Raw genomic sequence first — 54,370 nt, forward strand, 5'->3', positions numbered from 1 at the left:
AGCGGTCGCGCGCCGGAATCCGTCTGGTTGGCAGGCTGGCCCTTGATCTGGACAGTACCGCCCTGGCGAACGGCCTGCACCCCTTCCGCGACAATAAGGTCACCCGGTTTGATCTCGGCATTGACGAGAACATAGGCGGCATTGCGCTGCATGATGCGGACGGGCACACGCTGCGCCTTGTTGTCCGCAATCTTCCAGATATAGGCGCCGTCCGTGCCCCACTGGATCGCCAGCGGATCGACCGTCGGATAGGTCTCTCCGGCAAATCCCATGTTCACCTGAAAGGCCATGCCTTCGCGCAGGGCATCATTCGGATTGGTGATCCGCGCCTGCACCTGCAGGGTGCGGCTGTCCGGATCGATGCGATTGTCGATGGCGTTGATGGTGCCCTTGAACGTCTCGCCCGGGCGGGCAACGGAGGTGGCGGTGACGGCTGCACCGACCTTGATGGCCGGGGCAAAGCGTTCCGGCACCCAGAAGTCCACCAGCACTTCGCTGCGATCAGCGATCGTCGCGATCTGCGTCGTCGTGGTGATGTAGTTGCCGGCGCTCACGGGAAGAATGCCGACGATGCCGCCAATCGGCGCCTTGACCGCGCGGCGGTCCAGCGCGAGTTCGGCCTCGCGTACATCGAGACCGGCATTGTCGACCGCCAGTCCGGCATCGGACACCTGCACGGCGGAAACGGTGTTGGTCGTGCTGAGATTTTCCGCGCGCTTCAGCTTGGTCTGGGCGTCCTTCAGCATCGTGCGCGCCTTGTCGGCGGCGATGCTTTCCGCCTCAGAATCAAGCCGGGCAATCACGTCGCCGGCTTCAACCCTGGTGCCTGAGGTGACGAGGATTTCCGTCATGCGTCCGGCGGCGAACGGTGTGACGGAAACGGAGCTCTTTGCCTTGCCGGTGCCAATGGCCGACAGCTTGTCATTGATCTTGGCCGCATCGGCGGCTCGCACAACCACGATCGGAACGGCCTGTCCGCTCCGTCCCTGGCCGTTGGGCGCCGCTGGTTCCTTTGCTGTGGTCAGAACCTTGTCGACACCGGCTTTTTTCAGGAGATTGGACGCGCCCGGAAAGAAATACAGCCATCCCGCGCCGGCAACGGCGAGGATAACGACAACCAGTACAAGTTGTTTCCAGACTTTCATACGTCACTCCAAAAAGGCCGGTTCCGCTATCCGCGGAGCCAGCACCACCGTATTTTTGATTGTATCCCAATGCGCATCCCGGCGCGAAAGGTTGTTTACCGACAAGAATAAAGCGCTTTGATGTCGCCGTTAATGACAAAACTGTGAGGTTACAAAGATTTAATACAAATGCCCGCCTCCGTTTGACTGCAGAATTTAGCCGGTTATGCCCGGTTCTGCTTGATGGGCGGTTGCTGCCGTGCAACATGGCGGGCGGAAATTCCGGAAGGAGAGCATTCAATGGCGACGAAGACCGACATTGCACGCCGCGTGTTCAATCACACGTGGAAACTCGACCCCATTGTCCGCAGCCTGCTGGATACGGATTTTTATAAATTGCTGATGCTGCAGATGATCTGGGGGGTCTATCCCAAGGTCGACGCAACCTTCACGCTGATCAACCGTACCACGCGTGTGCGGCTGGGCGACGAGATCGACGAGGAAGAGCTGCGCGCGCAATTGGACCATGCCCGCACGATCCGTTTTTCCAAGAAGGAAATGATCTGGCTTGGCGGTAACACCTTCTACGGCAAGAAGCAGATCTTTGAGCCGGACTTCCTCGAATGGCTGACGCATTTCCAGCTGCCGGAATACGAGCTGACCAAGCGCGACGGCCAGTACGAACTGAATTTCCATGGTCCGTGGATGTACACGACCATGTGGGAAATCCCCGCGCTCGCCATCATCAATGAACTGCGCTCGCGGGCGGCGATGAAGAAGATGGGGCGTTTCGAACTCGACGTGCTCTATGCCCGTGCCAAGGCCAAGATGTGGACGAAGGTGGAGCGCCTGCGCTCCCTGCCCGATATCCGGATTTCCGATTTCGGCACGCGCCGCCGCCATTCGTTCCTGTGGCAGCGCTGGTGTGTGGAGGCCCTGAAGGAAGGCATCGGCGAAGCCTTTACCGGCACGAGCAATGTGCTGCTCGCCATGGACAATGATCTGGAAGCACTCGGCACCAATGCGCATGAGCTGCCGATGGTTCTGGCCGCTCTCAGCCGCACGGATGATGAACTGTTGAAATCACCCTACAAGGTGCTGCAGGACTGGAATCGCTACTACGGCGGCAATCTTCTCATCGTGCTGCCGGACGCTTTCGGGACCGCCGCCTTTCTGCGCGACGCACCCGACTGGGTTGCCGACTGGACGGGTTTCCGCCCGGACAGTGCACCCCCGATCGAGGGCGGGGAAAAGATCCTGTCCTGGTGGCGTTCCAGGGGCAAAGATCCGCGCGGCAAACTCCTGGTGTTTTCCGACGGGCTTGATGTCGAGACGATCGAAGAGGCCTATCATCACTTCAAGGGCAAGGTGCGCATGAGTTTTGGTTGGGGGACCAACCTGACCAATGATTTTGAGGATTGCGCGCCGCGTTTCAACGATCAGCTCAATGCCATTTCGCTGGTCTGCAAGGTCAGCGAAGCCAATGGCCGCCCGGCGGTCAAGCTTTCGGACAACCCGAAGAAGGCAACCGGCGACAAGGCCGAAATCAAACGCTATCTGGATTTGTTCGGCGCGGAAGACCGGGTGGAACAGGCCGTGAAGGTTTAAGCAGAAGAAGCTGCATTGCCATCCCGCGTGGTTCGACAAGCTCACCATGAGGGGGATGGTCTGGCTGCAATCCTCAACTCCCCTCATGGTGAGCTTGTCGAACCACGCACATTGCGGCTGCGATCTGTTTGAATCTGTTTGAAATGAACAAAACCCGCCGGCAAGCCAGCGGGGTTTTGGAAATTCAACGCGACCGAATGGCTGTTACTGCAGCATGACTGTCTGCAGTTCGTGTTCCTGCGCGCCGACAAGGATATTGTCGCGTTCATCGGAAAGCACGATGGGATCGCCATTGGCGGCAAAGAGCGCCCAGAGTTCGACACCCGGCGTCATCGGCGGCAATGCTGGGAAACTGGTGGCGAGATCGTCGGTCTTCACCTTGCGCATATAGGCGACCTGTCCGGCGCCAAGACGCGAGAATTCCAGTTCACTCAGGAAATTCTTCGAAACAGTGTTTTGCATATCAGCCTCCATATTCGGACAGTCCTTCCAAAGGCCCTGTCCTGTTAGAGCCACGATCAGTCCTGAACTGCAATATTGATGCGTTTGACCAATCGTTCGGGTTCCGGACGGTCGAGATCGATCGACAGAAGCCCATTCTTCAATGTGGCAGCACTCACGCGCATTCCATCGGCAAGAACGAAAATGCGCTGGAACTGGCGCGCGGCAATGCCACGATGCAGATATTCCCGTTCGCTTTCATCGGCCTGCCTGCCGCGGATGACCAACTGATTGTCCTCAGTTGTCACTTCCAGATCGTCATTGGAAAAGCCGGCGACCGCGAGGGTGATACGAAGCTGTTCCCGGCCGTTATCGCCATGGATGCGTTCGATATTGTAGGGCGGGTAGCCGTCACCGGATTTGGCGATACGCTCCAGCGTCTTTTCCATCGTGTCGAAACCAAGCAGCAAAGGGCTTGAAAACGGTGTCATTCGTGTCATCTGTGCAGTCCTCAGAAAAGCGACCGAAAAGAGAAACCCGGAGATGGCATTTCCCTTCTGTCCTTTGATATGGTCGATCCCGATGCAGACTTCAAGAGAATGAAAGCAAGAGATGACGCGGAAAATCATAATTGACACGGATCCGGGCCAGGACGATGCGCTGGCGATCCTTCTGGCATTGGCAAGCCCGGAACTGGATGTTCTGGGAATCACGGCCGTTGCCGGCAATGTTCCCCTGGACCTGACCAAAACCAATGCCCGGAAGATCTGCGAACTGGCTGGACGGCCGGATGTGAAGGTCTTTGCCGGCGCAGACCGGCCCCTGATGCGGGCGCTCGTCACCGCTGAAAACGTCCATGGCAAGACCGGCCTCGATGGTCCTGACCTGCCTGAACCTGCCATGCCCCTGCAGGAGCAGCATGCGGTCGATTTCATCATCGAAACCTTGCTGACGCAGGAAAGCGGCACTGTGACCCTGTGCCCGCTCGGCCCCCTCACCAATATTGCGCAGGCCCTGATCCGTGCCCCACAAATCGCCACGCGCATCCGCGAAATCGTACTGATGGGCGGCGGCTTTTTCGAAGGCGGCAATATCACCCCGACGGCGGAATTCAACATCTATGTCGATCCGCAGGCGGCACACATCGTGCTGACATCGGGTGTACCGATTGTGATGCTGCCGCTTGACGTGACACACAAGGCGCTGACGAGCGCCCGGCGGATCGAACGCTTTCGGGCGATGGGAACCCGGTCCGGCGCTGCGTCCGCTGAGCTGCTCGAATTCTTCGAACGGTTCGATGAAGAGAAATATGGCAGCGATGGCGGCCCGCTGCATGATCCGAACGTGATTGCCTATCTCCTGAAGCCCGACCTTTACAAGGGCCGGCATTGCAATGTCGTCGTTGAAACGGCGTCGGACCTTACCCTCGGCATGACCGTCGTCGACTGGTGGGGCGTCACCGACAGGCCGAAAAACGCCTTTTATATACGCGATGTGAACGATGAGGGTTTCTTCGACCTGCTGATCGAACGCATCGCCCGCCTTCCCTGAGCCGAAACAGGTCCGGCAGCGCCACTGCCGGACCTATCTCCTTGTTTCATCACAAAAAGTTGAGTCGACGTAAACCTTCAGTCAGCAATTTCCGCGCATAATCGTCCCGTGACCGGAAGGCCCGCAAGGGCTGCGCTCAAGCCTATTGGAATCGATATGCTGACACGACGGACGTTCTTCTGCGGATTGATGGTGACCCTTGCCGCGCCTCAGACGGCTTCGGCAAAACCCAGGAAACCCTTTGTCCTCAATCCCGAATACATGCCGCAGATCGTTGACTACCCGACCTATGAAGAGGCCGGAACCGTCATCATCGATCCGCGCAACCGCTTTCTCTACCTCGTCGAGGATGAATATTCAGCCATCCGTTACGGCATCGGTGTCGGGCGGGCCGGGCGTGCCTTCTCGGGAACGGCGGAAGTCGGCCGCAAAGCCAAATGGCCGCGCTGGCAGCCGACAGACAACATGATCAAACGCCAGCCGGAAAAATATGCCCGCTATGCGGACGGGGTTGCCGGCGGCGGGAGCAATCCGCTCGGGGCCCGCGCCCTCTACCTCTACCGCAATGGCCGCGACACCTATTACCGCATCCATGGCACCACCGAACCCTCATCGATCGGCAAGGCCGTCTCCAATGGTTGCATCCGCATGATCAATGACCATGTGGTCGACCTGTACGACCGCGTTCCCCTGGGAACGCCCGTGGTCGTCCTCTGACCGCTCAGGAGCCCGTGTCGGGCACGCGACGCCAGCTGTAGGAGCCCGCCCTGGTGTGGGAGCCGCGGCCCGGCTGATAATAAACCGGCGTATCGTGCAGGTTGTGGTCGGCGAGGCGTGTCAGTGTCACCGCGTGGGTGACCTTCAGCGTATCGAAGCCGGTGCGCAGCATGTAGGCAACCTGATCGATCAGCACATCGCCGACCGCGCGCAGCTCGCCCTGAAACTGATGACGATCCTTCAGAACCTCGGCCTTCGAATAGGAACGGCCATCATTGAAAGCCGGAAACTGCAGCGCAATCACCGGGATTGAACCGAGCAGCGGCAGAAGCGGATCGATGCTTTCGCCGGGCGCGACGGAAACACCGATCCGCCGGTTGGTCGCATTGCGCACCCCGTCGTCAAGTCCGAGCCAGACGGCCAGCGGCAGGATGACCGCGGGGGCATCGCCTGCCTCCTCCAGCGTTTCAGCCGTGACATAGGGGTCCTCGCGGAAACCTTCGCGGCCCCACAGCTGGCTCTCGGGCTTTTCAGACATGTCATTCATAGATTCGAATCCGTCAGGGAAATATTGCTCAGCTGGTCGGTGAGGCCAGTCAGGTGGATACCGCATTCGGTTTTATCAGTGCCTGCCCAGCGGCCGGCGCGGTCATCTTCGCCTTCCTTCACCGGCGACGTGCAGGGCATGCAGCCGATGGAGCGGTAGCCTTCAGCGACAAGCGGGTGCGGCGGCAATTGGTTGGCGGCCATATAGGCCTTCAGGTCAGCAGACGTCCAGCGTGCCAGCGGATTGATGCGCACGCGCGCGCCGACGGACTCGAACACCGGCAGTGCCGTGCGCGTCGATGCCTGGAACTGCTTGCGTCCGGTCATCCAGGCGCGATACGGCGCGACAGCGCGGGCCATCGGCTCGACCTTGCGGATATAGCAGCAGCGGTCCTTGTTGGTCATGGACAGCGCCCCGAAAGGATCCTCGTCCTTCAGGCTCTGCTTGAGCGGGTGAATGTCCTGCACGTCGGTCAGGCCGAGCTCGTGCACGAGCTGGTCGCGGTAGCGCAGCGTTGCCGGAAAATGCTTGCCTGTCTCGAGAAACAGCACCGGCAGGGTGCGATCCACCTGCGCGATCAGATGCAGAAGCACCGAGGATTCCGCCCCGAACGAGGAAACCACGGCGATGTCCTGTTTGAAGAGCTGGCCGATCGCCAGTTCGATGATCTGCGCCGGGTCGAGATTACCATAGCGGGCTTCAAGCGCCCGCGCTTCATCCGCCACGGTGATATCGTTGGTCTCAAGCAGCATTGGCAGCCTCGCCATAGAGCGCCTCCTTGAAGGGAGCAGCGCCCAGACGCCGGTAAGCCGCAAGGAAGGTTTCTTCCTTGTCCGTCCGGACTTCGAGATAGCGGTCGACGATGGTCTCGATCGCGTCGACGATTTCTTCGGAGGAGAAGCCGCGCCCGGTGATATCGCCGATGGTGCAAACCTCGTCTCCGGAGCCGCCGAGGGAAATCTGGTAGAGTTCCTCGCCCTTCTTCTCGACGCCGAGAATGCCGATATGACCGACATGATGATGCCCGCAGGCATTGATGCAGCCCGATATCTTCAGCTTGAGTTCGCCGATATCGGCCTGGCGCGCCGGATCGGCAAAGCGTTCCGATATGCGCTGGGCAACCGGGATCGAGCGGGCTGTCGCCAGCGCGCAATAATCCAGACCCGGGCAGGAGATGATGTCGGTGATCAGCCCGGCATTGGCCGTGGCGAGACTGTCGGTCAAGAGCAGATCGTAAACGATGCGCAGATCGGCAATCGCCACATGCGGCAGAATGAGGTTCTGCTCGTGGCTGACGCGGATTTCGTCCTGGGAGAACTGTTCGGCAATATCGGCAACCAGATCCATCTGGGCATCGGTGGCATCGCCCGGAATGCCGCCGATCGGCTTCAGGGAAATGGTCACGACGCCGTAATCCGGGTTCTTGTGCGGTGTCACGTTCTGGTCGACCCAGGCGGCAAAGGCATGATCCGCCTTGCGGGCACCGGCCAGTGCCGACCAGCCTTCCGGCCGCTGCGGCAGATGCGGCGGACGGAAGTAACTGTCGATGGCATCGACATCCGTCTGTGGCAGCTTCAGGTCGCTGTTCTTCAGCGCCAGCCATTCGGTTTCCACCTGGCGGGTCAGCTCTTCCGTCCCGGTTTCATGCACGAGAATCTTGATGCGCGCCTTGTACTTGTTGTCACGGCGACCGTTCAGATTGTACACGCGCATGATCGCGGTCGTGTAGGTCAGCAAATCCTCGACGGGCAGGAAGTCGCGAATCTTCTTGGCAACCATGGGCGTGCGGCCCTGACCGCCGCCGACATAAACGGCAAACCCGATCTCGCCCGCTTCGTTCTTTTTCAGGTGCAGGCCGATATCGTGCACCTGGATCGCAGCGCGGTCCCGTTCGGCGCCGGTAACGGCGATCTTGAACTTGCGCGGCAGGTAGGAGAATTCCGGATGCATCGACGACCACTGGCGCAGGATTTCCGCGTAGGGGCGCGGGTCTGCAACCTCGTCGGCGGCAGCACCGGCAAAGTGGTCGGCGGTCACATTGCGGATGCAGTTGCCTGACGTCTGCAGCGCATGCATCTCGACTTCGGCAAGTTCGTCGAGAACCTTCGGCATGTCCTTCAGCGCGGGCCAGTTGTACTGGAGGTTCTGGCGCGTGGTGAAGTGACCATAGCCACGGTCATAGGTGCGGGCGATGTGGGCAAGCTTGCGCATCTGGCGCGACGACAATGTGCCGTAGGGGATGGCAACGCGCAGCATATAGGCATGCAATTGCAGATAGACGCCGTTCATCAGCCGCAGCGGACGGAACTGGTCCTCGGTCAGTTCGCCAGCCAAACGGCGCTCGACCTGATCCTTGAACTGCTCAACGCGGGCGGAAACAAACGCGTGATCAAACTCATCGTAACGATACATTCTGCGGGGCCTTCGATTATCAGTTAAGCAGCGTTTGCCGCAGGTTTTTCCGCCTGCTTGCCAAGGTCGAGACGGACGGTCGGGCCGAGCTGGCGAATGCGCTCGCGCAGGCGGACCGGGTAGAGATGTTCGCCGCGCTCTTCCACGTCGATGACATTGACGTCGATGACAAGGTTGGACTTGATCGCCGCCTTGCCCGCTTCCTCCAGAGCCGCCGCCGCTTCCGCGTGGCGGGCCACGAGGGCGCCGTCAATGTGATCGAGCCATTCGCCATTGGCGCCAAGCCATACGGCTTCGCCATCGGTCAGACGGTTTGCAGTGAGAACTTTAACACTCATGATCATCATCCTTCGCAATCAAGCGGCATTGGATTGGAGATGGCGCGCAGCCACCGAAGAGGTTGGGGTACGGATAGCCAGCGGCTCGGCCTTGTCGATCGCAGCACCGGCCACGGCATCGCCGATGACCACCATGACGGGACCGTCAAGGTCGGGGCGCTGTTCCAACGCCGGCAAATCCTGCAGCGTGCCATGGAACATGCGGCGATCCGCACGTCCGGCATTTTCGATCACGGCCACGCCGGTATCGGCATGCAGGCCGGCGCTCATCAGCCGCTCGGCGACGGAGGCTGCCACGCTGCGGCCCATATAGACGGCGATTGTCGCCCCTGAAATGGCGAGGCGTGCCCAGTCGGGCAGCACTTCGCCAGCCATGTCATGACCCGTGGTGAACACAAGGGAGGATGCGACACCACGCAGGGTCAGAGGCAATTGCATATCGGCAGCCGCGGCAAAGGCCGAGGTGATGCCGGGAACGATCTCGAAAGGGATACCGGCGGACCGCAGCGCGGCCATTTCCTCGCCGGCGCGGCCATAGACCAGCGGATCGCCGGATTTGAGGCGCACGACGCGCTTGCCTTCACGGCCGAGCGAAACCAGCAGTTCGTTGATTTCGCTCTGGCTTTTCGAATGGCAGCCCTTGCGCTTGCCGACGGAAAGCCGGGCTGCATCGCGGCGGCCCATGGAGACGACAGCCTCAGGCACCAGCGCGTCATAGACGATGACATCCGCTTCCATGAGAACGCGGTGCGCGCGCAGGGTCAGCAAATCCTCGGCGCCAGGACCCGCACCGACCAACCACACATAACCTTTCGGCTCGTCCTGATTGCCGAGGAGCAGTCCGGCAGCCTGGCGGGCACCGTCGAGATCATTGTTGTAGACCTTGCCGGCCACATCGCCCGAGAAGAACGAGCGCCAGAACAGACGGCGCGGCAGGCCTTTCTTCACCAGCTTTTCGACAGCCGGACGATAGGCATTGGCGAGACGGGCAAGATCGCCCAGGCGCGGCGAGAACGCCGCATCGATACGGGCGCGAATGATCTGGCTGAGCACAGGCCCCGTGCCTTCCGAACCAATGGCAATGGCAATCGGCGCACGGTTGACGATGGCGGGGGTGAAGAAATCGCAGAGTTCCGGACGGTCGACCACATTGACCGGGACGTGCTGGCGGCGTGCCTCGGCGGCAATGGCGCTATCCTGTGCTTCATCGCCCGTGGCAACAAAAGCCAGCTTTGCGCCCGAGAGGTGCTTTGGAGAAAAGACTTCCGCGACATGCTGGTGACGGCCCGCACGGATGAACGCGGCCAGCTCGTGTTCCGGATGGGCAGCAACAATGCGGATCAACGCATTCGTCTGTGCCAGAAGCCGGGCCTTGTTCAGTGCTTCTTCGCCTTCGCCGATAACCACAACCACTTCATTCCGCACGCGGAAGAAGGCAGGAAAGACAGAAAGCTGATTGGCATGGTTAGACATGAGCAAGACAATCCCGGTGAATGCTGGGATTATCGTTGATCGGACCGCTCTTTATAAGGAACAGAAATGCGCCGAATCGAACGGCGGAGCATAGAATTTCTGAAAATCCCGGAACAAGCGGATTCCCTTTCCATGCATCACAAGAAAATGCTGCCCAGCCTTTGCCGGGAACGGCAAGACGGGACAGTCAACAGCAAGCGGCGCCGGTTCAAGGAATACCGGCCCAATACACGACTACTTTTATCGTGTTAACGTGGAAATGCAAGCCCTTTCTGCATGTCGTGCAAAAGGCCATCACCACAGCGTCGGAATAAGACGGTAACGCACCTGCTGGCAATAGGCGGTGTAACCCGGCAAATTCGCCTTGAGATACTTTTCCTCATCGAGCAGACGGGCAACGATGACCAGGCTGAGCGCGATGGCAAAGGGCAGAGACCACAGTGACCCGAGCGCGAGGGATGACGCAACGAAGGCCAGCACGCAGCCGGAATACATGGGATGCCGTACGATGCCATAGGGTCCGGTTGCGATGACCCGCTGCCCCGATTTGACCTCGATAATGCTGGAGGCATGGCTGTTTTCCCGGAATGCCAGGAAGACAATCCAGGCCCCGGCGAGAAAAGCGGCATTGCCAAGGATGACCACCCAGACGGGCAAGGGCAGCCCGGTAAAGTGACGCTCGATCCCCGGCATGATGTAGGTCAGGAGGCCGACCACGGCCGCGACGGTCTGGATACGCTTCTGCGCCGGTTCACGCTCGGCGCCCGCCCCGGCCTTCAACCGGCTTGCGACAAGGGCGGGATCGTGTTTGAGAAAATAATAGGAAATGAAACTCGTGCTGACGCTGAAGACCAGCCAGAAAAGCCAGCCCTGCCAGAACGACAATGACCAGGCGGGCAGCATGAGCAGCAACAGAAGGATGACGATGCCCTTCGCCTGCCCCTCCCACGCCTTCCTGTGCAGGTCATGCGGCGAGAGATGCATGGACATGATCAATTCTCCTTCGGTTGGGGCGCAAGACCGGGGATATCGGACACCCCGTCTGTTTCGCCCCTATCCAGCAGAATAGAGCCGAAACCCAATTGCCGGCAACCATAGGGGTGCCTGCCGCTTCAGTCGGCGAGCGCGCACCCCGCACGCTTGATCATATCACGCACGATCAGCGGTGTGGCTGCCGTCTGCTGCCATCGGCCCTTTGGCTGCGCCTCCAGCGCGCGCCGCACCGCCTTGTCATCGAGAGTGATGCGGGTTGCGCACGCTGCAGGCGGCGAGCCATCCGTTTTTGCTGCAAAGTCCATGATGATAGCCGCGGTCTCTCCTACACCGGCGAGATAGGCGGTCAGAACCTGGCTCGCAGTGAGATTGGACGATGCCTGGTCGAGCATCGCCATGACCTGCGTGACCGAGATCTGCCCCTTGGCGGTGGACGCCGCCGCCATTGAGGCGGTGGCCAATCCAAGGGCGAAAGCTATGGACATGAAAAATGCGCTGGCCGTTCCAAGAAGGGGCATACCAAAATCTCCTGTGTCGGTTCGAAATTCGTATCTCGAAAATTTATTATTGTAAAACGATAATTTCTTGCTATTATTCTGGAAGAAAACTCACAGAGGTGCCCCATGAGCAATCTTTCTTCACTTGATATGCCTACGGCTGGACACATGCCGGCTCACCGCGCGGAGCGCATCCGGCGGCTCAGTAAAATCATGTCGGGTCTGTATCTCGCCACATCGGTGATCTTGACCGCAGGAACGCTCTACTACTGGTTTGCGACGCCGCCAGCCGATATACTGACAGCGGCCAAGCTACCGGTTACCGGGGTGGAAAATCTTGGTTTCCCGACCCGTCTTCTTGCTTTTCTCGTTTCGATGCTGCCACTGGCAGCGTTGATCTGGGGATTGAGGCAGGCCCAACGGTGCTTCAACGGCTTTGCCAAACAGCAGTTTTTCACGGCCGAAACCGTCGGCAGCCTGCGCGCTTTCGCAATGGCGGTCTTTGTATCGACGCTCCTTCAGCCCTTCGCCTATGCAGTCCTCTCGCTCATCCTAAGCTGGACCAACCCGGCCGGACTACGCACACTGTCCATCGGCATCAGTTCGGACATGTGGCTCGGATTGCTGTTTGCCGGAACCATCATCGTCATTGCCTGGGTGATGCGGGAAGCCATCGCGATAGCTGATGAAAATGCCCAATTCGTCTGAGGATAAGCCCATGCCCATCAAAGTCAGGCTCAATGTCATGCTGGCCGAACGCAATGTGAAATCCAAGGATCTTGCGGAGCATGTCGGAATAACGGAAGCCAATCTATCCCTGCTGAAACAGGGCAAGGTGAAAGGCATCCGCTTCGAGACCCTGGAGCGCATCTGCGACTATCTCGACTGCCAGCCCGGCGACCTCATGCGCTACGACAAGGAGGAGAGCTAGGCGGTGAAAATGGCCGGCACGTGCACTGGCCAGCGCCATGGCACAATTGCCACGAGATCATACCGCAATGACAGGTTCGCATAATCGGGCTGACGCACGAGCCAGAGATCGGCAGCCGCCTCAATGCGCCGCATGGCGGTCCAGGTCACCGCTTCCATCGCCTGTTCGAGTGTCGGGCGGGCCTTCACTTCAACGATGAGGACAAGATCGCCGCGCCGGGCAATGAGGTCAATCTCCCCCTGTTTGGTGCGGTGGCGCCGCGCGACAATGCGAAAGCCTTTCAGCATCAGGGCAAGCGCAGCAAAGTACTCGGCGGAGTGGCCGCGCCGGTAAGCCCTGTGTCGCTCGCCCGCGCCTGTCATTTCATTGCAAGCAACCGTTGGTAGAGTTCACCCTTCGGCCGGCCTGTCATGCGCGATGCTTCGCCCGCCGCCTTGGCCGGCGACATTTCAAGGACAAGCGCACGCAGCAGCGCATCGACATCATCGTCGGTACGGGCAATGTTCTGATCGCCCTCGGGCGGCCCGACAACAAGAACCACCTCGCCGCGGATGCGGTCCTCGCCATCGAATTCCGCCGCCAGTTCCGCCAGCGGCAAGGTGACCACGGTCTCGTAAGTCTTGGTCAGTTCGCGGCACAGCGATGCCTGCCGTTTCGGGCCGAACACCTCGACCATGTCCATAAGCGTGGCGGCGGCACGATTGGGCGATTCAAAAAACACCAGCGCGGCATCCAGCGTCTTCAGCGATTCAAGTTTCGACCGGCGCTGCCCCTGTTTCGACGACAGAAATCCGGCGAAGTAAAAGCTGTCAGTAAACAGACCCGAGGCCGTCAGTGCCGCCAGAACAGAAGATGCGCCGGGAATCGGCACCACGCGGATACCGGCGGCCTTGGCCTCCGGCACGAGGCGCCCGCCTGGGTCGGAGACCAGCGGGGTTCCTGCGTCGGAGACCAGTGCCACACTTTTCCCGGCAAGCAGGGCTTCGATCAGTTTGGGCCCGGCTTCGCCGGCATTGTGTTCATGATAGGCATAAGGACGGCGGGAAATACCGTATCTGTCGAGAAGAACACGGCTGACGCGTGTATCCTCGCAGGCGATCACATCGGCTGCCGCGAGCGTTTCGATGCCGCGCAGCGTCATATCGCCAAGATTGCCGATGGGTGTGGCGACGATGTAAAGCGCCGGCTCAAGCGGCCGGGCGCGAAACGCCGTGTTGCCGATCTGATAGTCCCGTTCCCTGGCTTCCCCGTCAGACACGTCGCACCCTCACGCTGCCAGATCAGCAATGACCGCATTCAGAACGATGGCGCCTTCGGGCGTCGTGCGGATGCGGCTGTTGCCGATATATTCGATCAGGCCCTGTTCGGCCAAGGAAATCACGCGCTTCTCCTTGACGCCATGGCCGGTCAACCGTTCATAGCGCGCAAGATCGATGCCTTCGACGAGCCGCAGGCCCATCAGCAGGAATTCATCGCCTTCCTGTTCCCCGCTCAGCAACTCTTCCTCGACAACGCCATGGCCATCGCTCTCGACCTTGCTGACCCAGGTTTCCGGGTGACGTTCCGTTATCGTGACCGCACGCTTGCCGTTCTCGATAAAGCGGCCATGGGCGCCGGGTCCGACGCCAACATACTCGCCATACCGCCAGTAGACGAGATTGTGCTGAGATTCGGCGCCGGGTGCCGCGTGGTTGGAAATCTCGTAGGCGGGCAGACCGCGCCGGGCCGTGACATCCTGCGTTTCCGCATAAAGCGCTGCCGCGTGATCGCCATCGGGCGTTAGCAGTTTGCCGGCTTTCCACAGCTGGTAGAAGGGTGTGCCTTCCTCAATCGTCAATTGATAGAGCGACAGATGATCGGCGGCGTAGGAGATGGCGCGGTTGAGCTCTTCACGCCATGCTTCGATGGTCTGGTCAGGCCGGGCATAGATCAAATCGAAGGACAGGCGCGGAAAAATATCACGCGCCAGACCGATTGCCACCAGGGCTTCCTCGACATTGTGCATGCGCCCGAGCCGCCGCAGGTCAGGATCGTTCAATGCCTGCACACCCAGCGAGACGCGATTGACACCTGCCGCACGGTAGCCGCGAAAACGGTTGGCTTCGACACTGGTCGGATTGGCTTCCAGCGTGATCTCGATATTGTCAGCCACGGACCAGTTCCTGGCGATCTCATTGAGCACCGACCCGACAGTCTCCGGCTCCATCAAAGACGGCGTACCGCCACCGAGAAAGATACTGGAAATCGTGCGCGGACCGGTGCGCTCGCGCATGGTCGCCATTTCACGGGCGAAGGCCGCGGTAAACCGCGGCTGATCCACCGGCTGGTGACGGACATGCGAATTGAAATCACAATAGGGGCACTTGGCCATGCAGAAGGGCCAGTGGACGTAAACGCCAAAGCCCCCTTCGTTCTCCTGGCCGCGCAGCAATGGGGTCATCAGGCCCCCAGACAATCGCGGGCAAAATGCTGGAAAGCCCGCGCACGATGCGACAGCGCGTCGGCTTCGCCGGGCTTCCAGCCATGTTTCTGCTCGGCGGTCATTTCCCCGAATGTTGCGTCATAGCCCTGCGGCTTGAACACCGGGTCGAAGCCGAAACCGGCAGTGCCGCGCGGCGGCCAGACGATCTCGCCTTCCACTTCGCCGCGATAATAGTTGGCTTCACCGTCAGGCCACGCCAGGCAGATTACCGAAACGAAACGTCCGCCGCGATCCCTGGCGTCAGTGATGCCCCGTTCCTGCAGCGCGGTTTCAACCTTTTGCATCCCATGGGCGAAATCCCGCTTGCCATCCGGCAGTTCCGCCCAGTTGGCGGTGTAAACGCCGGGGTCGCCATCCAGCGCATCGACACAAAGACCGGAATCATCCGAGAGCGCGACAAGGCCGGTCGCCTTGGCCGCCGCGAAAGCCTTGATGTAGGCATTCTCTTCGAATGTGGTGCCGGTTTCATCCGGTTCCGGCAGGCCGAGGTCGCCCGCCGACACCACTTCGAAACCGAAGGGGCCGAGCAGATCGATCATTTCCTGGATCTTGCCCTTGTTGTGACTGGCAACGAGCAGTTTGCCTTTTTCGAGTGTTCTCATGTCAGGTTCCATAAAGCCGGTTCGGCAAATTCAATCGAGTTTCCGGACGGATCGCGGAAATACAGGGAGCGGGCACCATTGGGCCAGTCAAATTCACTTTCGATGGCAATGCCATTGGCCTCAAGATGGGACTTCCAGCCGGAAATTTCATCCCGTGTTGCGCGAAAACAGACGTGGCCCGGCCCCTTGGCACCATGGGCCGGGATGGGAAGACCGCCCTTGGGCCTTTCCCTCAGCTTTTCCGCATCGAACAGGATCAGGACACCCGCCCCACAACGGAAAAAGACCGATTCATTGCCCGCCCGCAGGATGACGTCCAGTCCGAGTATATCGGCATAGAACCGTGCAGCCACGTCGATATCGGTCACATAGAGTGCTGTTTCCAGAATACCCGATGGCTGCATGGTGTTTTCCGCTTACGAGACCGCCATTTTCTGCAGGGAAACCAGCCGGGTGATGCCATTGCGGGCAAGCCCCATCAAGGCCAGCAGCTCGTCCTGCGAGAACGGTTCACCTTCCGCCGTTCCCTGCACTTCCACGATACCACCTTTGCCGGTCATGACGAAGTTGGCATCGGTCTGTGCCGTTGAATCCTCGGCATAATCGAGATCAATCACGGGCGTGCCGTCGGAGATGCCGCAGGAAATCGCCGCAACATGGTCCTTCAATACCTTTTCGACCTTGAGCATCTGGCGTGTTTCCATCCAGCGCAGGCATTCGTGCAAGGCGACCCAGCCGCCGGTGATGGCTGCCGTCCGGGTGCCGCCATCCGCCTGAATGACATCGCAGTCCACGGTGATCTGCACTTCGCCCAGCGCCTGCAGGTCCACGACGGCACGCAGCGAACGGGCAATCAGCCGCTGGATTTCCAAAGTGCGGCCGCCTTGCTTGCCGGATGAAGCCTCGCGGCGCATGCGGTCGCCGGTCGAACGCGGCAGCATGCCGTATTCCGCCGTTACCCAGCCTTTGCCGGTATTGCGCATCCAGCCCGGCACCTTTTCCTCAAGGCTGGCGGTGCACAGGACGTGTGTGTCGCCAAACTTGACCAGGCACGAGCCTTCAGCATGTTTGGAAACGCCGCGCTCGAAGGAAATGGCGCGCATTTCGTCTGGGGCTCGTTTGGAAGGACGCATGGAATGACCTCTTGAAAAATATGGTTGTCCGGCCTTTTAGAGCAACGGACGCTTAAATGGAACCATGAAGCAAAAGCTTTGATGATTGGACCGACAACGCCTATATTCCCTGGCAGAGAACAAGGGCGTCACACAGAATGAACAAGGCAGTTACTCCCGAACCATTGCAATCCCTCGACCAGCGGTCACGGGATATTTTCCGGCGCATCGTCGAGAGCTATCTCGGTGACGGCGAACCGGTGGGATCGCGCAACCTGTCGCGTATCCTGCCCGTGACGCTTTCCCCGGCGACCATCCGCAATGTCATGAGCGATCTTGAGCATCTCGGCCTTGTCTACGCGCCGCACGTGTCGGCGGGACGGCTGCCGACACAATTGGGCCTGCGGTTCTTTGTCGATGCCTTCATGGAGGTGGGCGACCTTTCCTCCGACGAGCGCAATTCCATCGAGGCGCAGGTGCGGGCGGGCGGCGAGGCCCAGTCGAGCGAGAACATGCTGACGCAGGCCAGCCAGATCCTGTCGGGCATGTCGCGCGGCGCCGGACTTGTGCTTGCAACCAAAGCGGAAGGCGCACTCAAACACATCGAGTTTGTGCGGCTGGAACCCACCAAGGCGCTGGCGGTGCTGGTGACCCAGAGCGGCGACATTGAAAACCGGGTGATCGACCTGCCGCCCGGCGTGACGCCATCGCAATTGATCGAAGCATCGAATTTCCTCAATGCGCATATTCAGGGCCGCACCATCACCGAAGCGCGCGTGGAAATTGCCCGCTTGAAGGACGAAACCCAGCAGGCGCTCGATGTCCTGTCGCAACACCTGGTCGAGCAGGGACTTGCGGTCTGGGGCGGCACGGGTGGCGGCCAACCGCCGCGGCTCATCGTGCGCGGACGCGGGAACCTTCTGGATTCCATCAACGCCGAAGCGGATCTCGACCGGCTGCGCCATCTGTTCGATGATCTCGAGACCAAGGAAGGCACGATACAACTGCTCGATCTGGCGGAAGCCGGATCGGGCGTGCGCATTTTCATCGGCTCCGAGAACAAGCTGTTTTCACTTTCCGGCTCATCTCTGGTCATCGCGCCCTATCGCGATTCGGAACAGCGGGTCATCGGCGCCCTCGGCGTTATCGGCCCCACCCGGCTGAACTATGCGCGCATTGTTCCGATGGTGGACTATACGGCGCAGCTGGTCTCACGACTGTTGCGATAGAGCGCGGATACTGCACTGGCGCTGTGCCGCCACGCGAACTTCCCCCGCTTCGGGCATTTGCACTTGATTTTCATGGCCTAAACCTCGATATCCAGCGCACATTCGATTTATGAACGGACAGGATAGATGACTGAAGAAAAGAAACATCATGACGCACCCGATCTCGATCAGCGCGATCTGAAGAATCCGCGCGACCGTGATGCGCTGAAGCGTGCCGCCGATGATTTTCTGAAATCGCGCAAGGCAGAGGAATATGCCATGGCGCAGGAAGAGGAAGAACAGGCGGAAGCAGCCAACAGTGTTGAACTGGATGCATTGCGCGGCGAAAACGGCGATCTGCGCGATCAGCTGCTGCGTCTGGCCGCCGATATGGAAAACCTGCGCAAGCGCACCGCCCGTGACGTTCACGATGCGCGTTCCTATTCGGTCGCCAATTTCGCCCGCGACATGCTTTCGGTTTCCGACAATCTGAAGCGCGCGCTCGAAGCCATTCCGACCGATGCCCTCGCCAATGGCGATGCAGGTTTCAAGGCACTGGCCGAAGGCGTGGAAATGACCGAGCGCTCGATGATGTCGGCGCTGGAACGCCACGGCGTCAAGAAGATCGAGCCGCAGGGCCAGCGTTTCGACCCGAATTTCCATCAGGCCATGTACGAAATTCCCAACGCCGACGTGCCGCACAACACGGTGCTGCAGGTGGCGCAGGCCGGTTTCGTCATCGGCGACCGCATGCTGCGCCCGGCACTCGTCGGCGTTTCCAAGGGCGGTCCGAAGCAGGCTGCCGGCGAAGGCCAGGCAGAGCCGGGTCCGATCAACCCGCAGGCGGAAAAAGACGCATAACCATAGCGTCATCTCAACGGCAAAGGCCAGATTCCGGCGACGGGGTCTGGCCTTTTTAATTTAGCTGTTTACGCTCCGTATTGGCCATGTTCTACCTTTTATATGGAGGGGAACAGCCGATGACATCGATTCAGATATTCAATTATGCGGGCGTTTTTGTTTTCGCCGCGACAGGCGGCCTCGCCGCCTCGCGCCGCCAGCTCGATATCATCGCTTTCGTGTTTCTGGCTGCGGTAACGGGCATCGGCGGCGGCACCCTGCGCGACCTCATCCTCGGCGTCCCCGTCTTCTGGGTCCGGGAGCCCGGCTACATCCTCGTCTGTGCTGCTGCGGCAATCATCGTCTATTTCTCCGCCAATCTCCTGGAATCGCGCTACCGGCTTCTGCTGTGGCTCGATGCGCTGGGGCTTTCGGCCTACAGCGTCATGGGCGCTGCAAAGGCGCTGGCGCTCGGTTTCAGCCCGACCATTGCCGTTGTGACAGGCATTTTGACGGCAACATTCGGCGGCGTGCTGCGCGATATCGTTTCCGCGGAACCGTCGGTGCTGATGCGGCGCGAGATCTACGTCACTGCGGCGCTTGCCGGCTCGGTCGCCTACACGCTGCTGCTGGGGCTTTCGGCGGGGCCGGAGGTTTCGGCCCTGTTCGCCGCGCTGACCGCCTTTGCGGTTCGCGGCGGCGCGCTTTATTTCGGCTGGACCCTGCCGAATTACCACAAGGTGGGCCGCACGCCTGAAGAGCTCAAGCGTGACGGCATTGTTCGATCAGAGTAAACCGGCCTGCTGGGCTGCCACTTTCAGATTTTGCGCCGGACGCGGGCCGATCTGCTGGATCACGAGGCCAGCGGTCAACGAGCCGAGCCGCGCGCAATCGGTCAACGAGCGGCCATTGGTATAGCCGAACAGGAAGCCCGACGCATAGAGATCACCCGCACCCGTCGTATCGACAAGCTCGGCGATCTCGATCGCCGGAACGGCAACGGTTTCGTCCTTCGAGACAACCACCGAGCCCTTTTCCGAGCGGGTGATGGCGGCGAGCTTGCAATCCTTGCGGATGGCATCAAGTCCCTTCTCAAAGTCGTCGGTCTGGTACAGAGACTTCAGTTCCGCCTCGTTGGCGAAAACAATATCAACCGTGCCGGAACGCATCAGCTCAAGGAATTCCTCGCGATAGCGATCCACGCAGAACGGATCCGACAGGGTCATCGACACTTCGCGCTTGTGCTCATGCGCGATTTTCGCCGACAGGCGGATGGCTTCCTTTGCCCGGGGCGGGTCCCAGAGATAACCTTCGAAATAGGTGACCTTGGCTTCCGATACCTTGGAGCTTTCCACGTCTTCCGGTCCAAGCTCGACGCAGGCCCCGAGATAGGTGTTCATGGAGCGCTCGCCATCCGGCGTAACGAAAATCATCGAGCGGGCCGTGGGCGGCGGCGCTTTCAACACGCGCGTATCGAAGGCAACGCCCTGCGCGCGGATATCATGGGTAAAGATGTGGCCGAGCGGATCGTCGGCAACCTTGCCGAAATAGGCGGCGCGGCCGCCAAGGCTGGCAACGCCAGCCGCCGTATTGCCAGCACTTCCGCCAGAAGCTTCGATGGCCGGTCCCATGCGCTCATACAGAAATTCCGCACGGTCGGCATCGATCAGGTTCATCGCATTCTTGATGATACCGTTCTTGACGATAAAATCGTCATCCGTGCGGGCGATGATATCGACAATGGCATTGCCGATGCAAAGCACGTCATAACTCGACATGAAAACTCCAGGATTGATTCAATTGCAGTTCTTGGCCTCTGGTTCGCCAAGTCCTAGCCGGAACAGCGGGCCTTGACTACCCCTAATGCGCGGGGCGCCTTGTCTGCACCGGACGCGCTCCTTATGTCCCAAACATTGGAAAGACCGGAAAGGAAGAACGGTACCATGATTTTTGACAGCGCCCAGGCCGCAGCAAGTCACCTGTTCCGGCCGGAATTCCGTTCTGTCCTGTGGAAGTCTCTCGGAATGACCGTGCTTCTGCTGATCGGTGCCTGGTTCGGGCTGCGGGAACTCTTTGCCTTGCTGGCATTGCCCTTTTTCGATCAATGGATGCCGGACCTGCCATCCTGGGCCGGGTGGCTTGGCTTTATCGCCGGTGTATTCGCCAGTATCGCCCTGGCGCTGGGGCTGGCACTGCTGATCGCGCCGGTTTCGGCCATCGTCGCCGGATTGTTTCTCGACGATGTGGCTGAAGTTGTGGAAAAGTCGGATTACCCGCTCGATCCGAAGGGCCGCCCGCTCCCGGTGCTGCGCTCCTTCGTGCTTTCGCTGAGATTCCTCGGCGTCGTTATCCTCGGCAATATCATCGCACTGCTGATGCTTCTCATTCCCGGCGTCAACATCATCGCGTTCTTCGTGGTCAACGGTTATCTGCTCGGTCGGGAATTCTTCGAATTCGCCGCCATGCGGTTCCGCCCGGAAATGGAAGCCAAGGCGCTGCGGTCGAAACATGCAACGACGGTTTTCCTGGCCGGTCTCGTCATTGCGGCCTTCATGGCCATTCCGATCCTCAACCTTTTGACCCCGCTGTTTGCGGCCGCCATGATGGTGCATCTGCACAAGGCAGTGGCTCAATCGGAACCACCCGCAGGGCTGCGCTAGAAAACCTGTGGGGGCAACGGTACCAACGGCGCCGGCAGTTCCGATGTCTTTTCCGCGGCCTTGCAGATATCGGCGATGACGCAGGCCGTGCATTCGGGCTTGCGGGCCTTACAGACATAGCGGCCGTGCAGGATCAGCCAGTGATGGGCGTGATAGAGATATTCCGCCGGAATGATCTTCATCAATTTGGCTTCCACCTGATCCGGTGTCTTGCCCGGCGCGAGACCCAGCCGGTTGCCGATCCGGAATATATGCGTGTCGACAGCCATCGTCGCTTGCCCGAACGCCATGCTGAGCACCACATTGGCGGTCTTGCGGCCGACACCGGGAAGCTTGACCAGCTCGTTGCGATCATCCGGCACCTCGCTGCCATAGTCGCGGATCAGGGCTTCCGACAGGGCAATGACGTTTTTGGCCTTATTGCGCCAGAGGCCGATGGTGCGGATGTATTCGCCGACAGCTGCCTCGCCGAGATCCCGCATCTTTTCTGGCGTATCGGCAACCTTGAATAGAGCGCGGGTTGCCTTGTTGACGCCGACATCCGTCGCTTGGGCCGAAAGCGCAACCGCTACCAAAAGGGTAAAAGCATTGACATGCTCGAGCTCGCCCTTGGGTTCCGGCCGCTGGATCGAGAACCGGCGAAAAATCTCGTGGATTTCAGCGGCGGTATAGCGCGTACCAGCGACAAGGCGCGGCCGCTTCACCGGCTTTTCGGCGATGTCACTCACGTCAATCTGATCAAATTTGCTCTTGGGATTTTCCATGACCCTTCTATACTCAAGCGTCATGAGCCAAACAATGAACCCAATTGACGCTGCTGCGCACAATGAGGAGGAAATTTTCCGTGCCCTTCTGGTGCCGCACCGGTCGCTTGGCCGCAGAGGCTTTCTCATTGTCATGGCCGCGATCGGCGGGAGCAGTTTTCTGACCGGCCTTTTCTTCCTGTCGCTGGGAGCATGGCCGGTTTTCGGCTTTTTCGGCCTTGATGTCCTCCTGATCTATCTTGCCTTCCGGATGAACTACACCGCGGCAAAAGCGCATGAGGAGGTCAGCGTTTCAAGGATCGCGCTGCAGATCAGGCAGGTGGCGCCGTCAGGCCGGACCAACTTGCACGAATTCAACCCGTTCTGGACCCGGTTCAATGTCGCGCGGCACGCGGAAATCGGCATCACCTCCATGCGCGTGGAGGGACAGGGCAAGGCGGTGACGATCGGCTCGTTTCTCAATCCCGATGACCGGGAAAGCTTTGCCATGGCATTCACCCGGGCCCTGGCCGCGGCCAAGGGCCGGTAGTTTTCATAGCACGCAAGAATCGGGTGGCAGATCAGGCCCCTGCATGGTCATATGACACTCAACATGAATTGAAAGCCTGATCTGCCTTTGCGACGCAACGCATCGGATCATGCCGGAATGAGGTAACGACCATGAAACCGCATGCCATCCTTCAGAACGATATCACGCCTTCGGGCAATGACTATGCCATTGTCAGCCATATCATCGAGCGGATCAGTGAGGATTATCGCGACCAGCCATCGCTCGAGGTCCTGGCCAAGGAGGCAGGACTTTCACCCACGGCCCTGCAGAAGCTTTTCACCCGTTGGGCGGGCCTGTCGCCCAAGGGCTTTCTGCAGGCCGTAACCATCGATCATGCCCGCCGGCTGCTCGACGAGGGCATGCCTTTGCTGGAGACGGCGCTGGAAACCGGCCTGTCGGGGCCCAGCCGCCTGCACGACCTGTTCGTCACCCATGAAGGCATGTCGCCGGGCGACTACAAGACCCGCGGCGCGGGCCTCGTCGTCCGTTACGGCTTCCATATCTCGCCCTTTGGGCGAGCACTGGTGATGGTGACGGATCGCGGGCTGGCGGGTCTTGCCTTTGCCGATCAAGGGCACGAGCGTGAAACCATGGAAGATATGACATCCCGCTGGCCCAATGCCACCTATGTTGAAGACCTTGGCGCCACGTCGCCCTATGCGGCACGGGTGTTCAACCCGGCTGAATGGCGTTCGGACCGGCCGCTGAAAGTGGTGATGATCGGCACTGACTTCCAGCTGCGTGTCTGGGAAGCCCTGCTGAAGGTGCCGATGGGCAAGGCCTGCGCCTATTCGGACATTGCCCAGGAAATCGGCTCGCCCAAAGCCTCCCGCGCTGTCGGTGCTGCGGTGGGCGCCAACCCGATTTCCTTCGTGGTTCCGTGCCATCGCGCTGTCGGCAAATCCGGCGCCCTCACCGGTTATCACTGGGGTCTGACCCGCAAGCGCGCCATTCTCGGCTGGGAAGCCGGGCAGATGGGCGAGGGCACGCAACTCGACATGGCCCGTTCCGGCTGATCGCCGGCTCCTCCCGAGACACGCATCAAGGCCCGGCAGCAATGCCGGGCTTTTGTCGTTTCAACGATGCGATCACATCGACCAAGCCGGACAGAAGCGTCTCGCACTCTTCATCCGTACCGATGCTGATGCGCAGATAGTCGTCTATGCGCGGTTTCGGGAAATGCCTGACCAGAATGGCCCTGCTTCTCAGCTCGGCAGCGACCTGCGCGCCGGGCAGCACGGCATGGCGTGCAAACAGAAAATTGGCCGCCGACGGAAGAACCTCAAACTGCAGCGCGCGCAAGGCGACGGACAATCTTTCCCGGGTGGCCACGATCCGTCCGCGTTTGTCCTCGAACCACGCCCGGTCCTCCCAGGCGGCAACCGCTCCCGCGATGGCGAGACGGTCGAGGGGATAGGAGTTGAAACTGTCCTTCACCCGGTGCAGCGCTTCAATCAGCGCTGGCTGCCCGACGGCAAAGCCAACGCGCAGACCGGCCAGCCCGCGCGACTTTGAAAAGGTCTGGGTCACGAGCAGATTGGGGAAGCGTGCGACCAGGGGGATTGCACTCTGTGCACCAAAGTCCACATAGGCTTCATCGATCACCACGACCTGATTGGGGTGATCGGCAAGCAATGCCTCGATTTCCGCCAGGGGCAAGGCCGTGCCGGTGGGGGCATTCGGATTGGGCAGGATGATTGCGCCGCATGCCTGCCGGTAGTCGGCAATGCGGACCGCCATCGTGTCATCGAGCGGAACAGCCCGAAAGTCTATTGCGTAGAGACGGCAATAGGTCGGAAAGAAACTGTAGGTGACATCCGGAAACAGCAAGGGCCTGTCGTGTTTCAGCAATGCCTGGAACACGTGCGCCAGCACTTCGTCAGATCCGTTGCCGACAAAAACGTGATCGGCGTCAAGCCCATGGCTTTTGGCGATGGCTTCTCTCAGCCTGTACGCCGTTGGATCGGGATAAAGCCGCAACGCTTCCGTCGTCTCGGCTGCTATGGCCGCCAATGCGCGCGGTGACGGACCATATGGGTTTTCGTTGGTGTTCAACTTGATCAGATCGGGTAGCACCGGTTGCTCTCCCGCGACATACGGGGTCAATGTGTGCACGAGAGAACTCCAAAAACGGCTCATCTAAATGTCCAGTACTGCGTTGGCCGGGTGATCGCGATTCAAGCGAACAGTGCGTGTCGATTCCCGTACCATGGCAAAAACAGGCTTTTGCAACAATCGAAATCCCAGCCATTGCGCTGCATTGAAGAAACTTTCGGGCAGGCCTTGACCTTCCAGTTACTGGAAGAATTACCTTTGCATCACTATCTTCCCGTACATGTCGAAAGTTCCATCATGAAACATGACCATCACGACCACGATCACGCTCATAGCACCCATGGCCACAGCTGTTGCAGTACGCACGCGGCGCAGGCTGAGGTCGTGCGCGATCCGGTCTGCGGCATGCTGGTTGACCCTACGGCCGGCAAGCCGACGGCGGAGCATGCGGGCCGGGTGTTTCACTTCTGCTCGGCGGGCTGCCACAAGAAATTCACGGCCGACCCGGAGCCTTACCTGACGGCGATCGATCCGGTCTGCGGCATGACCGTCGACCGAGCAACGGCAAAACACTTCCTGCGGCACGACAATGAGAAATATTATTTCTGCTCGGCCAGCTGCATGGCGAAATTCGAAAAGGCGCCGCAGGATTATCTCGGCGACAGGCCGGCACCGAAGCCGATGCCCGCGGGAACCCAATATACCTGTCCGATGCATCCGGAAATCGTCAAGGACGGCCCGGGGTCATGCCCGCTGTGCGGCATGGCGCTCGAACCCATGGGCATACCCACCGGGGATGAAGGCCCGAACCCTGAGCTTGTGGATTTCACCCGCCGGTTCTGGATCAGCGCGCTCTGTTCCATACCGCTGCTCTTCATCACCATGGGGCCCATGCTTGGCCTGCCTTTCCGCGACTGGATCGGGGAAAGCCGCGCGATCTGGCTGGAACTGGTCCTCGCCACCCCGGTTGTCCTCTGGGCGGCCATCCCCTTCTTCGAACGCGCCTGGGCATCCCTCGTCAACCGCAGCCCGAACATGTGGACGCTCATCGCCATCGGCGTCGGTGCGGCCTATGCGTTCAGTGTCGTGGCAACACTCGTCCCCGACATTTTCCCGCATGCCTTCCGCATGCATGGCGGCAGTGTGCCGGTTTATTTCGAGGCGGCAGCCGTTATCGTTACGCTTGTCTTCCTCGGACAGATCCTGGAGCTGAAAGCGCGCGAGCGCACCGGGTCCGCCATTCGCGCCCTGCTTGACCTTGCGCCCAAAACCGCGCGCCGCGTGGCGGCAGACGGGACGGAAAACGATATCCCGCTGGACGAGGTCGTGGCCGGTGACCGGCTGCGGGTCCGTCCGGGTGACAGTGTGCCTGTGGATGGCATTGTGCTGGAAGGCCGTTCGTCCATCGACGAATCCATGCTGACGGGCGAACCGCTGCCGGTTGAAAAGACTGAAAACGATACGGTGACCGGCGGCACGCTCAACCGCAACGGCACGCTGCTGATTAAGGCGGAGAAAGTGGGCGCCGATACGGTCCTGTCGCAGATTGTCGGCATGGTCGCGACCGCCCAACGCTCACGCGCGCCGATTCAGGGTCTGGCGGACCGCGTCGCCAGCTATTTCGTGCCAGCGGTGGTTCTCGTCGCCATCGTCGCGTTCATCACCTGGGCTTGGTTCGGACCGGAACCCGGCATGATCTACGGCCTTGTCGCGGCCGTCTCGGTGCTGATTATCGCCTGTCCCTGCGCGCTTGGTCTCGCAACGCCCATGTCGATCATGACGGCAACAGGGCGCGGCGCGCAAGCGGGTGTGCTGATCAAGGATGCGGAAGCGCTGGAACGTTTTGCCGGTGTCGATACACTGATCGTGGACAAGACCGGCACTCTCACCGAAGGTCGACCGAAACTCACCGATATCGTGACTGCAGGTGCGCTGACCGACGACCAGTTGCTGATTCTTGCCGCCAGCCTCGAAAAGGGCTCGGAGCATCCGCTTGCCGAAGCCATTGTCGAAGGTGCGAAAGCCCGCACTCTCACCCTGCTCAAGGCCGAAACGTTCGAAGCGGTCACCGGCAAGGGCGTTTCCGGCGGCATCGGCGGGCAGTCCGTTGTGCTCGGCAACAAAGCCATGATGCAGGACGTTGGTGCCGACATATCCGCCCTGAGCGAAAAGGCCGATGCACTGCGGACTGGCGGCAAGAGTGTCCTGTTCATGGCCGTCGACGGCAAGGCCGCCGGCATCATCGCGGTCGCCGACCCGATCAAGGCCACGACGGCCGAGGCAATCCGCCTGCTGCACAAGGCTGGCCTCACCATCATCATGGCGACCGGCGACAACAAGATCACCGCTCAGGCGGTTGCTACCCGGCTCGGTATCGATGAAGTGCGCGCCGACATGATGCCCGAGAGCAAGAAGCGGCTGGTCGATGAGCTCCGGGCCAAGGGAGCCAAGATCGCCATGGCCGGTGACGGCGTCAACGATGCCCCGGCGCTTGCCGCGGCCGATGTCGGCATTGCCATGGGCACGGGCGCCGATGTCGCGATGGAAAGCGCGGGCATTACTCTGGTGAAGGGCGACCTCAACGGCATTGTCCGTGCCCGTCATCTTGCTGATGCAACCATCCGCAACATCAAGCAGAACCTGTTCTTCGCTTTTGTCTATAATGTGCTGGGCGTGCCGGTTGCGGCGGGCGTGCTCTATCCCGTCTTCGGCGCCATGCTTTCGCCCATGCTGGCGGCAGCGGCAATGAGCCTTTCCTCCGTATCGGTCATTGCCAATGCATTGCGGCTGCGGACACTGAAACTGTGAGGTTCCCATGAATATCGGCCATGCATCGGAAAAATCGGGCCTCCCGACCAAGACCATCCGCTATTACGAGGATATCGGGCTGCTGAAGCCCGACCGGTCCGACAACGGCTACCGGGATTATTCGATGTCGGATGTGCACAAGCTGCGTTTCCTGCAACGCTCGCGCGGGCTTGGATTTTCCGTGGAAGAATGCCGCCAGCTCCTGGCGCTCTACGAAGACAAGGAGCGCGCGAGCTCCGATGTCAAAAGCATCGCCCGAACGAAACTGAAGGAAATCGAGCGCAAGATCACCGAACTGCGCGAACTGCAGCACACCTTGCAGCACCTGGTCGCCCATTGCCATGGCGACCAGCGGCCGGACTGCCCGATTCTGGAAAGTATTTCCGGTACGGCTGACGCTTAAGCCAGAGTAGAGACCACATCGGCCGAAATGCGCAATTCGCGCAAGGGGCGAACCACCGCTGTGGTTTCACTGTAGATCGGGTGTGCCTTGTAGGCGGCCAGCGCCTCGGCGCTGGCGAACTCGCCATAAACGACAATATCGATTTCACCCGAGATCGGATCGGTCTTGGTGTTCTTCATGACCTCGAACACGAGGGAGTGCGGAATTTCTCCAAGCCGCTTGAGACGCGTATGGATCGTGTCGACATCATCCGGATTGCGGGCGCTGAAGAATACAATATGGCGGATCACGGTCTTGTTCCTGCTTGATCGAACTGGCGCGGACTTTTAAAGCACCCGCCTTCGACGTCAATAGGTGTGCTGTCGCAGGCGGCCTCCATGACCGGCATTTTGCCGGTCCGGCACACCGTCTGCCCTGGTCGCTGCGAACACGCGGCATCCTGCCCTTGGCATTTCCACCAAGGGTGGGGTAAAGGTTCTGGCGCTCAACCGGCGCAAGCGACCTGAAAAAGCAAACTGAGGCGTATATGGCCGACCACGGTCAACAGACACGACCCGATCCTGACAAGCTGCTGGAGCTGGCCACACGCGAATCGCGCGGCAAGCTGACCGTTTTCCTCGGCGCGGCCCCCGGCGTGGGTAAAACCTATGCCATGCTGGTGCGGGCGCAACGCCTGAAGGAAGACGGCACCGACATCGTCATCGGCCTTGCCGAGACGCATGGGCGGGCGGAAACCGCCGAACTTCTTGACGGACTGGACGTGCTGCCGCGCAAGCAGATCGGCTACAGGGGCCGCACGCTGGAAGAATTCGACCTGGACGCGGCCCTGGCACGCAAGCCGAAAGTGCTGGTCCTTGACGAGCTCGCCCATACCAACGCGCCCGGCAGCCGGCATCCCAAACGTCATCAGGACATTGAAGAGCTGATCTGGCAGGGCATCGATGTCTGGACCGCGATGAATGTCCAGCATCTGGAAAGCCTGTCCGACCTGGTGACAAAGATCACGGGAGTGACCGTTCGCGAGACCGTACCGGATGTGGTCCTCAAGCGCGCCGACGAGGTGCTGCTGGTCGATCTGCCGCCGGCGGAACTGATTGCACGGCTGAAGGAGGGCAAGGTCTACCTGCCCGGCAATGCCGAACGGGCAGCGCGGGGTTTCTTCAAACCGGCCAACCTCACCGCCTTGCGCGAGCTTGCGCTGCGCCGTACCGCCGATCGCGTCGACGACCAGATGATCGACCTCTTGCGGCAAAACGCGATCGAGGGCCCGTGGGCCACCGGCGAGCGGCTTCTGGTCTGCGTCGGACCGGACAGCCTGTCCGAGAAGGTTGTCCGCACCGCAAGCCGCCTCGCCTCCGGCCTCAACGCCCGGTGGCTGGTGGTTTCACTGACCAAGACCAGCGATGCGGGCATGGACACGGCGGCAAACCAGCGGCTCGATGAAATCCTTGACCTGGCGGAAAGGCTAGGCGCGGAAACGCGGCGCGTGATCGCCCGGGACTTTGTCGACGAGATTTTCCGCATTGCGCGGCGCGAGAATGTGACACAGGTCGTACTCGGCCGCCCGAAAGGCAAGCGTTTCTCCAATCCGTTCCGGCGGTCGCTTCCCGACGAGATCGTCAAACGCTTCACCGATGTCGGCGTCCACATTGTCACCGGCGACGAGCAGGACAAGCCCTATGTGCCGCCGGCGCCGCAAAAGCGCTCGGCACGCGAACTCGCCATATCCATCGCCATTCCGATAGCGGCAACAGCCGTGACGACGCTTCTGGGGCTTGGCGCCAGTGAGATCGTCCACCCGCAAAACCTTTCCATGCTCTATCTCGTTGCCGTCATCCTGTCGGCGATGTCGAGCGGGCGTTTTGCCGCCATCATTGCCGCCGGCCTGTCGTTTGTTCTCTACAACTACTTTTTCATCGAGCCGGTCCACAACTTAAGCATAGCCAAGCCGCATCAGCTGTTTTCGCTGATCATCTTTCTTGGCGTGGCCCTGATGATCGGCGATCTCGCCGGGCGTTTGCGCGACCAGGTGGCGCGATCGCGCAATCAGGCAAAGAATACACAGGCGCTCTACGAATTCTCGCGCAAGCTATCGGGCACCGCCCGGCTGGACGATGTGCTTGTGGCTGCGGCCATGCACCTGCATTCAACGCTTGGAACGGGTGTGGTGATCCTGCTGCCGGAAGACGGCGACCTGTCGCTGCAGACCGCATGGCCGCCTGACATGACGCTCGACAATACGGACATGACCGCGGTGCGTTGGGCATTCGAGAAGAACGAACGGTCCGGGCATGACACGGGCACGCTGCCGCAGATCAGCTGGCAGTTTCTGCCGATCATGACATCGCATGGCGTTGCCGGCGTGCTCGGCCTTTCCATGACCGAGCACCCCGCCTCGCTGACGGAAAGCGAAGACCGCATGCTGGTCGCCATTCTTGATCAGACGGCGATCGCCATCGACCGCGCTCAGCTGGTGCGGGAAAATGCCAAGACGGCAGCATTGCAGGAAAGCGAAAAACTGCATGCAGCGCTGTTCTCCTCCCTGTCCCATGACCTGAAGACACCGCTGGCCTCGATCACGGGCGCCGTCACCACGCTGCGCGAGCTTGGCGGCCGCATCAAGCCGGAAAGCCACGACGATCTGCTGCTTTCCATCGAGGAGGAATCGGGGCGCCTGACCCGTTTTGTCTCCAATCTTTTCGACATGACCCGGATCGAAGCCGGCACACTGAAGGTCAAGCACAGCCCTGTCGATGCGGCGGATATTATCATTTCATCGGTCGAGCGCATGAAGCGGCTCAAACCGGGCGTCGCCATCGAGATCAGCATCGCTCCGGACCTTGCCACCGTCAGCGGGGATTCGTCCCTGCTCGGACAGGTGCTCTTCAACCTGCTCGACAATGCAGCGAAATATGGCGGCGACAGCCCGATCACCATCTACGCAAAGCAGGATGCGACGGAGGTGGCAATCAGCGTCACCGATCAGGGCAAGGGCATTCCGGCAAGGGACATCGACCGCATCTTCGAAAAGTTCTACCGGCGCGTCAAAGGCGATGGCCGGGCGGCGGGAACCGGCCTCGGCCTGTCGATCTGCCGTGGCTTTGTTGAGGCCATGGGCGGGACGATCAAGGCGGAAAGCCCGGCAATCCGCAAACGCGGCACGCGCTTTATTATCCGGCTACCTATTTTCGATGCAACCGACAGCGGAGATGCGACACCATGAACGAGAACCGCATTCTGGTTGTCGACGACGAGCCGCAGATCCAGCGTTTCCTGCATCCGGCATTGACGGCATCGGGCTATGACGTCATCTCCGCCGCCACGGGTGCGGATGCGGAACGGCTGATCGCCACCAGCGCGCCCGACCTTGTCATTCTCGACCTTGGCCTTCCCGACAAGGACGGCAAGGAGGTCATCAAGACCGTGCGCGCCTTTTCCGAAGTGCCCATCATCGTCCTGTCGGCGCGCGACCGGGAAGTCGAAAAGATCGCCGCGCTCGATCTCGGCGCCAATGATTACGTGGAAAAGCCCTTTGGCATCGGCGAACTGCTGGCGCGCGTGCGCACGGCGCTGCGTCAGAAAGTGGCGGGAACCAGCGTTCCCTCGCGCTTTGAAAGCAACGGCCTTGTGGTCGACATGGTCAAGCGGGCGGTGACGCTCAGGGGCGAAGCGGTGCATCTGACCCGCAAGGAATACCAACTGCTGGTCCACCTTGTCCTGCATCCCGGACTTGTCGTCACCCATCGCCATCTCCTGGCTTCGATCTGGGGAGCGGCCCACGTGGAAGACCTGCATTATCTCAGGGTTTTTGTCGGACAGTTGCGCGCCAAGATCGAGGAAGATCCCAACCATCCGCACTTCATCCGCACCGAGCCGGGGGTCGGTTACCGGTTCATCGCGGAATAGGGTTCGGCCGCGCCCCGAAGTCCCTATCGACAACGGTGCCAAGCTTTGACAAGCTTCGGTCAATTCAGCAACAGATTCGGGAAACGCCCATGACCTCCTTCAGCGCGACGGTTCTATGGAACCGTGCTCCAGATGCCGCATTTACCGACAACAAATACAGCCGCGCCCATGTCTGGCAGTTCGACGGCGGCGCTGAGGTGCCCGCTTCGTCATCGCCGCACATTGTCCGGCTGCCCTATTCCGCCGCGGAGAATGTCGATCCCGAGGAAGCATTCGTCGCCTCGCTTTCCAGTTGCCACATGCTGTTCTTCCTGGCGGGCGCGGCCAAGGGCGGCTTCGTCGTCGATGAATATCGCGACGCGGCAAGCGGAGAACTCGGCAAGAACGAACAGGGCAAGCTGTTTGTCAGCAAGGTCGTGCTGAAGCCGCATGTCCGCTATGCCGGCGCGGCGCCGGACCGGGCAACGGAAGAACACCTGCACCACGAGGCGCATGAGCAATGCTTTATCGCCAATTCCGTCCGCACCGATATCAGCGTCGACCTGGGTTAAGGGGAAAACATCATGTCAGACCTGAAAATCAGCGACGCTGTCAACACCACCTGCCCCTGGTCGGGCGATCCGATCAGCGAAGACAGCCTCACACTTTACAAGGGCGCGGTTGTCGGCTTCTGCAACCCCGGCTGCCGCGACAAGTTCGAGAAAGCCGTCAATCACTTCGAGGAAGCCCTGGCGCGCACGTTGACAAATCCGGCCATCGGTATTACTTAAGCATATGCTTAACCAACAAACCTCACTCGATCTTATGTTTCAGGCGCTGGCGGACCCGTCCCGGCGCGTCATGGTGGAACGGTTGAGTCGCGGCCCGGCCTCGGTCAGTGAACTGGCGAAGCCTCTGACCATGTCCCTGCCCGCCGTGGTGCAGCATCTGCAGGTTCTCGAGAACAGCGGCCTGATCCGCACGGAAAAGGTCGGCCGCGTGCGCACATGCCACATCGAATGGACCGCCATGCGAACGGCCGAACAATGGATGGATGAACGGCGCAAGTCATGGGAGCGCCGGCTCGACCGGCTGGGCGAGTTTCTCGCCGAAGACGGCAATCAATGACCGGAGCGAAAGCATGACGAAGAGATCTGTCAAACACGATACGTTCACCATCGAGCGCAGCTATGCGGCCGCCCCGGCACGCGTCTTCTTTGCGCTCAGCGACAAGACCGCCAAGAGCAAATGGTTTGCCGGCCCCGATGACTGGGGCGTCGCCCGGTTCGAGATGGATTTCCGGATCGGCGGCCGCGAGACCAACAGCGGCGGACCGAAAGGCGGACCGGTGCATAGGTTCGAGGCCATCTATCAGGACATCGTCCCGGACCAGCGCATCATTTACAGCTATGACATGTATCTCGATGACAAGCGTATTTCCGTCTCGCTGGCGACGATGGAGCTCAAGCCGGAGGGCACCGGGACAAAACTGATCTTCACCGAGCAGGGCGCCTTTCTCGACGGATATGACGAGCCGGGACAACGCCAGCGTGGCACGGAAGAGCTGCTCGACGCTCTCGGCGCATCGCTGAAAGGCGCGCCTGTCAACGCCTGACGGGGCGTCTCCGGCCTCAGACCGGATCGCCGGAACCGGTAACGATGGCTTCGGCCGGTTCCGCATTCATCCGCCCCTGCCGCTTCAGCTGCTGTTCGCGGAAGAAGATGAACAGGCCTGACGCCACGATAAAGCCTGAACCGATCAGCATGGGCAGGCGCGGCACGTCACCAAACACCAGCCAGCCGAACACGATGGCCCAGAACAGAAGCGTGTATTGCAGCGGCGCAACGGTTGCCGCATCGGCCATCTTGAGCGCACGGTTGACGAGCATGTGCGCCAGCATGGCGACAACACCGAGCACGGCGAGCATAACCAGATCTCTGGGGCTGACCGGCTTCCAGTCAAAATAAAGCGAGGCGGCGCCCGCAAGGCCGGCACCGACGATCTGCCAGAACACCAGCGTCGTATCGGGCGTGCCGCGCAGCGAACGGCCGAGCAGCAGCATGAGGGCGAAGGTCATGCTGCCCAGAATCGAAATGATGGCCTGTGGCGTGAGAGCCTGCGACGACGGCTCCAGGGCAATGACGACGCCGATGAAACCGACGATGATGGCGCTCCAGCGGCGCCAGCCGACGGGCTCCTTCAGCACGAACGGCGAGATCGCGGCGACATAGATCGGGGCGGCCAGCCAATAGGTCATGACATCGGCCAGCGGCAGATAGACGACGGCAAAGTAGAAGGCGAAAATCTCCGCGGTCGACGCGGCAACACGGGCAAGCTGCAGGACCGGGCGGTCCACCTGCAGGATTTTCTTCGGTCCCGAATACCAGAGGAATGGCGCGAGAATGATCAGGGCGGCGACACTGCGGACAAAGACGACCTGACCGACGGAATAGGTCGATACCAGCCATTTGCCCATCACATCGTTCAGGGCGAACATCAGCATGCCCAGCAGCATCAACAGGATGCCGGTGCGCGCGAGGGATGATTCGGGCGTTCCGGAAAGGGCAACCGGGCGGGCAGACATGGGAGCTTCCTCGATTCTGATCTTTTTCAGAATGGTTTGATCGATTTTCTCGCGCTAATCCAGTCGAAAACAGCAAACGCCGCGTCCGCTCGTGAAATAGTCTCCGGCGAGGACAACCTACCTATTTTTGCCAGGGGCGGTGCTCTGGCACAAATCCGAATTCGGGACTATAGATTTGCACAGACTGTCATGTCTGTTCAGAGAAAGAATGCGCTCATGCCACAGGTTTCGCAGCTGTTCTTCAAATCCGCGACGATCTTGTTTCTACTGGGTATCATCATGGGGCTGCAAATGGGGCTATCGGGCGATCATACCGCCTTTCCCGCCCACGCCCATCTCAATCTTCTCGGTTGGGTCAGCAGCGCGATATTCGGCACTTACTACGCGCTCAACCCGGCAAAGGCCGCCGGACGCCTGCCAATGCTTCAGTTCATCGTCTACACCGTGGGTATCGTTGTGATGATACCGCCGCTGTATTTCCTGTCGCTTGGCAATGCCGCGATGGAACCGCTGGTCGGCATCGGCTCGATGATCGTGTTCGCCGGCGTGCTTTTGTTCACGGCGGTGGTTTTCTCGCGACAGGCCTGACAAGCAGCCCAGGGTCTGGACCCTAAGGCAAAAGCTTTTCCAGCTGCACCGCGCAGTCACGAAGGGGCAGCGCGCTCTGGCTGGCCTTGGCCATGGCCATGGCGCCGGAATAGGCGGCAATCACCAGCGTGGCCAGCGCTCCGGCCTGCCGGGCTGCGAGTGCCGGATCGTCATCCTGGAATCTCTGTGCAAGCACCCCAACCCAACGCTCAAAGATGGCGTTGGACGCATGGCGAAAATCAGGATCAGCCAGCGAAAGCTCCATGGCGAGATTGTTGAGCGGGCATCCCGTCACCGCCTGATTACGCTCCAGTTCGCCTGCCACCGCGGAAAAAAACGCCAGGACGCCAGTCTTCGGCCGGTCTGCCCGCAGCACGGGCTCGATCGCGGTTGCGTTGACCTCGCGCGCCACCCGTTCTTCTATCACGGCCAGCCCCAGGGCCTTCTTGGTGGGGAAATGATGATGCAGGGCACCGCCCGTCGCCCCGGCCGCCTGAACGACATCCTGAACGCTCGTCGAATGATAGCCACGCCTTTGGAAAAGGTCCTCTGCCACGTCGAGGATGCGTGAACGCATTCCCTGCGGATCATTGACCCTCTTCGGCTTTCCGATCGAATCCTGTGCCATCTCAGCCCCTTCATGCCGCCACAGACTAACAAGTTGACAAAAACAGGACAACCGGTTTTATTAAAAACAGGATGACCGGTCTGGTTTATGGGGAAGGATTGAACGAAATGCCCGAATTGGAGCAACCAAAGGCTGTTCGGCGGACCGAAGCGGCGGGGAGGCATTTCAGTTCCATCGTCGAACTCAGGCGCTATACGCTGCATCCCGGCCGCCGTGACGACCTCATCGACCTGTTCGACACCCATTTTCTGGAAAGCCAGGAAGCCTGCGGCATGACCGTCATCGGCCAGTTCCGCGATCCCGATGATCCCAACGCCTTTGTCTGGCTGCGTGGCTTTGAGGACATGGCAACCCGGCACGGGGCATTGACCGCGTTCTATGACGGTCCGGTCTGGAGCGCGCATCGCGACAGGGCAAACGGCACCATGATCGATTCCGACAATGTACTACTGCTTCACCCCGCCGAATCATCCAGCGGGTTTGCACTTCCCGCCGCCCGGCCGGTATCCCCGACGGAAGCCGCTTCACCGGCGGTGTTTCAAGTGGTCACCTATCAACTCAAGCGGCCTGCGGACCAGGGCTTCCACAGCTATTACAGCATGTCCGTCGCACCGCTCCTGCAGGGACGAGGCGACAATCCGGTTGCCGTCTTCACATCCGAGTACGGCGAGAACACGTTCACCCGGCTCCCCGTGCGGCAAAATGAAAATGTCCTGACGGTCTTTTCCCGGTTTGACGATGAGTCCGCTCACAAAACCCACAGGGCGGCACTGGAGAACGACGCGGCATGGTTGTCGGAGCAGACACGGCTTGCAGCCTATCTCACCGGCAAGCCAGTGGTGACACGCCTGCTGCCGACTGCGCGCTCGCGGCTGCGCTGAAGCGGCAACCATGTGCCGTGGACAAAATTCTGAAATCACTGAAGATTTGGTGGAGCCAAGCGGGATCGAACCGCTGACCTCTTGCATGCCATGCAAGCGCTCTCCCAGCTGAGCTATGGCCCCATTCCATTAGCCGGTTTCGGCTAAGCCGGATAAATCCGGCTGGACAGTCGAACGGTTGGGAACCGTTCCGAGGCGGGTACATATCGCCCGCCGCAGAGAAGATCAAGGTCTATTCGCCGGATATTTCCGTTATTTTTCGGAAGAGCGAAAGACCTTGTTCAAAATCAGTTTTCATCGTCTTCGCCGATGCCGCCGCCGAGGATATCGGTAACGTCGTCATCTTCGTCTTCCTCGTCTTCGGCAAGGAACGTGTCGTCATCATCGGCATCGTCGACGTCCACATCGACGTCATCGCCCAGATCCGGCACGTCGCCATCGACATCGCCATCGGCTTCTTCGAGCGAAACGAATTCCGGCTTTTCCAGAACGACATCGAGTTCTTCGGTCTCGACCTCTTCCTCTTCCTCACGCACGGAAGGAACAGTCGAATCAAAATAGCTGAGCGGATAGCTCTTGCCCGTATAAGGGGAGACGATCGGATCGCGGTTCAGATCGTAGAATTTCTGACCTGTTTCAGGGTCGACTCGCTTGGTACCAAGTTTTGGATTTACCACGTTATGCCTCGTCTTCTGGCTGCGCCTGCATCCGGTATGCCATCGTCCAACCGTTTATGCCAGCGCTCATCAAATGGATTTCTGGTCCCATAAACGCAATTCAGCGCATTTGTCAAAGCCAAAACGACGCGAGATTGCCGTTCGGCCGAACTATGCATTTGCGAGATGACCGGACGAACAAGCTGTGTTAGGAACGCCGACGCCTACAGGCTCGAGATGAAACACCAATTTTCCTTGTGATTGATCGTACTCATGTCCCATTCCGCATTGCCCAAGCCCGCCACCGCCCGCCGTTCCAAGGCCCTGTCCGGAGATATCCGGATTCCCGGAGACAAATCGATATCGCATCGCTCCTTCATGTTTGGCGGCCTTGCCTCGGGCGAGACCCGCATCACCGGACTGCTGGAAGGCGAGGACGTGATCAACACCGGCCGCGCCATGCAGGCCATGGGTGCGAAAATCGCGCGGGAAGGCGATGTGTGGATCATTCAGGGCACCGGCAATGGCTGCCTGCTGCAGCCGGACGCGCCGCTCGATTTCGGCAATGCCGGCACGGGTGCCCGCCTCACCATGGGCCTTGTCGGCGTCTACGCAATGGAAACCACTTTCATTGGCGACGCCTCCCTGTCCAAGCGCCCCATGGGCCGCGTGCTCAATCCCCTGCGGGAAATGGGCGTTCAGGTGACCGCATTAGACGGTGACCGCATGCCGCTGACACTGCGCGGCCCCAAGGTTGCCGCCCCCATCACCTACCGGGTTCCGATGGCTTCGGCACAGGTCAAATCAGCCGTGCTGCTGGCGGGCCTCAACACACCGGGCATAACGACGGTCATCGAACCGGTCATGACGCGTGACCACACGGAAAAGATGCTGCAGGGGTTTGGCGCCAATCTTTCCGTCGAAACCGACAAGGACAATGTCCGGCACATCCGCATCGAGGGCCAGGGCAAGCTCACCGGCCAGATCATCGACGTGCCCGGCGATCCGTCGTCGACGGCGTTTCCGCTGGTGGCGGCACTGCTCGTGCCCGGCTCCGATATCACCATCCGCAATGTGCTGATGAACCCGACCCGTACGGGCCTCATTCTGACCCTGCAGGACATGGGCGCCAGCATTGAGATCCTCAATGCCCGCCTTGCCGGCGGCGAGGATGTCGCCGACCTGCGCGTGCGCGCCTCCGAGCTGAAAGGCGTGATCGTCCCGGCTGACCGGGCGCCCTCGATGATCGACGAATATCCCGTGCTCGCCGTCGCGGCGGCCTTCGCGACCGGCGAGACCGTGATGAACGGCCTCGAGGAATTGCGGGTCAAGGAATCGGACCGCCTGTCAGCCGTTGCCAACGGCCTCAAGGCCAATGGCGTCGATTGCACGGAAGGCCCGGAAACCCTGAGCGTGCGCGGTCGTCCGGATGGCAAGAACCTCGGCGGCGGCACGGTCGAGACCCATCTCGATCATCGCATTGCCATGAGCTTCCTCGTCATGGGCCTCGTCGCGGAAAAACCCGTTACCGTCGATGACTCCACCATGATTGCCACGAGCTTTCCGGAATTCATGGACATGATGCGCGGCATGGGTGCCGAGATTTCCGTGCAGGAAACACCAGCCTGATACCGATGAGCGCGCTTTTTTCCGCCCTGACGGTTTACGCCCTTTACATGATGTCGAGCGTTCCGTTTGTCGTCTGGGCGGGACGAAGCGCCTATCGCGGCACAATTTCCAGTGGATCATCGCAGCCATGGCCCGGCATTTTGAGTTCGATCATGCGGGTCGTTCTTCCTTTGCTCCTGATCTTCCTCTATGCGTGGAATGTCTCCGATGGTTCCCGGCCGGATGTGTCCGTGCCTGCGGCTGCGGGAACAAGCGATTGGATGCCCTATCAGTTTCTGCTTCTGCCGCCCGCGTTCGGATCAATCGTCGGTTATGGCATAGGCTTCCTCATGGGCGCAAAGGCAAGAAACAGAGAGCGATGATCGAACCTGCTGTCCATGTGCAGACTGCGTTGACAACGGCTCCCCTGCAGGCAGGGAGTGCCTGATGTTTTTCCTGCTCACCTCCCTGGTCATTGTTGGCGTTGCCTACGCCATTGAACGGTTTGCGCTGAAAATTCGCTTCGGGCTCTTCGCCCTGTTGTTCTGGCTGTTCGTCTTCCAGTTTGCCCTGATATTCGCCATCGATGCGCTGCTGCAGAACATGTCCGCCTATCTGCCGGCATGGCTTTCCGCACTGGCGACCACGGTAGGCGGGTTCGCGTTCGTCACGATCGGCATCACGCCGCTGATCACGCTCGTCCTTGCCGCGGCCTATCTGCTGTTCGCCCTTGGCAACTGGCTGTTTGACCGCGATGAAAAGGACGATATCCACGCGCCGGCGCCGTCTTTCACCATCGCCATCGACGGACCGGCTGCATCGGGAAAAGGCACGCTGGCCCGGCGGATTGCCGATTATTACGGCTATCATCATCTTGATACCGGGCTGACATACCGCGCGGTTGCCAAGGCGCTGCTCGACCAGAACATGGCGCTCGACGACGAATTTCTGGCGGAAAAGGCGGCACGCGGCATCGATCTGTCCAAACTCGACCGGGCAGCCCTGTCCACGCATGATGTGGGCGAAGCGGCTTCCAAGGTTGCCGTCATGCCGGCGGTCCGGCGGGCGCTGGTTGCCGCCCAGCAGGCATTTGCCCAGCGCTCCCCCGGCACCGTGCTCGACGGGCGCGACATCGGAACGGTGGTCTGCCCGGACGCGCCGGTCAAACTTTACATCACCGCCTCCCCGCAAGCACGGGCGAAGCGGCGGTTTGACGAAATCAAATCGACGGACGGCAGCGTCCAGTATGAGGAGATTCTGGCCGATCTGACCCGCCGCGACGCCCGCGATATGGGCCGCACCGACTCGCCGTTGAAGCCCGCTGCCGACGCGCACTTGCTAGATACGACGGAAATGGATATAGAGACCGCGTTTCTTGCTGCCAAAAAACTGATTGATCAGGCTTTGGTGGGAAACAGGCATTAAACCAGCATCTGCTACCAGTCCATGCACCGGATTGCCCGCATAGGGCGGATTGGCCCGCAGATGAACCGTAACACGAACCACCGGTGCTGTGTCCGATGACGATGTCCGGACACACCAGGAGTATTTATGTCTCAAGCCAATCCAACGCGCGAAGATTTCGAAGCTCTTCTCGCCGAGTCCTTTGCCACCAATGACCTTGCTGAAGGTTATGTCGTCAAGGGCCGTATTGTCGCCATCGAAAAAGACATGGCGATCATTGACGCCGGCCTCAAGGTTGAAGGCCGCGTACCGCTCAAGGAATTCGGCGCGAAAGCCAAAGACGGCTCGCTGAAGCCAGGCGATATCGTTGAAGTCTACGTCGAGCGTATCGAAAACGCCCTCGGCGAAGCTGTTCTGTCGCGTGAAAAAGCACGCCGCGAAGAGAGCTGGGTCCGTCTTGAAGAGAAGTTCAACCGCGGCGAGCGCGTCGATGGTGTCATCTTCAATCAGGTCAAGGGTGGTTTCACCGTCGATCTCGACGGCGCCGTCGCCTTCCTGCCGCGTTCGCAGGTCGACATCCGTCCGATCCGCGACGTTACCCCACTGATGCACAACCCGCAGCCCTTCGAAATCCTCAAGATGGACAAGCGTCGCGGCAACATCGTTGTTTCGCGTCGTACCGTTCTTGAAGAGAGCCGTGCTGAACAGCGCTCTGAAATCGTCCAGAACCTTGAAGAAGGTCAGGTCGTTGAAGGCGTCGTCAAGAACATCACCGATTACGGTGCGTTCGTTGACCTCGGCGGTATCGATGGTCTGCTGCACGTGACCGACATGGCATGGCGCCGCGTCAACCATCCGTCGGAAATCCTGAACATCGGCCAGACGGTCAAGGTTCAGATCATCCGCATCAACCAGGAAACACATCGTATTTCGCTCGGCATGAAGCAGCTCGAAAGCGATCCTTGGGATGGTATCGGTGCAAAGTACCCGATCGGCAAAAAGATCACCGGTACGGTTACGAACATCACCGACTACGGTGCATTCGTCGAAATCGAGCCAGGCATCGAAGGCCTTATCCACGTTTCCGAAATGTCCTGGACAAAGAAGAACGTGCATCCGGGCAAGCTGCTCTCGACCACGCAGGAAGTCGAAGTCGTTGTTCTCGAAGTGGATCCGGTCAAGCGCCGCATCTCCCTCGGCCTCAAGCAGACCCTCGACAACCCATGGACGACCTTCGCAGACAAGTTCCCTGTCGGCACGATCGTCGAAGGCGAAGTCAAGAACAAGACCGAATTCGGCCTGTTCATTGGCCTCGACGGCGATGTGGACGGCATGGTTCACCTCTCCGACCTCGACTGGAACCGTCCGGGCGAACAGGTCATCGAAGAGTACAACAAGGGTGACGTCGTCAAGGCGCAGGTTCTCGATGTTGACGTCGAGAAGGAACGCATCTCGCTCGGCATCAAGCAGCTCACAGGCGACAAGGTCGGTGAAGCGGCAACCTCGGGTGAACTGCGCAAGAACGCCGTTGTAACTGTTGAAGTCACCGGCATCACCGATGGCGGCCTCGAAGTCCGTCTGGTTGACCACGATCTCGACTCGTTCATCCGTCGTGCGGATCTTTCCCGCGATCGTGACGAACAGCGTCCGGAACGCTTCACGGTTGGCCAGAAGGTCGACGCCCGCGTCATCGCCTTCGACAAGAAGACCCGCAAGCTGCAGGTCTCCATCAAGGCGCTGGAAATCGCTGAAGAGAAGGAAGCCGTTGCACAGTACGGTTCGTCCGACTCCGGCGCTTCGCTGGGCGACATCCTCGGTGCCGCTCTGAAGAAGCAGGAAAAGAACTAAGCTTCTCCTGACGTTCTGATTGAAACGAAACCCGCCGGTCCCAGGACCGGCGGGTTTTTCTTTGCCGTTTTCAGATCGTGTCGAACTGGATCAGGATGAAGACGAGCTGACAGACAAGCGCCAGGCTGAGGAACAGCCACTGCATCCTCTGCTCGCGCAGATAGGCAGCAGCGCCGCAGACACTGATCAGGAAAAGATTGCGCAGGGGATAGACAGGCCCGAGCGAATGAAAATGCTCCCGGCCCTTCATCGCCGTGTCGGCGAAATCGACCAGGAAGATCGCCATCAACAGGCCGAAGAACCAGGCACGCCGCGACATGAAGTAGTTTTCGTAGCCGGAATACCCGTCCATACTGTCGGGAAAGAGCATGCCGCAGGCCAGAAAGTGCAGGCTGGCGTAAAAAATGACGAAGAGGTAGGCCTCGAACTTCCACACCAAAGTCTGGTGCAGGTAAAATTCAAACCACCAGAAATGCACCACGGTCAGAAAGGTGAAGAATACCCAGCCAAGATGAATCGGATAAATATTCTTGCGCAGCGGATGCTGAATGATGCGGGCGACACCGGTGAGAAGCCGGGAAATACTCAGACCCAAAATGATACCGATGATCACACGCACATGGGTAAAGACTTCCGGGCTCGGAATATTGCCGTCCATTGTATGCTCCCCCGCAATTGACCGATTCTGACCGGTCCTGGGGCATGCTACCCAAGTCTTAACCCGAAGCAAACCTCGGGAAGATTTATTCGGCCGAGAATTGTACTTTCATGGTCTGCGGCGTTGCTGCCCCTTTCGCGAGATAGGGAAGAATGTCATCCAGCGGCAGGCGATGGGAGACAAGCCTTGCCATGGTTCCGTTGTCGCGCTGCAGTATGGCCAAGGCATCGGGAATATTGCGGTTGAGCGAATGGGAGCCGACGAGACTGATCTGGCGGCGGAACATTTCGAACGGGGCGATCTGAATGCGTGCGTCCGGCGCGCTGACCCCGAAAACCAGCGCCGTTCCGCCATCGGCCGTGTAGGCGATCATCTCTTCCACCACCTTGGCGATACCCGTTGCATCGGCGACAAAATCAAACGCCTTGGCCTGTTTCCCAAGCGCAGCCGAGCCGGATATCATCGGCTTGAGGCCAAGCGATTGGGCAAAGCTCAACCGGTCCTCATTGATGTCGACAACGCTGACATCCTCGATACCCTCCGCTTGCAGCGACAGGGCCATCAGCAAGCCGATCGGGCCCGCGCCAAAGACAAGGGCGTTTTTGGCACGTACGGCATGGGCATTGCCGAGCCCATTGAGCACGCAGGCCAGCGGTTCGGCAAGCGCTGCAATGTGAAAAGGCAGATGGCCGATGCCATGCAGGTGCGCGGTGTTGACCGTACTGTACTGCGCGAAGCCGCCGTTGCGCGAGACGCCATAGGCTTCCAGGCTGTCGCACAGATTGGTCAATCCCTTGCGGCAGGACCGGCAGGTGCCGCAGGGAATGTTGGGATCGATGGCCACGCGGTCGCCGGGACGCACATCCGTGACATCGTCCGCGACCATTTCGACGATACCGGCATATTCGTGGCCGGGAACAAGCGGAAAGGCGCCGTTGCCGTATCGCCCATGCAGCACGTCGATATCTGTATGGCACAGACCGGATGCCATCACCCGGACCAGCGCATGGCCGGGCGCAAGTTCCGGCTCTTCGAGATCGGCGAGACCGGCAATGCCCAGGCCAGTGAATTGAATGGCTTTCATGGCAAATCCATCCTGTTGTTGCAGGGAGCGCTGGCTTGCGGTGTGCCGTGGCCCGCACATCCCATGCGGGCCACGGCGGGAGGCTATTTGATGTAGCCGGCGCGGGTCATGATCTGCTCCACCTGCCGCTGCCCGGAATCCAGCGCCTGGTCGACGGTTTGCGTGCCCGCGAGTGCCGACGATATCAGCTGGCCGACCGTCGTACCGAACGCCTGGAACTCGGGAATGGCCACGAACTGCACACCGGTATAGGGCACAGGGTCTTTCGTCGGCTTTGTCGGGTCGGCCGCCATGATGGATTTCAGGACCGTTGCGGCAAACGGCGCGGCCGTCTGATAGTCCGGATTGTCATAGGTGGATTTGCGCGTTCCCGGCGGAACCGCAACCCAGCCTTCACTGGCGGCAACCCGCTTGACGTACTCCTTCGACGTCGCCCATTTCAGGAAGGATTTCGCCGCGTCGACTTTCTTCGACGTGGCGGGAATGGCCAGGGTCCAGGCCCAGGACCAGCCGGCGCCATTGGGTGTCACCTGAACGGGTGCCCGCGTGAACGCCACCTTGTCCGCCACCTTGCTTTGCTTGGGATCGAAAACACGGCCGGCCGCCGATGTCGCATCGATCCACATGGCGCAGTGGCCTGTGGCAAACAGCGCCTGGTTTTCATTGAAGCCGTTCGAGGTCGCACCGGGCGGGCCGTACTTCTTCATCAGGTCGACATAGGTCGCAATGGCTTCTTTCCACGGCGCCGAGTTGATCTGCGGTTTCCAGTCCATGTCGAACCAGCGCCCGCCATAGGTGTTTATCATGGTTCCGAGGAACGCCATGTTCTCGCCCCAGCCGGCCTTGCCGCGCAGGCAGATGCCATACTGCTCCTTCGACGTGTCGGTCAGCTTGGCGGCAAACTGCTTGATCTGGTCATAGGTGGGCTGATCCGGCATGGTCAGGCCCGCCGCATCGAAGAGATCCTTGCGGTAGAGCGTGAACGAGCTTTCCGTATAGAACGGGACCGCATAGAGCTTGCCGTCGACGGTCAGGCCCTTTTTGATCGGATCGAGCAGATCAGCGTAATCATAATCGTCACCGAGGTCATCCACCGATGCCAGCCATCCGGACTTGCCCCAGATCGGCTCCTCATAGCCGCCGATGGTCAGGATATCGAACTGGCCGCTTTTGGTGGCAATATCGGTGGTCACACGCTGACGCAGCACGTTTTCTTCCAGGACCACCCAGTTGAGCTTGTTGCCGGTCGCCTTCTCCCATTCGGGCGACAATTTCTGCATCACGATCATATCGGCATTGTTGACGGTCGCGATGGTCAATTCTTCTGCAGACGCAGTGCTGGCAAGAGCGCCGGTGGCGGCGGTCATGAGCAGCAGGTGCGTTGCCCTCCTCAAGGTAACGCTCATTCTCTCCTCCTCCAAGGTTAAGTCTACGAACTTTACGCACGTAAACTTAAAATAAGTCATACCAAAATATTCGCAGGTCTGTATACAAGAATCTGCAGGACGGATTTCTGCCGAAGCAGTGACCTTCCCCATGGCTGGCGTGCCTCCACGATCGCCGGCTGGGAACATTGCCGGGTGCCGAACGTTACAGGAGCGAAAGTTTGACATGATCCAGAATTGTTGTGGTTCAATCAAAAACTTGACGCATGTGATCGGCTCTGTAAATTTTTGATTGGCCTCGCGGATTGCGGGTGCCAGGCATGCAAACGGAAAGACCGATGAAATTGTCTCAGGACATTTTCTTCACAAGCACGGCGATGTCTCCTAAAACAGGCGAATCGGTCGTGAAAAGGGAATGCACGCGGTGAAAAAGACGATCAGAACAATGGAAGACTTTTCCGCGTTTGTCGGCCTGTCGCGGCCCACCGTGTCGAAATACTTCAACGACCCCAACTCCGTGCGCAAGAAGACCCGCGACATCATCGAGGCCGCCGTCAAGCAGTCCGGCTTCCGCCCGAATATTTTCGCGGTCAATCTCAATCGCCGCCGCACCAATATTCTCGGCATCATCATCCCGAATTCAACCGATCCGTTCTACACGGCCCTGACCCGCCGAATCGAAGGCATCGCCGAACAGGCGGGTTATCTCGCCTTCGTTCTCAGCTCCGACGGCAAGCCGGAACTGGAAGAGCGCGCCATCGAAACCTTCAAGTCGATGAATGTCGCCGGGTCGATCATCGCGCCGCTCGGCGTGCAGTCGCACCAGGAAAAGCTGCTGAAACTGGGTGAGTCCATTCCCATGATCTATGTGGACTCACCGCTCGATACGGTTTCGCCCTTCGTCGGCACCAACAACCGGCAGAGCTTCCAGCTTATTGTCGATTATCTCACCCGTTCCGGCGATGCGCCGTGCTATTTCGGCATGCCACCGGTCAACAGCAACGCATTTGAACGGCGTGAGGCCTATTGCGAGGCGATGGACAGCCTGAAGCTCGAGCCGCGCGTCATCGAAGTGGAACAGGCCGCCGACTGGGATTTCGAGAAATCCGCGTTCGATGCCACGACCCAGATCCTGCGCGATGGCGGCTTTCCCACCAGAACCGTGCTCTGCGCCAATGACCGTGTGGCTTTCGGCGTGATTGCCGCCGCCTTCCAGGCCGGCGTGAAGGTCGGGCGCGGGGACGATTGCGATCTGCGCGTTGCCGGCCATGACGATCAGCCCCTGTCGCGCTACATGTGCCCACCCCTGACGACGGTCGCCCAGAACTACAACGAGATCGGCAGGCTGGCGGCGGCCCTGTTGTTCCATAAGCTCGGTGAGCATCAGGACTCGAAATTCGAACTGCCTGCCAATGAGCGGATATTGCTGAACGCCGAGATCATGCTGCGCATGTCAGCCTGATGCAAAACTTGTCGCGCGTAAAGATTTATTTGTTGACACGGAAATAATAGGGCTTATCTGTTTGTGCCGAGCGCATTGACGATTCAAGCGCGAGACAACAGGCAGACAGCGACATGACGGTTGACGTGACCCCTTCCTCCCTGGCCCCGGAGAGCCTTGGCCCGACGATCACGGTTGGCGAAATCCTCGTCGAGATCATGGCCACGACGATCGGCAAGGGATTCCTCGACGCTCAGCCGCTGATCGGACCTTTTCCAAGTGGTGCGCCGGCTATCTTTATCGACCAGGTGGCCAAACTCGGCGGACAGGCCGGTATCATTGCCGCGGTTGGCAATGACGATTTCGGGCGCCTGAATGTCGAACGGCTCCGCCGGGACGGTGCCGATGTCTCGGCCATCGCCGTCAGCCCCGATTATCCGACGGGCAGCGCCTTTGTCCGCTATGCCGATGATGGCACGCGCGATTTCGTCTACAACATCGCCCGCAGTGCCGCAGGCAATATCGACCTGAACGACAGCGCCAGAGCCCTGATTGGGCGGGCCGGACATTTGCATGTCATGGGATCCGCCCTGTCGATCCCGGCGGTTTGGCCGATCATCGACTATGCCCTCCGGGAGATCAAGCAACGCGGCGGCACGCTTTCGCTCGATCCCAATATGCGCAAGGAACTGGCCGCCGGTGACGAGACCGGACGCCAGTTCAAGACGCTCGTGGCGGCGTGCGACCTGCTCCTGCCATCGGGCGACGAGCTTTTCGTGGCCTGCCCGGCCGCCACCGAAGACGAAGCGATCAAGGAGCTCCTCGCCTCCAGCATTGCGGAAATCGTGGTGAAGCGCGGCCAGCATGGCTCGGCGCTGTACACCAAGGCGGACAGTGTCAGCCGCCCGGCATTCCTCGTTGATGAAATCGATCCAACCGGTGCCGGCGACTGCTTCGGCGCCACCTATCTCACCTGCCGCCGTCTCGGCCATGCAGCGGCACAGGCGCTCGATTACGCCAATGCCGCCGGCGCCCGCAACGTGACCCACCGCGGCCCCATGGAAGGCACGTCGACCTTCCCGGAACTCGACCAGTTCATCGCTGCGACACCAAGGAAGTAAGATGTTCAAGTCCCTCGCCCAGTTGGCCACGGCGCACCGCAATGGTGACAATGCCGGCATCACATCCGTCTGCTCCGCCCATCCGCTTGTCATCAGGGCGGCCCTGCGCCGCGGCAAAAAGCACGGACAGATCGTCCTCATCGAGGCAACCTGCAACCAGGTCAACCAATATGGCGGCTATACCGGCATGACGCCGGTCGATTTCGTCGTCTTCGTCGAAACGATTGCTCGCGAAGAAGGCTTTGACCGCACCAATCTCATCTTCGGCGGCGATCATCTCGGCCCCAATCCATGGCGCAAGCTGCCGGCGGAAGAGGCCATGGCCAAGGCGGAAGCCATGGTCATCGACTATATCCAGGCCGGCTTCACCAAGATCCATCTGGACGCCAGCATGGGCTGCGCCGGGGAGCCGCCGGCGCTCGATGACGAGGTCACAGCCCAGCGCGCCGCACGGCTCGCCAAGGCCGCCGAACAGGCGGCAGCGGCAAGCGGCTTCGCCCTGCCCAATTACATCATCGGCACGGAAGTCCCGGTTCCGGGCGGCGCGGACCATGAACTCACTGAGGTCACGCCCACCAGCCCGGATGCGGCGCGCCACACCATTGCGGTTCACCGCGCACGCTTTGCCAGCGAAGGACTTCAGGCTGCCTTTGACCGCGTCATCGGTATTGTCGTGCAGCCCGGCGTCGAATTCGGCAATGAGAATGTCGTCGAATACAGGCCGGATCAGGCCGTGGCGCTGACGAAACTCTTGGCGCATGAACCGCAATTCGTGTTCGAAGCCCATTCCACCGACTACCAGACGGTGCAGTCGCTTTCCGCGCTCGTGCGCGACGGATTTCCAATTCTCAAAGTCGGCCCCGGCCTGACCTTTGCACTGCGCGAAGCGCTCTACGGGCTCGACCTGATCGCGTCGGAACTCGACACATCCTATGGCGAACGCTCACTCGCCCGCGCCATGGAACGCCTCATGCTGGAAAAGCCAGGGCATTGGGCGTCGCACTATCATGGAGCGGACGATGCCCTGCATGTTCAGCGCCACTACAGCTACAGCGACCGCATCCGCTATTACTGGACCGAGCCGGAAGCCATGCAGGCCGTCAGCACGCTCATGGCTGCTCTTGCGGGGCGTGACATCCCGGAAACGCTGCTGCGGCAGTTTTTGCCCGATCTTGCCGTTCATCCCGCGGACCGCAGCAATCCGGAAGCCATCCTGATTGCCGCCGTCGACCGTGTGCTTGCGGATTATTCCGCTGCCTGCGGCTGGTAACGGGCACCCGGCACACTTCCGTCCGGCCAAGCGCGGCAACGCGCCGCGAGACCTGCTGTCGATCCACCCTTTGCCTTCGCGGCAAAAGGCTTTAAACAGCAGGGGAATATTGGACGATTTCCATAGGAGTGCCAGATGACAATCACAAAGCCAAAACTTGTCACGATTTTCGGGGGTTCGGGTTTTGTCGGTCGTCACGTCGTGCGGGCCCTGACCAAGCGTGGCTATCGTGTTCGCGTCGCCGTGCGCCGGCCCGACCTTGCTTTCCATTTGCAACCCCTCGGCGGCGTCGGCCAGATCCAGGCCGTTCAGGCCAATCTGCGTTACCGCTGGTCGATCGACCGCGCCGTTGCCGGGTCCGATCACGTCATCAATCTCGTCGGTATTGCCTATGAAAGCGGCGCCCAGCGCTTCAGCACCGTGCATGAATTCGGCGCCCGCGCCGTGGCCGAGGCTGCGCGCGCTGCCGGCGTTCCGCTGACCCACATGTCTGCGCTCGGTGCCGATGCGCACTCGTCCTCGCTTTATGCCAGCACCAAGGGCCGCGCCGAAGCGGCCGTGCACGAGACATTGCCCGATGCGGTGATCATCCGCCCGTCCATCGTGTTCGGACCGGAAGATGATTTCTTCAACCGCTTTGCGGGCATGGCGCGCATCTCGCCCTTCCTGCCGCTGCTCGGTGGCGGCAAGACCCGGTTCCAGCCGGTTTATGTCGGCGATCTCGCAGAGGTGTTTGCCCGCTCCGTCGATGGCTCACTCAATGCCGGACAGGTCTATGAACTCGGCGGTGCCGAAGTGCTGACATTCCGCCAGTGCCTGCAGGAAACCCTGCGCATCATTGGACGCAAGCGCATCCTGGTCTCCATTCCATGGTGGGTTGCCAAGCTTCAGGGCTCCGTTCTCGGCCTTCTGCCGAAACCGCTTCTGACCAAGGACCAAGTGGTGCTGCTGCACAAGGACTCCGTCGTGTCCGAAGCGGCAAAGAGGGAAAATCGCACGCTGGAAGGCCTCGGCATCCAACCGCAGACGATCGAGACGATCCTGCCGTCCTATCTCTGGCGCTTCCGTGCGCAGGGACAGTATTCGAGCCAGAAACCCGCCTGATTCCGGCGGTACAGTTCCAAACAAAAACCCCGGCTTCGACCGGGGTTTTTTGTCTTCCTACTTCGCCAGGATAAGCGCGATCAGGCCGACCGTGCCGACGATCACCCGCCAATAGGCAAACAGCGCAAAGCCGTGCCGCGAGACATAGTCCAGAAGATACCGCACGACGAAGACGCCCGATATGAAGGCTGCGACAAAGCCGATGGCGATCAGCGATGCATCGTTGAGTGTCAGCACATCGCGGTTCTTGAAGAGGTCGTAGGCAAAGGCGCCCGCCATGGTCGGCATCGCCAGGAAGAACGAGAACTCGGCCGCCGAGCGCTTGTCTGCGCCGAGCAGGAGCGCGCCGACGATGGTCGAGCCGGACCGCGAGGTTCCGGGGATCATGGCGAGGCACTGAATGAAACCGATCTTCAGGCAGAGCGACAACGGATAGTCCATGACATTGGTGTAGCGCGGCTTCAGGTCCAGCCGGTCCACCCAGAGCAGAATGATGCCGCCGACAATCAGCATGATGCAGATCAGCATCGGCGATTCAAACAGCACCGCCTTGATGAACCCATGCGCCAGCACGCCGATGACGACGGCCGGCAGGAACGCGACGAGAATGCCGGCGACGAAACGCCGGGTGCCCGCATCGCCAGGAAGGTCCCGGGCAATTTTCATGAGGCGGCCGAAATAGACGGTGAGAATGGCCAGGATCGCCCCCAGCTGAATCAGAACCTCGAATGTCTTGCCGTTTGATTCAAAGCCAAGGAAGCGTCCGGCCAGCAGCAGATGCCCTGTGGAGGAGACCGGTATAAACTCTGTTAACCCTTCCAGCAATCCGAGAAAAAGGGCTTCGACAATTGTCTGCGATTCCATGATTATGACTTCCGATGGTGATCCCGGTCAGGATGATCACATGCTGTTTGCTTGTCTCACGCCGCAGTTGCGCCTATAGGTTCGCATAGACTCAAGGGCGGCCGAGCAATACGCTGCCCCCCGATAAAATGCCAGTTCGAAAGATTTATGAAACACCTGCCATGTTGACGCTTTTCCATCATCCGATGTCCACCGGTTCGCGCTATGCCCGGCTTATCCTCAACGAATACGATATTGAAGTTGAGCTGATCGAGGAAAACAGCTGGTCGAGACGCAAGGAGTTTCTGGCGCTCAACCCTGCCGGAACGCTGCCTGTGCTGCTGGCGGAAGGCGATGTTCCCGTTGCCGGCGCCACGGTGATTTCCGAGTATATCGATGAGACGCGCGGCGCCCTGAAGCGCAGCCGCCGCCTGTTTCCGGAGGACTCTCTCAACCGCGCCGAAGTGCGCCGTCTCGTCGACTGGTTTCTGATCAAGTTCGAAAACGAAGTGACGCGGCACATGGCGCGCGAGCGCATTTTCAAGCTGCACATGACCGCCGAACAGGGCGGCGGCGCACCGGATTCGACTGCCATCCGCGCCGCCCGCGCCAATATCACCCAACACATGAAATACATCGACTGGCTGACCGCGACGCGCAACTGGCTGGCCGGCCCGACGCCAAGCTATGCCGACATGGCCGCGGCTGCGTCGATTTCCATTCTCGACTATCTCGGCGAGATCAAGTGGTCGGAATACAAGGCCGCCCGGGACTGGTACACGCGCATGAAATCGCGCCCGTCCTTTCGCCCCTTGCTGGCGGACCGGGTGCGCGGCCTGCCGCCGTCATCGCATTACGGCGATCTGGATTTCTGATGCTGCCCGCGGATGCAAAAGCCGCGACACGTTCAGGGCCAAAGGCGCAACCGCAGCGGCTGAAACAATTCATCATCGAGGAGGCGCGGGCCGCAGGCTTCGACCTTGTCGCGATTACACGGCCGGATGCCATTCCGCTCGCCGAGGAGCGCCTGCGCCACTATCTGGAAAAAGGCCGCCACGCCAGCATGGCCTGGATGGCGGAAACCGCCGAGCGCCGCGCCGACCCCCGGACGCTGTGGCCCGACGTGCGCTCGATCATCGTGCTGGCGATGAACTACGGCCCGGACAGCAATCCCCTGGACATCCTCGCGCGGAAGGACAAGGCGGCCATCTCCGTCTATGCGCAGAACCGTGACTATCACGATATCATCAAAGGCAAGCTGAAGGGCGTCGCCAGCCGGTTTGCTTCGCGGGCCACGGGCGAAAACGTCAAGGTGTTCGTCGACACGGCGCCGGTGATGGAAAAGCCGCTTGCCGAGGCGGCCGGTCTGGGCTGGCAGGGAAAACACACCAATCTCGTCAGCCGCAGCCATGGTTCCTGGCTGTTCCTGGGCACGATCTTCACAACGGCGGAACTCGAGCCGGACGGACGGGAAACCGATCATTGCGGCACCTGTCATGCCTGTCTCGACATCTGCCCGACCAATGCCTTCCCGGCGCCCTATCAGCTGGATGCCCGGCGCTGCATTTCGTATCTGACCATCGAACACAAGGAGCCCATTGCACCGGAATTCCGCAAGGCCATGGGCAACCGCATCTACGGCTGCGACGATTGCCTCGCGGTCTGCCCTTGGAACAAATTTGCCGGGATGGCGCGGGAAGCCAAGCTGCAGGCGCGCGACGATCTGAAAGCCCCGGACCTGGCAACCTTCCTCGCGCTTGATGACGCCGCGTTCCGCACGCTCTTCTCCGGCTCGCCGGTCAAGCGCATCGGCCGGGACCGCTTCCTGCGCAACGTGCTCATCGCCAGCGGCAATTCCGGACAACCCGATCTGGTTGCGTTGGTCGAGCGGCATCTTGACGATCCCGCGCCCATCGTGCGTGGTGCCGCCGTCTGGGCGCTCGGGGAGCTTGTCGATGCGGCACATTTTGCTACGCTGCAAATACGCTATGCTGTGCAGGAGGGCGATGCCAGCGTACTGACCGAATGGCGCAATGCAGGAAAGAAACAATGATGCGGATTTTTCTCTTCGGGGCCGGTTATTCCGCCCGGGCTTTTGCCCGGATCATGGCCGACACAACGGATTTCATCGGCGGGACGACACGCGACAACGACAAATTCGCAGCACTCAAACAGGATGGCATCACGCCGTTCCTGTTTCAGGGCACCCATGCATCGCAGGAAATCGTCGGCGCCCTGGAACAGGTGACCCACATCGTCATTTCGACGTCGCCGGGGCAGACCGGCGATCCCGTTCATGCGCAGTTCGGCGAAACGATCCGCTCCGGCATGCCGAAACTCCAATGGATCGGCTATCTCTCCACCGTCGGCGTCTATGGTGATTATGGCGGTGCCTGGGTCGATGAAACCACGCCGTGCCATCCGGTGTCGGCGCGCTCCGTCGAACGGGTCGATGCGGAAAATGACTGGCAGAAACTGGCCGATGAACACAAGGTACCGCTGGCGATCCTGCGGCTCGGCGGCATTTACGGGCCGGGACGCAATGCGTTCGTCAATCTTGCCAATGGCACGGCGCGCCGCCTCAACAAGACGGGACAGGTGTTCAACCGCATCCATGTGGACGATATCGCCAGGGCCCTGCGCTTTCTCGCCGAGCGCAACGAGGGCGGCGTCTTCAACATCACCGATGACGAACCCGCACCGCCACAGGATGTGGTCGCCTACGCCGCCGAGCTGATGGGCATCGAACCGCCGGCCGAAACCCATTTCGAGACCGCGGAACTGACCCCCATGGCGCGCTCCTTTTACGGCGAGAACAAGCGCGTCTCCAATGCACGCATCAAGAAACTGGGTTTTGCCTTCCGCTATCCCGACTATGGCACGGCTTTTTCGATGATGTGGCGCGACGGAAGCTGGCGCTAGCCACGCTCTAAAATTTCGTAACCACGCTGATGCCGGTTCCCTCGAACCGGTCCATCGCCATCAGGGCCGCCGGCGCTTCATCGAGGGCGATCCGCTTGCCGATCAGCTTTTGCGGGGCAAGTTTTCCCTGCTCCAGCATGTCCATGAGCGCCTTGTAGCGAAAGGCCTGCATGCCATGGCTGCCAAGGATTTCCAGCTCATAGGCGATGACCTTGTCCATTGGGATCGGCGCGCGGGCGTGATCGCCCAGCATCAGGCCGACCTGCACGTGACGGCCGCGGCGGCGCAGATTGGCGATGGAATTGAAACAGGTCGAGGGATGGCCAAGCGCATCGATGGAGAC

The 54,370-nt window shown here is 60.3% G+C and carries 60 protein-coding genes and 1 tRNA gene (2 of these 61 only partly in view); 32 read left to right on the plus strand and 29 right to left on the minus strand.

What is annotated here, in order from left to right; genetic code table 11:
- Positions 1-1,145: the 5' portion of an efflux RND transporter periplasmic adaptor subunit gene (locus ACP7B1_RS00235; RefSeq protein ID WP_346305249.1), read on the minus strand. The gene continues 25 nt to the left of window position 1, outside the view; the window shows 1,145 of its 1,170 coding nt (coding positions 1-1,145); it begins with the start codon at positions 1,143-1,145; its stop codon lies off the left edge, out of view.
- Between the two features lie 279 nt (positions 1,146-1,424).
- Between ACP7B1_RS00235 and pncB the strand changes: the two genes are divergently transcribed.
- On the plus strand, positions 1,425-2,732 hold the full coding sequence (pncB, locus tag ACP7B1_RS00240; protein WP_288193704.1) for a nicotinate phosphoribosyltransferase: 1,308 nt from the start codon (positions 1,425-1,427) through the stop codon (positions 2,730-2,732).
- Between the two features lie 204 nt (positions 2,733-2,936).
- On the opposite strand, the gene ACP7B1_RS00245 is transcribed toward pncB, so the two are convergent.
- A complete protein-coding gene (locus ACP7B1_RS00245) occupies positions 2,937-3,206 on the minus strand; it encodes a DUF1150 family protein (RefSeq protein ID WP_105734008.1) in 270 nt (89 codons plus the stop codon).
- 44 nt (positions 3,207-3,250) lie between these two features.
- Entirely contained in the window at positions 3,251-3,673 is a 423-nt protein-coding gene (locus ACP7B1_RS00250) for an Hsp20 family protein (RefSeq protein ID WP_223614066.1), read from the minus strand.
- A 112-nt stretch (positions 3,674-3,785) separates the two neighbouring features.
- Here ACP7B1_RS00250 and ACP7B1_RS00255 point away from each other — a divergent pair, with 112 nt between their 5' ends.
- Positions 3,786-4,724, plus strand: coding sequence for a nucleoside hydrolase (locus ACP7B1_RS00255; protein ID WP_346306162.1), 939 nt, complete (start codon positions 3,786-3,788; stop codon positions 4,722-4,724).
- Between the two features lie 156 nt (positions 4,725-4,880).
- A complete protein-coding gene (locus ACP7B1_RS00260) occupies positions 4,881-5,441 on the plus strand; it encodes a L,D-transpeptidase (protein WP_346306161.1) in 561 nt (186 codons plus the stop codon).
- A gap of 4 nt (positions 5,442-5,445) precedes the next feature.
- On the opposite strand, the gene ACP7B1_RS00265 is transcribed toward ACP7B1_RS00260, so the two are convergent.
- From ACP7B1_RS00265 to ACP7B1_RS00295, 7 genes are all read right to left on the minus strand, one after another.
- Positions 5,446-5,979 carry a DUF934 domain-containing protein gene (locus tag ACP7B1_RS00265; RefSeq protein ID WP_346306169.1) on the minus strand — a complete coding sequence of 178 codons (534 nt, stop codon included), beginning with the start codon at positions 5,977-5,979 and terminating at the stop codon, positions 5,446-5,448.
- Positions 5,980-5,984: 5 nt separating this feature from the next.
- The gene (locus tag ACP7B1_RS00270) at positions 5,985-6,737 is read right to left on the minus strand and encodes a phosphoadenylyl-sulfate reductase (protein ID WP_426136490.1); all 753 of its coding nucleotides are present in this window, start codon (positions 6,735-6,737) and stop codon (positions 5,985-5,987) included.
- A complete protein-coding gene (locus ACP7B1_RS00275) occupies positions 6,730-8,400 on the minus strand; it encodes a nitrite/sulfite reductase (RefSeq protein ID WP_346306160.1) in 1,671 nt (556 codons plus the stop codon). The genes ACP7B1_RS00270 and ACP7B1_RS00275 overlap by 8 nt, the downstream gene beginning before the upstream one ends.
- A 23-nt stretch (positions 8,401-8,423) precedes the next feature.
- Entirely contained in the window at positions 8,424-8,738 is a 315-nt protein-coding gene (locus tag ACP7B1_RS00280; protein WP_223614062.1) for a DUF2849 domain-containing protein, read from the minus strand.
- Between the two features lie 18 nt (positions 8,739-8,756).
- Positions 8,757-10,244: a siroheme synthase CysG gene (cysG, locus tag ACP7B1_RS00285; protein WP_426136492.1), complete on the minus strand. Its 1,488-nt coding sequence runs from the start codon at positions 10,242-10,244 to the stop codon at positions 8,757-8,759.
- A 261-nt stretch (positions 10,245-10,505) separates the two neighbouring features.
- The gene (locus ACP7B1_RS00290) at positions 10,506-11,201 is read right to left on the minus strand and encodes an isoprenylcysteine carboxylmethyltransferase family protein (RefSeq protein WP_346306158.1); all 696 of its coding nucleotides are present in this window, start codon (positions 11,199-11,201) and stop codon (positions 10,506-10,508) included.
- Between the two features lie 122 nt (positions 11,202-11,323).
- Positions 11,324-11,722 (minus strand): chlorophyllide reductase, encoded by a 399-nt coding sequence (locus ACP7B1_RS00295; RefSeq protein ID WP_346306157.1) that lies wholly within the window; start codon positions 11,720-11,722, stop codon positions 11,324-11,326.
- A gap of 147 nt (positions 11,723-11,869) precedes the next feature.
- Here ACP7B1_RS00295 and ACP7B1_RS00300 point away from each other — a divergent pair, with 147 nt between their 5' ends.
- A complete protein-coding gene (locus tag ACP7B1_RS00300) occupies positions 11,870-12,409 on the plus strand; it encodes a DUF2975 domain-containing protein (RefSeq protein ID WP_346306156.1) in 540 nt (179 codons plus the stop codon).
- Between the two features lie 10 nt (positions 12,410-12,419).
- Positions 12,420-12,632: a helix-turn-helix domain-containing protein gene (locus tag ACP7B1_RS00305; RefSeq protein ID WP_105734015.1), complete on the plus strand. Its 213-nt coding sequence runs from the start codon at positions 12,420-12,422 to the stop codon at positions 12,630-12,632.
- Here ACP7B1_RS00305 and ACP7B1_RS00310 read toward each other — a convergent pair.
- From ACP7B1_RS00310 to rph, 6 genes are read right to left on the minus strand one after another with little or no spacing between them, the layout of a single operon-like run.
- Positions 12,629-12,994, minus strand: a complete 366-nt coding sequence (locus tag ACP7B1_RS00310) for a YraN family protein (protein WP_346306155.1) — start codon at positions 12,992-12,994, stop codon at positions 12,629-12,631. The two genes, ACP7B1_RS00305 and ACP7B1_RS00310, sit on opposite strands and share 4 nt — an antisense overlap.
- Positions 12,991-13,890 (minus strand): 16S rRNA (cytidine(1402)-2'-O)-methyltransferase, encoded by a 900-nt coding sequence (rsmI, locus tag ACP7B1_RS00315; protein ID WP_346306154.1) that lies wholly within the window; start codon positions 13,888-13,890, stop codon positions 12,991-12,993. Before rsmI ends, ACP7B1_RS00310 begins: the two co-directional genes overlap by 4 nt.
- Before the next feature lie 9 nt (positions 13,891-13,899).
- Positions 13,900-15,072 (minus strand): radical SAM family heme chaperone HemW, encoded by a 1,173-nt coding sequence (gene hemW, locus ACP7B1_RS00320; protein ID WP_346306153.1) that lies wholly within the window; start codon positions 15,070-15,072, stop codon positions 13,900-13,902.
- Entirely contained in the window at positions 15,072-15,716 is a 645-nt protein-coding gene (rdgB, locus tag ACP7B1_RS00325) for an RdgB/HAM1 family non-canonical purine NTP pyrophosphatase (protein WP_346306152.1), read from the minus strand. Before rdgB ends, hemW begins: the two co-directional genes overlap by 1 nt.
- Positions 15,713-16,120: a VOC family protein gene (locus ACP7B1_RS00330; RefSeq protein WP_223614053.1), complete on the minus strand. Its 408-nt coding sequence runs from the start codon at positions 16,118-16,120 to the stop codon at positions 15,713-15,715. The genes rdgB and ACP7B1_RS00330 overlap by 4 nt, the downstream gene beginning before the upstream one ends.
- 12 nt (positions 16,121-16,132) lie before the next feature.
- Positions 16,133-16,849, minus strand: coding sequence for a ribonuclease PH (rph, locus tag ACP7B1_RS00335; protein ID WP_223614052.1), 717 nt, complete (start codon positions 16,847-16,849; stop codon positions 16,133-16,135).
- A gap of 137 nt (positions 16,850-16,986) precedes the next feature.
- Here rph and hrcA point away from each other — a divergent pair, with 137 nt between their 5' ends.
- The 3 genes from hrcA to ACP7B1_RS00350 all read left to right on the plus strand — a co-directional run bounded on the left by hrcA (position 16,987) and on the right by ACP7B1_RS00350 (position 19,670).
- The gene (gene hrcA / locus ACP7B1_RS00340; RefSeq protein WP_346306151.1) at positions 16,987-18,057 is read left to right on the plus strand and encodes a heat-inducible transcriptional repressor HrcA; all 1,071 of its coding nucleotides are present in this window, start codon (positions 16,987-16,989) and stop codon (positions 18,055-18,057) included.
- A gap of 126 nt (positions 18,058-18,183) precedes the next feature.
- Entirely contained in the window at positions 18,184-18,897 is a 714-nt protein-coding gene (grpE, locus tag ACP7B1_RS00345) for a nucleotide exchange factor GrpE (RefSeq protein ID WP_346306150.1), read from the plus strand.
- A 119-nt stretch (positions 18,898-19,016) separates the two neighbouring features.
- Positions 19,017-19,670, plus strand: a complete 654-nt coding sequence (locus ACP7B1_RS00350) for a trimeric intracellular cation channel family protein (RefSeq protein WP_223614049.1) — start codon at positions 19,017-19,019, stop codon at positions 19,668-19,670.
- Here the strand turns inward: ACP7B1_RS00350 and ACP7B1_RS00355 are convergent.
- Complete coding sequence (locus ACP7B1_RS00355; RefSeq protein WP_346306149.1) at positions 19,662-20,654, minus strand: adenosine kinase; 993 nt, start codon at positions 20,652-20,654, stop codon at positions 19,662-19,664. The genes ACP7B1_RS00350 and ACP7B1_RS00355 overlap by 9 nt on opposite strands.
- A gap of 165 nt (positions 20,655-20,819) precedes the next feature.
- Here ACP7B1_RS00355 and ACP7B1_RS00360 point away from each other — a divergent pair, with 165 nt between their 5' ends.
- The gene (locus ACP7B1_RS00360; RefSeq protein ID WP_346306148.1) at positions 20,820-21,536 is read left to right on the plus strand and encodes a sulfate transporter family protein; all 717 of its coding nucleotides are present in this window, start codon (positions 20,820-20,822) and stop codon (positions 21,534-21,536) included.
- Here ACP7B1_RS00360 and nth read toward each other — a convergent pair.
- Entirely contained in the window at positions 21,533-22,300 is a 768-nt protein-coding gene (nth, locus tag ACP7B1_RS00365; RefSeq protein WP_346306147.1) for an endonuclease III, read from the minus strand. The two genes, ACP7B1_RS00360 and nth, sit on opposite strands and share 4 nt — an antisense overlap.
- Positions 22,301-22,334: 34 nt before the next feature.
- Between nth and ACP7B1_RS00370 the strand changes: the two genes are divergently transcribed.
- Both ACP7B1_RS00370 and ACP7B1_RS00375 read left to right on the plus strand, forming a co-directional pair.
- A complete protein-coding gene (locus tag ACP7B1_RS00370) occupies positions 22,335-22,829 on the plus strand; it encodes a DUF2244 domain-containing protein (protein WP_346306146.1) in 495 nt (164 codons plus the stop codon).
- A gap of 131 nt (positions 22,830-22,960) precedes the next feature.
- A complete protein-coding gene (locus ACP7B1_RS00375) occupies positions 22,961-23,866 on the plus strand; it encodes a bifunctional helix-turn-helix domain-containing protein/methylated-DNA--[protein]-cysteine S-methyltransferase (protein WP_346306145.1) in 906 nt (301 codons plus the stop codon).
- Positions 23,867-23,891: 25 nt separating this feature from the next.
- Here ACP7B1_RS00375 and hisC read toward each other — a convergent pair whose 3' ends face one another.
- Positions 23,892-24,989 (minus strand): histidinol-phosphate transaminase, encoded by a 1,098-nt coding sequence (gene hisC, locus ACP7B1_RS00380; protein WP_346306144.1) that lies wholly within the window; start codon positions 24,987-24,989, stop codon positions 23,892-23,894.
- Positions 24,990-25,202: 213 nt separating this feature from the next.
- Here hisC and ACP7B1_RS00385 point away from each other — a divergent pair, with 213 nt between their 5' ends.
- Entirely contained in the window at positions 25,203-27,713 is a 2,511-nt protein-coding gene (locus ACP7B1_RS00385) for a heavy metal translocating P-type ATPase (RefSeq protein ID WP_346306143.1), read from the plus strand.
- 7 nt (positions 27,714-27,720) lie between these two features.
- Positions 27,721-28,116, plus strand: a complete 396-nt coding sequence (cueR, locus tag ACP7B1_RS00390) for a Cu(I)-responsive transcriptional regulator (protein ID WP_346306142.1) — start codon at positions 27,721-27,723, stop codon at positions 28,114-28,116.
- Here the strand turns inward: cueR and ACP7B1_RS00395 are convergent.
- Positions 28,113-28,406 (minus strand): Dabb family protein, encoded by a 294-nt coding sequence (locus ACP7B1_RS00395; RefSeq protein ID WP_223614040.1) that lies wholly within the window; start codon positions 28,404-28,406, stop codon positions 28,113-28,115. The genes cueR and ACP7B1_RS00395 overlap by 4 nt on opposite strands.
- A gap of 236 nt (positions 28,407-28,642) precedes the next feature.
- On the opposite strand from ACP7B1_RS00395, the gene ACP7B1_RS00400 reads away from it, so the two are divergent.
- From ACP7B1_RS00400 to ACP7B1_RS00425, 6 genes are all read left to right on the plus strand, one after another.
- The gene (locus ACP7B1_RS00400; RefSeq protein WP_346306141.1) at positions 28,643-31,339 is read left to right on the plus strand and encodes a sensor histidine kinase KdpD; all 2,697 of its coding nucleotides are present in this window, start codon (positions 28,643-28,645) and stop codon (positions 31,337-31,339) included.
- On the plus strand, positions 31,336-32,022 hold the full coding sequence (locus ACP7B1_RS00405; protein WP_346306140.1) for a response regulator transcription factor: 687 nt from the start codon (positions 31,336-31,338) through the stop codon (positions 32,020-32,022). The genes ACP7B1_RS00400 and ACP7B1_RS00405 overlap by 4 nt, the downstream gene beginning before the upstream one ends.
- A gap of 89 nt (positions 32,023-32,111) precedes the next feature.
- The gene (locus tag ACP7B1_RS00410) at positions 32,112-32,573 is read left to right on the plus strand and encodes an OsmC family protein (protein WP_346306139.1); all 462 of its coding nucleotides are present in this window, start codon (positions 32,112-32,114) and stop codon (positions 32,571-32,573) included.
- A 12-nt stretch (positions 32,574-32,585) separates the two neighbouring features.
- Positions 32,586-32,792, plus strand: coding sequence for a glutathione S-transferase (locus ACP7B1_RS00415; RefSeq protein WP_346306138.1), 207 nt, complete (start codon positions 32,586-32,588; stop codon positions 32,790-32,792).
- A 4-nt stretch (positions 32,793-32,796) separates the two neighbouring features.
- Entirely contained in the window at positions 32,797-33,129 is a 333-nt protein-coding gene (locus ACP7B1_RS00420) for an ArsR/SmtB family transcription factor (RefSeq protein ID WP_403179550.1), read from the plus strand.
- 13 nt (positions 33,130-33,142) lie between these two features.
- The gene (locus tag ACP7B1_RS00425) at positions 33,143-33,616 is read left to right on the plus strand and encodes an SRPBCC family protein (protein ID WP_346306136.1); all 474 of its coding nucleotides are present in this window, start codon (positions 33,143-33,145) and stop codon (positions 33,614-33,616) included.
- Between the two features lie 16 nt (positions 33,617-33,632).
- Here ACP7B1_RS00425 and ACP7B1_RS00430 read toward each other — a convergent pair whose 3' ends face one another.
- Positions 33,633-34,586, minus strand: a complete 954-nt coding sequence (locus ACP7B1_RS00430) for a DMT family transporter (protein ID WP_346306135.1) — start codon at positions 34,584-34,586, stop codon at positions 33,633-33,635.
- A gap of 216 nt (positions 34,587-34,802) precedes the next feature.
- On the opposite strand from ACP7B1_RS00430, the gene ACP7B1_RS00435 reads away from it, so the two are divergent.
- On the plus strand, positions 34,803-35,174 hold the full coding sequence (locus ACP7B1_RS00435) for a hypothetical protein (protein WP_223614153.1): 372 nt from the start codon (positions 34,803-34,805) through the stop codon (positions 35,172-35,174).
- 22 nt (positions 35,175-35,196) lie between these two features.
- On the opposite strand, the gene ACP7B1_RS00440 is transcribed toward ACP7B1_RS00435, so the two are convergent.
- On the minus strand, positions 35,197-35,802 hold the full coding sequence (locus ACP7B1_RS00440) for a TetR/AcrR family transcriptional regulator (protein ID WP_346306134.1): 606 nt from the start codon (positions 35,800-35,802) through the stop codon (positions 35,197-35,199).
- A 107-nt stretch (positions 35,803-35,909) separates the two neighbouring features.
- Here ACP7B1_RS00440 and ACP7B1_RS00445 point away from each other — a divergent pair, with 107 nt between their 5' ends.
- Positions 35,910-36,683, plus strand: coding sequence for an NIPSNAP family protein (locus tag ACP7B1_RS00445; protein ID WP_346306133.1), 774 nt, complete (start codon positions 35,910-35,912; stop codon positions 36,681-36,683).
- Between the two features lie 47 nt (positions 36,684-36,730).
- Here the strand turns inward: ACP7B1_RS00445 and ACP7B1_RS00450 are convergent.
- Together ACP7B1_RS00450 and ACP7B1_RS00455 are read right to left on the minus strand one after the other, a co-directional pair.
- A tRNA-Ala gene (locus ACP7B1_RS00450) sits at positions 36,731-36,806 on the minus strand.
- A gap of 164 nt (positions 36,807-36,970) precedes the next feature.
- Positions 36,971-37,360: a TIGR02300 family protein gene (locus ACP7B1_RS00455; protein ID WP_346306132.1), complete on the minus strand. Its 390-nt coding sequence runs from the start codon at positions 37,358-37,360 to the stop codon at positions 36,971-36,973.
- Positions 37,361-37,612: 252 nt separating this feature from the next.
- Here ACP7B1_RS00455 and aroA point away from each other — a divergent pair, with 252 nt between their 5' ends.
- From aroA to rpsA, 4 genes are all read left to right on the plus strand, one after another.
- Positions 37,613-38,968 carry a 3-phosphoshikimate 1-carboxyvinyltransferase gene (gene aroA / locus ACP7B1_RS00460; RefSeq protein ID WP_346306131.1) on the plus strand — a complete coding sequence of 452 codons (1,356 nt, stop codon included), beginning with the start codon at positions 37,613-37,615 and terminating at the stop codon, positions 38,966-38,968.
- A 5-nt stretch (positions 38,969-38,973) separates the two neighbouring features.
- Positions 38,974-39,330: a hypothetical protein gene (locus ACP7B1_RS00465; RefSeq protein ID WP_346306130.1), complete on the plus strand. Its 357-nt coding sequence runs from the start codon at positions 38,974-38,976 to the stop codon at positions 39,328-39,330.
- Positions 39,331-39,715: 385 nt separating this feature from the next.
- Positions 39,716-40,372 carry a (d)CMP kinase gene (gene cmk, locus ACP7B1_RS00470; RefSeq protein WP_346306167.1) on the plus strand — a complete coding sequence of 219 codons (657 nt, stop codon included), beginning with the start codon at positions 39,716-39,718 and terminating at the stop codon, positions 40,370-40,372.
- Positions 40,373-40,498: 126 nt separating this feature from the next.
- Positions 40,499-42,199: a 30S ribosomal protein S1 gene (gene rpsA / locus ACP7B1_RS00475; RefSeq protein WP_091879198.1), complete on the plus strand. Its 1,701-nt coding sequence runs from the start codon at positions 40,499-40,501 to the stop codon at positions 42,197-42,199.
- Between the two features lie 70 nt (positions 42,200-42,269).
- Here the strand turns inward: rpsA and ACP7B1_RS00480 are convergent, their stop codons facing one another.
- The 3 genes from ACP7B1_RS00480 to ACP7B1_RS00490 form a co-directional block, all read right to left on the minus strand.
- On the minus strand, positions 42,270-42,857 hold the full coding sequence (locus tag ACP7B1_RS00480; protein WP_346306129.1) for a hypothetical protein: 588 nt from the start codon (positions 42,855-42,857) through the stop codon (positions 42,270-42,272).
- 85 nt (positions 42,858-42,942) lie between these two features.
- Positions 42,943-43,941, minus strand: a complete 999-nt coding sequence (locus tag ACP7B1_RS00485) for a zinc-dependent alcohol dehydrogenase family protein (RefSeq protein ID WP_426136217.1) — start codon at positions 43,939-43,941, stop codon at positions 42,943-42,945.
- An 83-nt stretch (positions 43,942-44,024) separates the two neighbouring features.
- On the minus strand, positions 44,025-45,308 hold the full coding sequence (locus ACP7B1_RS00490; RefSeq protein ID WP_346306166.1) for an ABC transporter substrate-binding protein: 1,284 nt from the start codon (positions 45,306-45,308) through the stop codon (positions 44,025-44,027).
- A gap of 433 nt (positions 45,309-45,741) precedes the next feature.
- Between ACP7B1_RS00490 and ACP7B1_RS00495 the strand changes: the two genes are divergently transcribed.
- The 4 genes from ACP7B1_RS00495 to ACP7B1_RS00510 all read left to right on the plus strand — a co-directional run bounded on the left by ACP7B1_RS00495 (position 45,742) and on the right by ACP7B1_RS00510 (position 50,262).
- Positions 45,742-46,788, plus strand: coding sequence for a LacI family DNA-binding transcriptional regulator (locus ACP7B1_RS00495; protein WP_426136220.1), 1,047 nt, complete (start codon positions 45,742-45,744; stop codon positions 46,786-46,788).
- A gap of 113 nt (positions 46,789-46,901) precedes the next feature.
- Entirely contained in the window at positions 46,902-47,888 is a 987-nt protein-coding gene (locus ACP7B1_RS00500; RefSeq protein WP_346306127.1) for a tagatose kinase, read from the plus strand.
- 1 nt (position 47,889) lies between these two features.
- A complete protein-coding gene (locus ACP7B1_RS00505) occupies positions 47,890-49,158 on the plus strand; it encodes a D-tagatose-bisphosphate aldolase, class II, non-catalytic subunit (protein WP_346306126.1) in 1,269 nt (422 codons plus the stop codon).
- Positions 49,159-49,293: 135 nt separating this feature from the next.
- Positions 49,294-50,262, plus strand: a complete 969-nt coding sequence (locus ACP7B1_RS00510; RefSeq protein ID WP_346306125.1) for a complex I NDUFA9 subunit family protein — start codon at positions 49,294-49,296, stop codon at positions 50,260-50,262.
- A 57-nt stretch (positions 50,263-50,319) separates the two neighbouring features.
- On the opposite strand, the gene ACP7B1_RS00515 is transcribed toward ACP7B1_RS00510, so the two are convergent.
- Positions 50,320-51,126, minus strand: a complete 807-nt coding sequence (locus ACP7B1_RS00515) for an undecaprenyl-diphosphate phosphatase (RefSeq protein ID WP_346306124.1) — start codon at positions 51,124-51,126, stop codon at positions 50,320-50,322.
- Between the two features lie 161 nt (positions 51,127-51,287).
- On the opposite strand from ACP7B1_RS00515, the gene ACP7B1_RS00520 reads away from it, so the two are divergent.
- Genes ACP7B1_RS00520 through ACP7B1_RS00530 form a run of 3 tightly spaced genes read left to right on the plus strand, consistent with a single transcriptional unit; the run spans position 51,288 to position 54,027 of the window.
- Entirely contained in the window at positions 51,288-51,980 is a 693-nt protein-coding gene (locus ACP7B1_RS00520) for a glutathione S-transferase family protein (protein ID WP_105734061.1), read from the plus strand.
- A complete protein-coding gene (gene queG, locus ACP7B1_RS00525) occupies positions 51,980-53,158 on the plus strand; it encodes a tRNA epoxyqueuosine(34) reductase QueG (RefSeq protein ID WP_346306123.1) in 1,179 nt (392 codons plus the stop codon). The genes ACP7B1_RS00520 and queG overlap by 1 nt, the downstream gene beginning before the upstream one ends.
- The gene (locus tag ACP7B1_RS00530; RefSeq protein ID WP_346306164.1) at positions 53,158-54,027 is read left to right on the plus strand and encodes an SDR family oxidoreductase; all 870 of its coding nucleotides are present in this window, start codon (positions 53,158-53,160) and stop codon (positions 54,025-54,027) included. The genes queG and ACP7B1_RS00530 overlap by 1 nt, the downstream gene beginning before the upstream one ends.
- A gap of 7 nt (positions 54,028-54,034) precedes the next feature.
- On the opposite strand, the gene ACP7B1_RS00535 is transcribed toward ACP7B1_RS00530, so the two are convergent.
- A protein-coding gene (locus ACP7B1_RS00535; protein ID WP_346306122.1) for a zinc-dependent alcohol dehydrogenase family protein crosses the window boundary here: on the minus strand, positions 54,035-54,370 show its 3' end. Its footprint extends 705 nt past the window's final position; the window shows 336 of its 1,041 coding nt (coding positions 706-1,041); the start codon falls outside the window, past its right edge; the stop codon is at positions 54,035-54,037.

The organism is Phyllobacterium sp. SL163, assembly GCF_049896885.1.
Taxonomy (GTDB): domain Bacteria; phylum Pseudomonadota; class Alphaproteobacteria; order Rhizobiales; family Rhizobiaceae; genus Phyllobacterium; species Phyllobacterium calauticae.

Excerpts from the sequence above, each read along its gene's own strand:
- ACP7B1_RS00370 (WP_346306146.1), top strand. The coding sequence starts at position 22,335 with ATGAACCCAATTGACGCTGCTGCGCACAATGAGGAGGAAATTTTCCGT.
- ACP7B1_RS00445 (WP_346306133.1), top strand. The coding sequence starts at position 35,910 with ATGCCCGAATTGGAGCAACCAAAGGCTGTTCGGCGGACCGAAGCGGCG.
- ACP7B1_RS00350 (WP_223614049.1), top strand. The coding sequence starts at position 19,017 with ATGACATCGATTCAGATATTCAATTATGCGGGCGTTTTTGTTTTCGCC.
- ACP7B1_RS00520 (WP_105734061.1), top strand. The coding sequence starts at position 51,288 with ATGTTGACGCTTTTCCATCATCCGATGTCCACCGGTTCGCGCTATGCC.
- hrcA (WP_346306151.1), top strand. The coding sequence starts at position 16,987 with ATGAACAAGGCAGTTACTCCCGAACCATTGCAATCCCTCGACCAGCGG.
- queG (WP_346306123.1), top strand. The coding sequence starts at position 51,980 with ATGCTGCCCGCGGATGCAAAAGCCGCGACACGTTCAGGGCCAAAGGCG.
- ACP7B1_RS00290 (WP_346306158.1), bottom strand. The coding sequence starts at position 11,201 with ATGTCCATGCATCTCTCGCCGCATGACCTGCACAGGAAGGCGTGGGAG.
- ACP7B1_RS00505 (WP_346306126.1), top strand. The coding sequence starts at position 47,890 with ATGTTCAAGTCCCTCGCCCAGTTGGCCACGGCGCACCGCAATGGTGAC.
- ACP7B1_RS00410 (WP_346306139.1), top strand. The coding sequence starts at position 32,112 with ATGACCTCCTTCAGCGCGACGGTTCTATGGAACCGTGCTCCAGATGCC.
- nth (WP_346306147.1), bottom strand. The coding sequence starts at position 22,300 with ATGGAAAATCCCAAGAGCAAATTTGATCAGATTGACGTGAGTGACATC.
- ACP7B1_RS00280 (WP_223614062.1), bottom strand. The coding sequence starts at position 8,738 with ATGAGTGTTAAAGTTCTCACTGCAAACCGTCTGACCGATGGCGAAGCC.
- ACP7B1_RS00480 (WP_346306129.1), bottom strand. The coding sequence starts at position 42,857 with ATGGACGGCAATATTCCGAGCCCGGAAGTCTTTACCCATGTGCGTGTG.
- ACP7B1_RS00415 (WP_346306138.1), top strand. The coding sequence starts at position 32,586 with ATGTCAGACCTGAAAATCAGCGACGCTGTCAACACCACCTGCCCCTGG.
- ACP7B1_RS00400 (WP_346306141.1), top strand. The coding sequence starts at position 28,643 with ATGGCCGACCACGGTCAACAGACACGACCCGATCCTGACAAGCTGCTG.
- ACP7B1_RS00295 (WP_346306157.1), bottom strand. The coding sequence starts at position 11,722 with ATGCCCCTTCTTGGAACGGCCAGCGCATTTTTCATGTCCATAGCTTTC.
- ACP7B1_RS00435 (WP_223614153.1), top strand. The coding sequence starts at position 34,803 with ATGCCACAGGTTTCGCAGCTGTTCTTCAAATCCGCGACGATCTTGTTT.
- ACP7B1_RS00440 (WP_346306134.1), bottom strand. The coding sequence starts at position 35,802 with ATGGCACAGGATTCGATCGGAAAGCCGAAGAGGGTCAATGATCCGCAG.
- ACP7B1_RS00465 (WP_346306130.1), top strand. The coding sequence starts at position 38,974 with ATGAGCGCGCTTTTTTCCGCCCTGACGGTTTACGCCCTTTACATGATG.
- rpsA (WP_091879198.1), top strand. The coding sequence starts at position 40,499 with ATGTCTCAAGCCAATCCAACGCGCGAAGATTTCGAAGCTCTTCTCGCC.
- ACP7B1_RS00245 (WP_105734008.1), bottom strand. The coding sequence starts at position 3,206 with ATGGAGGCTGATATGCAAAACACTGTTTCGAAGAATTTCCTGAGTGAA.
- ACP7B1_RS00250 (WP_223614066.1), bottom strand. The coding sequence starts at position 3,673 with ATGACACGAATGACACCGTTTTCAAGCCCTTTGCTGCTTGGTTTCGAC.
- ACP7B1_RS00360 (WP_346306148.1), top strand. The coding sequence starts at position 20,820 with ATGATTTTTGACAGCGCCCAGGCCGCAGCAAGTCACCTGTTCCGGCCG.
- ACP7B1_RS00510 (WP_346306125.1), top strand. The coding sequence starts at position 49,294 with ATGACAATCACAAAGCCAAAACTTGTCACGATTTTCGGGGGTTCGGGT.
- ACP7B1_RS00485 (WP_426136217.1), bottom strand. The coding sequence starts at position 43,941 with ATGAAAGCCATTCAATTCACTGGCCTGGGCATTGCCGGTCTCGCCGAT.
- ACP7B1_RS00385 (WP_346306143.1), top strand. The coding sequence starts at position 25,203 with ATGAAACATGACCATCACGACCACGATCACGCTCATAGCACCCATGGC.
- rph (WP_223614052.1), bottom strand. The coding sequence starts at position 16,849 with ATGCGTCCTTCCAAACGAGCCCCAGACGAAATGCGCGCCATTTCCTTC.
- hemW (WP_346306153.1), bottom strand. The coding sequence starts at position 15,072 with ATGACCCCATTGCTGCGCGGCCAGGAGAACGAAGGGGGCTTTGGCGTT.
- aroA (WP_346306131.1), top strand. The coding sequence starts at position 37,613 with ATGTCCCATTCCGCATTGCCCAAGCCCGCCACCGCCCGCCGTTCCAAG.
- ACP7B1_RS00300 (WP_346306156.1), top strand. The coding sequence starts at position 11,870 with ATGCCGGCTCACCGCGCGGAGCGCATCCGGCGGCTCAGTAAAATCATG.
- ACP7B1_RS00430 (WP_346306135.1), bottom strand. The coding sequence starts at position 34,586 with ATGTCTGCCCGCCCGGTTGCCCTTTCCGGAACGCCCGAATCATCCCTC.
- ACP7B1_RS00405 (WP_346306140.1), top strand. The coding sequence starts at position 31,336 with ATGAACGAGAACCGCATTCTGGTTGTCGACGACGAGCCGCAGATCCAG.
- ACP7B1_RS00260 (WP_346306161.1), top strand. The coding sequence starts at position 4,881 with ATGCTGACACGACGGACGTTCTTCTGCGGATTGATGGTGACCCTTGCC.
- ACP7B1_RS00305 (WP_105734015.1), top strand. The coding sequence starts at position 12,420 with ATGCCCATCAAAGTCAGGCTCAATGTCATGCTGGCCGAACGCAATGTG.
- rdgB (WP_346306152.1), bottom strand. The coding sequence starts at position 15,716 with ATGAGAACACTCGAAAAAGGCAAACTGCTCGTTGCCAGTCACAACAAG.
- ACP7B1_RS00530 (WP_346306164.1), top strand. The coding sequence starts at position 53,158 with ATGCGGATTTTTCTCTTCGGGGCCGGTTATTCCGCCCGGGCTTTTGCC.
- ACP7B1_RS00375 (WP_346306145.1), top strand. The coding sequence starts at position 22,961 with ATGAAACCGCATGCCATCCTTCAGAACGATATCACGCCTTCGGGCAAT.
- ACP7B1_RS00330 (WP_223614053.1), bottom strand. The coding sequence starts at position 16,120 with ATGCAGCCATCGGGTATTCTGGAAACAGCACTCTATGTGACCGATATC.
- ACP7B1_RS00355 (WP_346306149.1), bottom strand. The coding sequence starts at position 20,654 with ATGTCGAGTTATGACGTGCTTTGCATCGGCAATGCCATTGTCGATATC.
- grpE (WP_346306150.1), top strand. The coding sequence starts at position 18,184 with ATGACTGAAGAAAAGAAACATCATGACGCACCCGATCTCGATCAGCGC.
- ACP7B1_RS00425 (WP_346306136.1), top strand. The coding sequence starts at position 33,143 with ATGACGAAGAGATCTGTCAAACACGATACGTTCACCATCGAGCGCAGC.
- ACP7B1_RS00255 (WP_346306162.1), top strand. The coding sequence starts at position 3,786 with ATGACGCGGAAAATCATAATTGACACGGATCCGGGCCAGGACGATGCG.
- ACP7B1_RS00310 (WP_346306155.1), bottom strand. The coding sequence starts at position 12,994 with ATGACAGGCGCGGGCGAGCGACACAGGGCTTACCGGCGCGGCCACTCC.
- ACP7B1_RS00275 (WP_346306160.1), bottom strand. The coding sequence starts at position 8,400 with ATGTATCGTTACGATGAGTTTGATCACGCGTTTGTTTCCGCCCGCGTT.
- cueR (WP_346306142.1), top strand. The coding sequence starts at position 27,721 with ATGAATATCGGCCATGCATCGGAAAAATCGGGCCTCCCGACCAAGACC.
- pncB (WP_288193704.1), top strand. The coding sequence starts at position 1,425 with ATGGCGACGAAGACCGACATTGCACGCCGCGTGTTCAATCACACGTGG.
- ACP7B1_RS00420 (WP_403179550.1), top strand. The coding sequence starts at position 32,797 with ATGCTTAACCAACAAACCTCACTCGATCTTATGTTTCAGGCGCTGGCG.
- ACP7B1_RS00515 (WP_346306124.1), bottom strand. The coding sequence starts at position 51,126 with ATGGAATCGCAGACAATTGTCGAAGCCCTTTTTCTCGGATTGCTGGAA.
- ACP7B1_RS00490 (WP_346306166.1), bottom strand. The coding sequence starts at position 45,308 with ATGACCGCCGCCACCGGCGCTCTTGCCAGCACTGCGTCTGCAGAAGAA.
- ACP7B1_RS00265 (WP_346306169.1), bottom strand. The coding sequence starts at position 5,979 with ATGTCTGAAAAGCCCGAGAGCCAGCTGTGGGGCCGCGAAGGTTTCCGC.
- ACP7B1_RS00500 (WP_346306127.1), top strand. The coding sequence starts at position 46,902 with ATGACGGTTGACGTGACCCCTTCCTCCCTGGCCCCGGAGAGCCTTGGC.
- ACP7B1_RS00495 (WP_426136220.1), top strand. The coding sequence starts at position 45,742 with ATGCACGCGGTGAAAAAGACGATCAGAACAATGGAAGACTTTTCCGCG.
- hisC (WP_346306144.1), bottom strand. The coding sequence starts at position 24,989 with ATGAGCCGTTTTTGGAGTTCTCTCGTGCACACATTGACCCCGTATGTC.